This window comes from Petralouisia sp. (genome assembly GCF_056822245.1).
Window position 1 is genome coordinate 57,672 of sequence record NZ_JBQIOP010000009.1, and the last position, 49,011, is coordinate 106,682.

At 44.7% G+C, this 49,011-nt stretch carries 47 protein-coding genes and 1 pseudogene (1 of these 48 cut by a window edge); 9 read left to right on the forward strand and 39 right to left on the reverse strand.

Annotated elements, in window-relative coordinates:
- From ACTO17_RS05340 to ACTO17_RS05390, 11 genes are all read right to left on the reverse strand, one after another.
- Positions 1–1,397 carry the 5' portion of an alpha-glucosidase gene (locus tag ACTO17_RS05340; RefSeq protein ID WP_482557165.1) on the reverse strand. It extends 277 nt beyond the left edge of the window, so only the first 1,397 of its 1,674 coding nucleotides appear in the window; its start codon is at positions 1,395–1,397; its stop codon lies beyond the left edge, outside the window.
- Positions 1,398–1,461: 64 nt separating this feature from the next.
- Positions 1,462–2,295 carry a carbohydrate ABC transporter permease gene (locus ACTO17_RS05345; protein ID WP_172536340.1) on the reverse strand — a complete coding sequence of 278 codons (834 nt, stop codon included), beginning with the start codon at positions 2,293–2,295 and terminating at the stop codon, positions 1,462–1,464.
- The gene (locus ACTO17_RS05350; RefSeq protein ID WP_172536341.1) at positions 2,295–3,161 is read right to left on the reverse strand and encodes a carbohydrate ABC transporter permease; all 867 of its coding nucleotides are present in this window, start codon (positions 3,159–3,161) and stop codon (positions 2,295–2,297) included. Before ACTO17_RS05350 ends, ACTO17_RS05345 begins: the two co-directional genes overlap by 1 nt.
- 95 nt (positions 3,162–3,256) lie before the next feature.
- Positions 3,257–4,681 carry an ABC transporter substrate-binding protein gene (locus ACTO17_RS05355; RefSeq protein WP_482557166.1) on the reverse strand — a complete coding sequence of 475 codons (1,425 nt, stop codon included), beginning with the start codon at positions 4,679–4,681 and terminating at the stop codon, positions 3,257–3,259.
- Positions 4,682–4,924: 243 nt separating this feature from the next.
- Positions 4,925–5,941 (reverse strand): LacI family DNA-binding transcriptional regulator, encoded by a 1,017-nt coding sequence (locus tag ACTO17_RS05360; RefSeq protein WP_482557167.1) that lies wholly within the window; start codon positions 5,939–5,941, stop codon positions 4,925–4,927.
- Positions 5,942–6,073: 132 nt separating this feature from the next.
- On the reverse strand, positions 6,074–6,583 hold the full coding sequence (bilS, locus tag ACTO17_RS05365) for a flavodoxin family protein BilS (protein WP_482557168.1): 510 nt from the start codon (positions 6,581–6,583) through the stop codon (positions 6,074–6,076).
- A gap of 12 nt (positions 6,584–6,595) precedes the next feature.
- On the reverse strand, positions 6,596–7,312 hold the full coding sequence (locus ACTO17_RS05370) for a J domain-containing protein (RefSeq protein WP_482557169.1): 717 nt from the start codon (positions 7,310–7,312) through the stop codon (positions 6,596–6,598).
- On the reverse strand, positions 7,305–8,144 hold the full coding sequence (locus ACTO17_RS05375) for a DUF5685 family protein (RefSeq protein ID WP_172537143.1): 840 nt from the start codon (positions 8,142–8,144) through the stop codon (positions 7,305–7,307). Before ACTO17_RS05375 ends, ACTO17_RS05370 begins: the two co-directional genes overlap by 8 nt.
- 167 nt (positions 8,145–8,311) lie before the next feature.
- On the reverse strand, positions 8,312–10,237 hold the full coding sequence (locus ACTO17_RS05380) for an NAD(+) synthase (RefSeq protein WP_482557170.1): 1,926 nt from the start codon (positions 10,235–10,237) through the stop codon (positions 8,312–8,314).
- Between the two features lie 14 nt (positions 10,238–10,251).
- Positions 10,252–11,130 carry an Hsp33 family molecular chaperone HslO gene (hslO, locus tag ACTO17_RS05385; protein WP_482557171.1) on the reverse strand — a complete coding sequence of 293 codons (879 nt, stop codon included), beginning with the start codon at positions 11,128–11,130 and terminating at the stop codon, positions 10,252–10,254.
- Positions 11,127–11,921 (reverse strand): class I SAM-dependent DNA methyltransferase, encoded by a 795-nt coding sequence (locus ACTO17_RS05390; protein WP_482557172.1) that lies wholly within the window; start codon positions 11,919–11,921, stop codon positions 11,127–11,129. Before ACTO17_RS05390 ends, hslO begins: the two co-directional genes overlap by 4 nt.
- Positions 11,922–12,014: 93 nt before the next feature.
- Between ACTO17_RS05390 and ACTO17_RS05395 the strand changes: the two genes are divergently transcribed.
- Both ACTO17_RS05395 and ACTO17_RS05400 read left to right on the forward strand, forming a co-directional pair.
- Entirely contained in the window at positions 12,015–13,076 is a 1,062-nt protein-coding gene (locus ACTO17_RS05395; RefSeq protein ID WP_482557173.1) for a DUF6709 family protein, read from the forward strand.
- Between the two features lie 249 nt (positions 13,077–13,325).
- Positions 13,326–13,625, forward strand: a complete 300-nt coding sequence (locus ACTO17_RS05400; RefSeq protein ID WP_482557174.1) for a hypothetical protein — start codon at positions 13,326–13,328, stop codon at positions 13,623–13,625.
- 276 nt (positions 13,626–13,901) lie between these two features.
- Here the strand turns inward: ACTO17_RS05400 and ACTO17_RS05405 are convergent, their stop codons facing one another.
- The 4 genes from ACTO17_RS05405 to recJ all read right to left on the reverse strand — a co-directional run bounded on the left by ACTO17_RS05405 (position 13,902) and on the right by recJ (position 18,770).
- Complete coding sequence (locus ACTO17_RS05405) at positions 13,902–14,915, reverse strand: DUF1002 domain-containing protein (protein ID WP_482557175.1); 1,014 nt, start codon at positions 14,913–14,915, stop codon at positions 13,902–13,904.
- A gap of 45 nt (positions 14,916–14,960) precedes the next feature.
- Positions 14,961–15,890, reverse strand: coding sequence for an alpha/beta fold hydrolase (locus ACTO17_RS05410; protein ID WP_482557176.1), 930 nt, complete (start codon positions 15,888–15,890; stop codon positions 14,961–14,963).
- Positions 15,891–15,959: 69 nt separating this feature from the next.
- Positions 15,960–16,964, reverse strand: coding sequence for a methyl-accepting chemotaxis protein (locus ACTO17_RS05415; RefSeq protein WP_172537150.1), 1,005 nt, complete (start codon positions 16,962–16,964; stop codon positions 15,960–15,962).
- Positions 16,965–17,006: 42 nt separating this feature from the next.
- Complete coding sequence (recJ, locus tag ACTO17_RS05420; protein WP_482557177.1) at positions 17,007–18,770, reverse strand: single-stranded-DNA-specific exonuclease RecJ; 1,764 nt, start codon at positions 18,768–18,770, stop codon at positions 17,007–17,009.
- A gap of 141 nt (positions 18,771–18,911) precedes the next feature.
- Between recJ and ACTO17_RS05425 the strand changes: the two genes are divergently transcribed.
- Positions 18,912–19,889: a DHH family phosphoesterase gene (locus ACTO17_RS05425; protein ID WP_172537151.1), complete on the forward strand. Its 978-nt coding sequence runs from the start codon at positions 18,912–18,914 to the stop codon at positions 19,887–19,889.
- Between the two features lie 55 nt (positions 19,890–19,944).
- On the opposite strand, the gene asnS is transcribed toward ACTO17_RS05425, so the two are convergent.
- Positions 19,945–21,342: an asparagine--tRNA ligase gene (gene asnS, locus ACTO17_RS05430; RefSeq protein WP_482557178.1), complete on the reverse strand. Its 1,398-nt coding sequence runs from the start codon at positions 21,340–21,342 to the stop codon at positions 19,945–19,947.
- Positions 21,343–21,365: 23 nt separating this feature from the next.
- Positions 21,366–22,544 (reverse strand): trigger factor, encoded by a 1,179-nt coding sequence (tig, locus tag ACTO17_RS05435; protein WP_172537153.1) that lies wholly within the window; start codon positions 22,542–22,544, stop codon positions 21,366–21,368.
- Between the two features lie 237 nt (positions 22,545–22,781).
- Here tig and ACTO17_RS05440 point away from each other — a divergent pair, with 237 nt between their 5' ends.
- Positions 22,782–24,254 carry a nicotinate phosphoribosyltransferase gene (locus tag ACTO17_RS05440; protein ID WP_482557179.1) on the forward strand — a complete coding sequence of 491 codons (1,473 nt, stop codon included), beginning with the start codon at positions 22,782–22,784 and terminating at the stop codon, positions 24,252–24,254.
- Positions 24,254–24,586, forward strand: coding sequence for an Imm26 family immunity protein (locus ACTO17_RS05445; protein WP_482557198.1), 333 nt, complete (start codon positions 24,254–24,256; stop codon positions 24,584–24,586). Before ACTO17_RS05440 ends, ACTO17_RS05445 begins: the two co-directional genes overlap by 1 nt.
- 159 nt (positions 24,587–24,745) lie before the next feature.
- Here the strand turns inward: ACTO17_RS05445 and ACTO17_RS05450 are convergent, their stop codons facing one another.
- Positions 24,746–26,185, reverse strand: a complete 1,440-nt coding sequence (locus ACTO17_RS05450; protein ID WP_172537156.1) for a DUF4179 domain-containing protein — start codon at positions 26,183–26,185, stop codon at positions 24,746–24,748.
- Entirely contained in the window at positions 26,182–26,568 is a 387-nt protein-coding gene (locus ACTO17_RS05455; RefSeq protein ID WP_482557180.1) for a hypothetical protein, read from the reverse strand. Before ACTO17_RS05455 ends, ACTO17_RS05450 begins: the two co-directional genes overlap by 4 nt.
- Before the next feature lie 228 nt (positions 26,569–26,796).
- Here ACTO17_RS05455 and ACTO17_RS05460 point away from each other — a divergent pair, with 228 nt between their 5' ends.
- Positions 26,797–27,342, forward strand: a complete 546-nt coding sequence (locus ACTO17_RS05460) for a Uma2 family endonuclease (protein WP_482557181.1) — start codon at positions 26,797–26,799, stop codon at positions 27,340–27,342.
- Between the two features lie 169 nt (positions 27,343–27,511).
- Here ACTO17_RS05460 and ACTO17_RS05465 read toward each other — a convergent pair whose 3' ends face one another.
- The 15 genes from ACTO17_RS05465 to mutY all read right to left on the reverse strand — a co-directional run bounded on the left by ACTO17_RS05465 (position 27,512) and on the right by mutY (position 41,635).
- The gene (locus tag ACTO17_RS05465) at positions 27,512–28,663 is read right to left on the reverse strand and encodes a hypothetical protein (protein WP_482557182.1); all 1,152 of its coding nucleotides are present in this window, start codon (positions 28,661–28,663) and stop codon (positions 27,512–27,514) included.
- Between the two features lie 65 nt (positions 28,664–28,728).
- Positions 28,729–29,604 carry an ABC transporter ATP-binding protein gene (locus tag ACTO17_RS05470; RefSeq protein WP_482557183.1) on the reverse strand — a complete coding sequence of 292 codons (876 nt, stop codon included), beginning with the start codon at positions 29,602–29,604 and terminating at the stop codon, positions 28,729–28,731.
- Positions 29,592–30,338, reverse strand: coding sequence for a hypothetical protein (locus ACTO17_RS05475; protein ID WP_172535681.1), 747 nt, complete (start codon positions 30,336–30,338; stop codon positions 29,592–29,594). The genes ACTO17_RS05470 and ACTO17_RS05475 overlap by 13 nt, the downstream gene beginning before the upstream one ends.
- A 37-nt stretch (positions 30,339–30,375) precedes the next feature.
- Positions 30,376–30,918, reverse strand: a complete 543-nt coding sequence (locus ACTO17_RS05480; protein WP_482557184.1) for an RNA polymerase sigma factor — start codon at positions 30,916–30,918, stop codon at positions 30,376–30,378.
- 139 nt (positions 30,919–31,057) lie between these two features.
- A complete protein-coding gene (locus ACTO17_RS05485; RefSeq protein ID WP_172535683.1) occupies positions 31,058–32,095 on the reverse strand; it encodes a lysylphosphatidylglycerol synthase transmembrane domain-containing protein in 1,038 nt (345 codons plus the stop codon).
- A gap of 2 nt (positions 32,096–32,097) precedes the next feature.
- Positions 32,098–32,706, reverse strand: coding sequence for a hypothetical protein (locus ACTO17_RS05490; RefSeq protein ID WP_172535684.1), 609 nt, complete (start codon positions 32,704–32,706; stop codon positions 32,098–32,100).
- Between the two features lie 17 nt (positions 32,707–32,723).
- Positions 32,724–33,749 carry a glycosyltransferase family 2 protein gene (locus ACTO17_RS05495; protein ID WP_172535685.1) on the reverse strand — a complete coding sequence of 342 codons (1,026 nt, stop codon included), beginning with the start codon at positions 33,747–33,749 and terminating at the stop codon, positions 32,724–32,726.
- Positions 33,750–34,195: 446 nt separating this feature from the next.
- A complete protein-coding gene (locus tag ACTO17_RS05500) occupies positions 34,196–34,843 on the reverse strand; it encodes a TlpA family protein disulfide reductase (protein WP_482557185.1) in 648 nt (215 codons plus the stop codon).
- Complete coding sequence (locus tag ACTO17_RS05505) at positions 34,844–35,695, reverse strand: thiamine phosphate synthase (protein WP_482557186.1); 852 nt, start codon at positions 35,693–35,695, stop codon at positions 34,844–34,846.
- A complete protein-coding gene (gene thiH, locus ACTO17_RS05510) occupies positions 35,682–36,926 on the reverse strand; it encodes a 2-iminoacetate synthase ThiH (protein WP_482557187.1) in 1,245 nt (414 codons plus the stop codon). The genes ACTO17_RS05505 and thiH overlap by 14 nt, the downstream gene beginning before the upstream one ends.
- An 18-nt stretch (positions 36,927–36,944) precedes the next feature.
- A complete protein-coding gene (locus ACTO17_RS05515) occupies positions 36,945–37,745 on the reverse strand; it encodes a thiazole synthase (RefSeq protein ID WP_482557188.1) in 801 nt (266 codons plus the stop codon).
- A 139-nt stretch (positions 37,746–37,884) separates the two neighbouring features.
- On the reverse strand, positions 37,885–38,589 hold the full coding sequence (gene thiF, locus ACTO17_RS05520) for a sulfur carrier protein ThiS adenylyltransferase ThiF (RefSeq protein ID WP_482557189.1): 705 nt from the start codon (positions 38,587–38,589) through the stop codon (positions 37,885–37,887).
- Positions 38,589–38,783: a sulfur carrier protein ThiS gene (thiS, locus tag ACTO17_RS05525; RefSeq protein WP_172535689.1), complete on the reverse strand. Its 195-nt coding sequence runs from the start codon at positions 38,781–38,783 to the stop codon at positions 38,589–38,591. Before thiS ends, thiF begins: the two co-directional genes overlap by 1 nt.
- Before the next feature lie 430 nt (positions 38,784–39,213).
- Entirely contained in the window at positions 39,214–40,230 is a 1,017-nt protein-coding gene (locus tag ACTO17_RS05530; RefSeq protein WP_172535690.1) for a glycosyltransferase family 2 protein, read from the reverse strand.
- Positions 40,231–40,546: 316 nt separating this feature from the next.
- Positions 40,547–41,635: an A/G-specific adenine glycosylase gene (gene mutY / locus ACTO17_RS05535; RefSeq protein WP_172535691.1), complete on the reverse strand. Its 1,089-nt coding sequence runs from the start codon at positions 41,633–41,635 to the stop codon at positions 40,547–40,549.
- Between the two features lie 211 nt (positions 41,636–41,846).
- On the opposite strand from mutY, the gene ACTO17_RS05540 reads away from it, so the two are divergent.
- The 3 genes and pseudogenes from ACTO17_RS05540 to ACTO17_RS05550 all read left to right on the forward strand — a co-directional run bounded on the left by ACTO17_RS05540 (position 41,847) and on the right by ACTO17_RS05550 (position 44,167).
- Positions 41,847–42,743, forward strand: coding sequence for a helix-turn-helix transcriptional regulator (locus tag ACTO17_RS05540; RefSeq protein WP_482557190.1), 897 nt, complete (start codon positions 41,847–41,849; stop codon positions 42,741–42,743).
- Positions 42,744–42,865: 122 nt separating this feature from the next.
- Positions 42,866–43,408, forward strand: a complete 543-nt coding sequence (locus ACTO17_RS05545; RefSeq protein ID WP_482557199.1) for a ClbS/DfsB family four-helix bundle protein — start codon at positions 42,866–42,868, stop codon at positions 43,406–43,408.
- A gap of 519 nt (positions 43,409–43,927) precedes the next feature.
- Positions 43,928–44,167, forward strand: a pseudogene (locus ACTO17_RS05550) (DUF6061 family protein).
- Positions 44,168–44,363: 196 nt separating this feature from the next.
- Here ACTO17_RS05550 and ACTO17_RS05555 read toward each other — a convergent pair.
- From ACTO17_RS05555 to ACTO17_RS05575, 5 genes are all read right to left on the reverse strand, one after another.
- A complete protein-coding gene (locus tag ACTO17_RS05555) occupies positions 44,364–45,455 on the reverse strand; it encodes a PDDEXK nuclease domain-containing protein (protein ID WP_482557191.1) in 1,092 nt (363 codons plus the stop codon).
- Between the two features lie 360 nt (positions 45,456–45,815).
- A complete protein-coding gene (locus ACTO17_RS05560; protein ID WP_482557192.1) occupies positions 45,816–46,004 on the reverse strand; it encodes a hypothetical protein in 189 nt (62 codons plus the stop codon).
- Positions 46,005–46,021: 17 nt separating this feature from the next.
- The gene (locus ACTO17_RS05565; protein WP_482557193.1) at positions 46,022–48,118 is read right to left on the reverse strand and encodes a DEAD/DEAH box helicase family protein; all 2,097 of its coding nucleotides are present in this window, start codon (positions 48,116–48,118) and stop codon (positions 46,022–46,024) included.
- A 2-nt stretch (positions 48,119–48,120) separates the two neighbouring features.
- Positions 48,121–48,345: a hypothetical protein gene (locus ACTO17_RS05570; protein ID WP_482557194.1), complete on the reverse strand. Its 225-nt coding sequence runs from the start codon at positions 48,343–48,345 to the stop codon at positions 48,121–48,123.
- A gap of 92 nt (positions 48,346–48,437) precedes the next feature.
- The gene (locus ACTO17_RS05575; protein ID WP_482557195.1) at positions 48,438–48,920 is read right to left on the reverse strand and encodes a DNA methyltransferase; all 483 of its coding nucleotides are present in this window, start codon (positions 48,918–48,920) and stop codon (positions 48,438–48,440) included.
- Between the last annotated feature and the right edge of the window lie 91 nt (positions 48,921–49,011).

Consider the following 49,011-nt stretch of genomic DNA (forward strand, 5'->3'; position numbering starts at 1 on the left):
CGGTAATAATTCAATATGGACGACTCTTCGCTCCGCTGCTTATGTACATTGATTTCAGGATAACTGCCAATCACCGGTATCCACGGACTGCCTTCTGTAAATCCCGCCTGCCTTTCTTCATTCCACTGCATGGGGGTTCTGGCATTGTCCCTGCTTTTCAGCTTTAAATATTCCATCATGGCCCCGTGGCTGACGCCGGCCTCTTCCACAAGCTCCTGATACGCCTGAAGGGACTCCACATCCCTGTAATCCTCAAGTTTCTGGAATCCGGCATTTGTCATTCCGATCTCCTCGCCCTGATAAATAAAAGGCGTGCCCCGCATCATATGCAGACAGGTGGCAAGCATTTTTGCCGAAGCTTCCCGATATGTTCCATCATCCCCGAATCTGCTGACGGCCCGGGGCTGATCGTGATTACTCCAGCAAAGAGAATTCCATCCTGTCCCCTTCAGTTCCTCCTGCCACTTTCCGAAAATTTCTTTCAATTCCTTCAGATTGACAGGTTTGTCATTCCATTTCCCGTATTGTCCCCTCCCCATATCCAGGTGTTCTAACTGGAATACCATATTCAGTTCTTTCCGAGCTGCGCCGGCATATTTTTTCGCCTCTTCCACGCCTGCTTCCATTGCCTCCCCAATTGTCATAATGTCGTACCTGCACAGGACCTTTTCATGCATCTCTCTCAGATATTCATGTACCTGAGGCCCGTTCATGCAATAGGACGAAAGATCTCCGTACAGCCCTTTCAGCGCCCCGTCAGAATAATCCTCCGTCTTGGAAATCATATTGATGACATCCATACGGAATCCATCAATTCCCTGTTCCAGCCACCACCGCATCATGGCAAAAATTTCTTCCCGCACCTTGGGGTTTTTCCAGTTTAAATCCGGCTGATGAGGGGAAAACTGATGAAAATAATATTTTTTCCGGTTTTCATCGTACTCCCAGGCGGAACCGCCGAACCAGGCGCCCCAGTTATTGGGCTCCTTTCCGTTTTTGGCCGGCTTCCAGATATAATAATCCCAATAAGGATTTTCTTTTTCCTCCCGGCTTTTGATAAACCAGGGATGTTCATCGGATGTATGGTTTACCACCAGATCCAGAATTATCTTAATCCCCCTTTTATGGCTTTCTTTCAGCAGCAGCCTGAAATCTTCCATCGTTCCGAATTCATCCATAATCCCCTGGTAATCGGAAATATCATACCCGTTATCATGGTTTGGCGACTGAAATATGGGAGACATCCAGATTACGTCAATTCCCAAATAAGAAAGGTAATCCAGCTTTTCCAAAATACCTCTCAAATCGCCGATTCCATCTCCGTTGCTGTCCTTGAAGCTTCTGGGATAAATCTGATACACCACAGCTTCTTTCCACCATTTCTTTTGCTCCTCCACCGTCTGCCTCCTTCCATTATCTTTTCAAGTTTTTGCATGTTCCCCCTGTATGTCAACGATTCGTTTAACCTTTCACAGCTCCTTCGGTAACGCCTTTTACAATGTGTTTCTGGCAAACTATGTAAAACAGGATAATAGGCAGCATACACATAATCAGCCCCGCCGTGGCCAGATCCCACTTCTTGGAAAACTGTCCGAAGAATAAAAATGTCTTAAGGGGCAGCGTCTGCCAGCCCGGTTTGTTAATCATAAGCTGGGGAAGCAGAAAATCATTCCAAATCCACATAACATTCAAAATTGCCACGGTAACCATAATCGTTTTCAGCATGGGCAGCACCACCAGGAAAAAAGTCTGCACCATGTTGCAGCCGTCTAATCTGGCCGCTTCCTCCAGCTCCACCGGAACATTCTTGATAAATCCATGAAACAGGATAATGGACAAGCTGGCGCCGAACCCTAAATACATCAGTACAAGTCCCGGCCGGTTCATCATATGAAGCTTGTCCATCAGACGAACCAGAGGCAGCATCACGCACTGGAAGGGAATCAATGTAGCGGATGCATACATCATAAAAATAACCTTGCTCTTTTTCGTCTTATACCTTACCAGTACCCAGGCAGCCATGGAGCAAAATACCAGAATCAGTCCGGTGGAACATACCGTAATCATAAAAGAATTGCCGAAAGACTTGACAAATTCCAACTTCTCAAAAGCATCCGGATAATTTGTCGTGATAAAAGTTTCCGCTGTGGGAAACGCCAGAACATCCAGATAAATATTCTTCAGCGATTTAAAGGAATTATTTAAAAGCACCAAAATCGGAGAAAAGAATGCCACTGCCAAAAAGAGGCCGATGACTGTCAGAACAAAGCTAATCATTCTCTGCCTTTTTCTCATTACATCTCAACCTCCTTCTTCTTACTGATATTTAATTGTGTCAGCCCAATCACAGATACAACTAACAAAAATATCACTGCTTTGGCCTGGGCTTCTCCATAGTTATTGTATTTAAATGCCGTATTGTAAATATTCAGCGCAAGCATTTCTGTACTGTTATACGGTCCTCCATTCGTCAGGGAAAGGTTCTGATCATACAGCTTAAAACATGTGGTTAAAGATAAGAACAAACCGATCGTAAATGCAGGAGCAACCAGCGGGAGAACCACATAAAACAATCTCTGCCGGTAATTGGCTCCGTCAATCTCTGCCGCTTCCAGAATATCATCCGGAATATTCTGAATCTGAGCAATGTAAATCAACATCATATATCCGGCAAGCTGCCAGACTACCAAAATCAATAAACCGAAAAAACTTGTTTTTGTATCCGAAAGCCAGTTTTTGAAAAATTCCAGTCCTGTAGCATTGTAAATTGCTCCGAAAGCCTGTACAAAAATAAACTGCCAGGTAAATCCCAGAAGGATACCTCCAATTAAGTTGGGCATAAAAAACGCCCCCCGCATCAAAGTGGTTCCTTTGGCTTTTGAAGTTACAAGAAGCGCCAGCAGAAATCCTACCAGATTCACGCAGATTACCACCAGAACAGAGAATACTGCCGTAAAAAGAAACGCATGGCGGAAATCTCCGTCCTCTGTAAAAATCTTAATATAATTGCTGATTCCTACAAACGCAACGTCATTCCCAATCCCGTTCCAACTTGTAAAAGAATATCCTATGCCCCATAAAGCAGGAATCAGCACCACCACCGCAAACATTACAAAGGAGGGCAGCACAAATCCCCAAAATCCCAGTTTCGACCTCTTCAATATTATCTCCTCCAGTTCTTCCTAAAAAGGGGCTGCCGCAGGAAGGAAATATCCCGTACCTCAAATCCTTCATGCAGCGCCCCATAAATCATTGGCTAACGAGATTCTTTCCAGCTCTGTTTTGCACTTTCAACAGCTTCCTCCCAGGTCTTATCGCCGCCGATATAAGACTGAATTTCCGCTCCAAGTACATTTTCTGCCCAGCTTGTCGGACATCCGTTAAATACCCATGGCGCAATGGTTCCTGCATTCGCAGCTTCGCTGATTGCCTGTCCCAAAGGATCTGAGGGTTTTGCATCGCCGAAATTGGTAAGAGGCGGGATAAATCCAAAATCATTTACCACAATCTGCATTCCCTCTTCTGACTGATACAGCCAGTTTAAGAAATCTCTTGCCGCTGCCTGATCTTTTTCATCGCTCTGGCTGTTTACAGCCCAGTACATTGGAACACCTACCGGAGTATTTCCCTCAGATACGCCCTTTAACGGCATGGGAATAATTCCAAGTTTCTCAGCCACTGCAGAATCTACTTCAGCAATAATCGGGTATACCCAGTTCCCCTGCTGAATCGCTGCCACACGCTCAATGGCCAGTCCGCCGCCGGCCTGCATGGAATAATCCACTGCATTCAGGGCTGCCGGATTATCCGCATTTACTGTGTATTTAATCTGCAGGTCAATTAAGTCTTTCAATTCTGCCGCATACTTAAACTCCACTTCCTTGGCATTAAACGCCTCGGTGCAGTTTGCAAATTCCTGGCCTAACGCAATATTTCCAGTATGCATGCCCAATACCCATTTTTCTTTTGCCGGATATTCAATCACAGCCTCCAATGCCGGGAACTGCTCCTTTAAATCTCCGTTGTCAATTTTGGCTTTCAAATCTCCGAACGCCTTGTCAATGTCCTCATACGTTTTCAATGCTGCTGCGTCAATTCCTGCTGCCTCAAAGATTTCTTTGTTATAAACAAAGCCGTATCCTTCAATTGCAAGAGGCATACCGTAAACCTTTCCATCCTTCGTTACATCATCCAGCAGGCCTTCCACTGTATTGCCAACCCATCCTTCGGCTGATAAATCCGCCAGGTTCGCTTCCCAGTCAATCACATCTTGGGGACCGCCGATATTGAAAATTTCCGGCTGATCACTGGCCTGCATTCTTGTTCTCAATGCTGCGCCGTAGTCATCGCCGCCGCCCACAGTTTCCAGGTTAATCGTAACGCCCGGGTTTAATTCCATGTACTTTTCGGTTGCCGCTTTCAAAGCGTCGTTAATCTCAACTTTATACTGGAAAATATCAACGGTTCCGGTGATATCTCCTGCGCCTTCATCGCTGCCTTTTACCTCTTCTGTGCCTTCTTCCGCATCATCGGCTGCTTCGTCTGCTTCATTGTCTGCGTTCTGATTTTCTGTAGTACCCTCGCTTTTTCCTTCATTTTTTGAACTGTTGTTTCCGCACCCTGCCAATACTCCGGCTGCCATAGTTCCTGCTAACAACAATGCTAATAATCTTCTTTTCATAAATTTACCAGTTCTCCTTTCCATATGATAAAAATAATTATACCTTTTGCGCAAAAGGAATTTTGTAATATTAGATTACCACACAATATGACACTTTGCAATAACTTTTACGCAAAAGGAATTATTTTCTAGATAAAAAGATTGAATTTTGTAAATATTCTACAATTAATCAAAATTCAATTTAGACAAAATAGACAAAAGAACTGCCTGAAAAATTAGTACTTTTGTCCAGGCAGTTCTTTCTTAAGTAATATTTTTTACAGAATCTCGTATCACCAATTCGGCATCCAACCGGATGTTCCCCACAAATGCTGCTTTTTTTTCTATCATTTTGATGACACTTTCCACAGCAATCCGACCCTTTTCTCCGGCATTCTGCTGTACAGTGGTAAGCTTCGGACGGATATTTCTGGCGAAAATATTATCGTCAAACCCCACCACTGACATTTCATCGGGAACCCGGATTCCCTTATCGTAAAAATAATTGATTGCAAGACAGGCATAATAATCCGAGGCAAAAAAAAGAGCCGTAAATTCATCTTTCCTTGCATACAAAGCATCATAAGTCTGCTGAATCCCGGTGTCCCCATAAGAAATCATAAAAAAAGAATCCTCCACTGCCGGAAGATTATGCTTTTCCATTGCCTGACAGTATCCCGACCATCTCTCGAAATCCACACCCACCCGGTTATCCGCCAGAAATGCAATTCTTTTATGCCCTTGCTCAATCAGGTACTCGGTGATTTTACCGGCATATTCCCGATCCTTCAACCCCACGTTATTGTATGCATTCTCGTCGTCCAAAAAATAACAGTCGATAAATACCACCGGCATCTTGGCCGTTTCCTTGATCTCCTGACATTCTTTTGCACCCATTCCAAAAGCAATCAGGCCGTCTACATTCCATGTATGGGCCACATTCAGTACCTCTTGTGCATTATCAGAAGCATATAACATCAGGAAAAACCCGGCTTTTCTGATTTCCGCTTCTATGGTACCGATTAACTCACTGTTAAATGGGTCCTGAACTGCATTTTTTCCTTCCATCACCGGATATCGGATAATTAAACCTATAATTCTGGAGAAATTCCCGGCCAGTGTACGGGCGCTCATATTCGGGATATAATGCAGTTCGTCTAATTTTTCCCGGACACGTGCAATTGTTCTGGGAGACACTTCCTTGGTATTTCCATGAATCACATTGGAAACGGTGGTGGGACTGACCCCCAGACTAAACGCCACTTCTTTAATTGTTACCATTTAAATTTACTCCCTTATATTTAACTTTTTCCTATCAAATACGGGAATTATATCATTATATTTCCAAAAAGGCAACTCTTTTTCACTTCTAATTCTCTGGAATTTTTCTTTGGAACCTGTGAATATCTAATTCTAAACCCGCATTAAAATCCGCTCCACAAACTCCCTCGCCTGAACCAAATCCTCTTCATTGGGATGGAACAGCCCCTCGTCAAAATTCCGCAGCATTTTCTTTCTACATTCCTCCTGTCTCGGATCTTCTCTGGGAATCTCATAATTCGCCCGCACCTTCATAGGCATTTTGCCCTGGCACAGAAAGGCTCCCAGGTATTCGCAGTCATCCGGAATCCAGACCTTTACCTTCTGTTCGATGGATTTGTAATAATCCGCTCCGTTCCCCAGGCCGCAGGTGCCAAACAGCGCCACTTTTTTCCCCTGAAGCTCTGACAGCATATTGATGACAGAAATATCGCAGGTTCCCCGATCCACCCAGAAACCGATAAAAAATATTTCCGCATCCTTCCCCCTATATTCCGCCATGCTCTGCATATCTTTGGACATACCCGGAAGCGCGCTGAAAATTTCAGTGGCAATTTTCTTCGTATTGCCGGTGATACTGGAATACACCACCATATAATCCATGTTTTGCCCTCCTTAACAATAGGGTACTCCGCAGCAAAGACCTCCGCCGCAGCAAAAATTGCATGCAAGATTTGCCAGACAGAGCTTCATGCAGAAATCGCCGCCAAAAACCACAGGGCTGCCGTAGCTCTCCCGTCTGGCGTCATACCAGCTTCCGCCGTTCTGAAGCCGGGCATAAAGCTGCTGATATTCCATATTCCCGGGCTCCATGGACACGGCCTTCTGTGCAGCGTCCAGCGCCGCCACGTTATTGCCTGCGCCGGAGTTGGCAATGGCAGAAAGATAGTGCCAGCGGGCGTCCCTGCTGCCCATGCTGTTCAGTACATTCAGCGCCTCCCTGTAATGGCCGCTTCGGATATAATTAGAAGCTGCCTGCTGATAAGCGCTTTCTTCATCCTGGCCGGAAGCTCTGCTTTGCTGACGTCCCTGAAAGCCTCCGAAGCCTCCGAAAAAATCACCGAAATCCCAGTAACCTCCTGAAAAACCTCCCTGGCTCTGCCCGCTGTATCCGCCAGTGCCGTAACCGTCGGCAGTTCCATTCTCCTTCTCCCTCATAATCTGCTGATATGCCTGCTGTATTTCCTTGAACTTTTCTTCCGCCTGTTCCTTGTTTGGATTATTCACATTGGCATCGGGATGGTATTTCCTGCTGAGAGAACGATATGCTTTCTTAATCTCCTCCTCTGTGGCATTCCGATTCAGCCCGAGTACCCCATATGGATCATACATCTGTTGCTTTCCTCTCCCTGTTCTTCTTCACATGTTCATACCGGCACCACACGCCGGAGTATAAAATATTTCTCAAAATCTCTGTATTCTCTACAATGGGTAGACGCTCAAAAGCTTTCGAGCTTTCTGCCATCATCATGCGCAGAATCATTTCTGCTTTCTGTTCAAATCCGAAAGTTCCATAATCCTCCTGAAAAAGATTGTAATTACCGGTTTTCCCGTCTTTTTCCACATCTTCATAAGCATCCATCAGATAGATAAACTTTCCCAGGAAAAATCCCAGGCGGCGCAGCTCCGGCTCCCACTCGTCCTTCTGCCAGACAAACATCTCTTCCATAATCCTGCCGAAGCAGCCTGACGCCTCATCCGGATTCCTGCTGTTTTCCTTCTCATACCGGCGAAGCTGCTTTAAATTCTCCTGGAACAGAGACGCTTTCTCAGGATAGGACTGCTGAATCTTACGGCATTTCTTTTCCAAAAGCAGGGACAATGCCCTTCTGGTAACCTTACGCTCGTCCTCCCAGTCATCCAGACATTTATAATAAGACAGCAGCAAATTCATATCTGCCCCGTACTCTGTAAACCGGTTCATCCTTGCAGGATGCTTTTTCGCAGGATGGGCCATGCACCTTAAGCAGCTCACCTCCGTCTCCGGTTCATAGAGACTGGTAAGCAGCAGAATCATAAACGTCATATCGTAGCTTAAAGTAATCTGGCCTCTTTTTCCAAACCGATCTTTAAGGGTTTTGCAGAGGCCGCAGTAATAGGACTGATAGAGATCAAATTCCCTGAATTTCATTTCCGGTTTATTTACAATAATATATCCAAACATAATATCCTCTCTGTATGAATATATTCTACCCCTTCCGGCGGCAATTGCAATGAACAAAACCGAAAGATTCTATAAAATATTTATAAACTGCCTGTTTTTCCGAATAAGCGTCTGCTTTGGGCACAGACCGGCAGTCCCGCTTTTCATAACATTTACCTTGCATTCCGTCAAGACATCTCCTGCTCCAGACACTCAATTTCCCTAAGCCAAAGGGCGCTGCTGGCGTCACTGGGCATTCTCAGATCCCCTCTGGGAGAAACGGCCACTGTTCCAACCTTCGGCCCGTCCGGCAGGCAGGAACGCTTAAACTGCTGGGAGAAAAATCTTCTCACAAACACTTTCAGCCATTTTAAAATAGTTTCTCCGCTGTAGGCTCCCTCAAAGGCATACTCTGCCAGACGGTATATTTTGCCGGGGCCGAATCCGGAACGGAGCATATGGTATAAAAAGAAATCGTGGAGTTCATAAGGGCCTACAATATCCTCTGTCCTCTGGGAAATCTGTCCGTCCTTCGGAGGCAGCAGTTCCGGGCTGACGGGCGTATCCAGCACATCCAGAAGAATTTTTTCCAGTTCAGGCTCCCCGCAGGTATCTGCATAATACTGCACCAAATGGCGCACTAATGTTTTCGGCACCGATGCGTTCACCCCGTACATGGACATGTGATCCCCGTTGTAGGTAGCCCATCCCAGGGCCAGTTCCGACATATCTCCGGTTCCGATAACCATGCCGTTCTCCTTGTTGGCAATATCCATCAAAATCTGGGTCCGCTCTCTGGCCTGTCCGTTTTCGTAAGTCACGTCATGCTGATGCTCCTCATGGGCAATATCCCGGAAATGCACCCGCACCGCTTCTTTGATATCCACTTCCCTAAAATCTGTTCCCAAACACCGGATCAGGTTTACTGCATTGTCATACGTCCGGTCTGTGGTTCCGAATCCAGGCATGGTCACTGCATGAATTCCCTTTCGTTCCAGTCCCAGCAGATCAAAGGCCCGCACCGTCACAAGCAGCGCAAGGGTAGAATCCAGTCCGCCGGAAATTCCGATTACGGCATGGACAGCGCCGGTGTGCTCCAACCGTTTTTTCAGTCCCATGGACTGGATTAAGAGAATTTCCTCACAGCGTTTTTCACGTTCTTTTGCCTGGCCCGGCACAAAAGGCACAGGATCTGTAAAACGGGTCAGCTCTGTTTTTTCTTTTTTCAGATGGAATGTAATCTCCCGGTAACCCTCTGTATGCCCAACAAAGGTGGACATTCTTCTCCGCTGCCCCTCCAGTCTTTGAATATCAATTTCCCCGTACACCGACTGGTTGAGAAACCGTTTTGCCTCCGCCAGCAGATTTCCATTTTCTGCAATCATGTTATGGCCGGAATACACCACATCCTGCGTAGATTCTCCTTCTCCTGCACTGGCGTAGACATAGCCGCAGATCAGTCTGGCTGACTGGCCTTCGATCAGCTTCCTCCGATAGAGATCTTTACCCGTCATCTCGTCACTGGCTGACAGATTCACAATCAGACTGGCTCCTGCAAGCGCATGGGAAATACTGGGCGGCGCAGGCGTCCACAGATCCTCGCAGATTTCCGCTGCGATTTTTAATTCCGGCATACTGTCTGCACAGAAAAGCAGGTGGCTGCCCATGGGAACTTTAAGCTCCTCTGTCAGTTCCACCTCCACTGCTTCTTCCATTCCGGGGGTAAAATAACGTCCTTCATAGAATTCATTATAATTGGGAATACAGGTTTTGGGCACCAGACCCAGTACCGTTCCGTTTCCCAAAGCCGCCGCCACATTGTACAGCCGCCCGTTCCATGCAAAAGGCAGACCCACAAACACGATCATATTTTTCCCGTTGGTTTCTGCGGCAATATCCAGTAGCGCTGTTTTGGCCTGCGCCAACAGCGGCTCCATCAGAAACAAATCCCCGCAGGTATAGCCGGTAATACACAGCTCTGGAAAAACCACCGCTGCTGCCCGCTTCTGCTCCGCTTCTTCTATTTTTTCTATGATGGCCTGTTTGTTGCCTGCAGGGTCGGCCACCCTGACCTTCGGCGTTACCGCCGCCACTTTGATAAATCCGTCTTTCACTGGCTGCTCCTTTCTTACTGATGCGCCTTCAATAAGTGCTTCAAATCCTCCGGCGTGAAAATATAATGTCTGTCACAAAACTGGCAGTTTACCTCAATGGGCTCGTTGTCCTGAATCATTTCCTGAATGTCCTTGACGCCGATGCTGACAATTGCTTTCGTCACCCGCTCCCTGGAACAGTTGCAGTGATATTCTGCCGGCATCCGGTCTGTGATTTCCAGGCCCAGCTCCCCTAAGATCTGCTCCAGCAGAGCTTCCGGCGAAAGCCCTTGCTCCAGTAAATCCGTAACGGAAGTAATTCCTGCCACCTTCTCCTCCAAAGCTGCAACCACCGTCTCTTCTGTAAAGGGCATAAGCTGAATGATAAATCCTCCGGCCTGCTTTACCGTATTATCTTTATTCATCAACACTCCCAGTCCTACGGCCGAAGGCACCTGCTCGGAAGTGGCAAAATAATAAGTCAGATCTTCTGCAATCTCCGACGTCTGCAGCGCCACCTGGCCCACATAGGGATCTTTAAGGCCCATATCTTTGATGACGCTTAATATTCCCTGGCCCAATGCGCCGCCCACATCCAGTTTTCCCTGTGCATTCGGCGGCAGCATCACATCCGGCACATGAGGATAACCCTTGACGTTTCCTCTGCTGTCTGCTGTTACAGTCATTCCTTTTGCCTCGCCGCTGCATTTGATTTGAAGCGTTAATAAGTCCTGCTCCCCTTTCATCATGGCTCCCATCATGGCTCCTCCTGTCAAAAGCCTGCCCAAAGCCGCTGTGATTATGGGACTGGTATTGTGATAAATTCTCGCCTGCTCCACCAATTCTCTGGAGGTTACGGCAAACGCCCGTATTTGATGCTCCGCTGCCGTTGCTCTTACAATGTAATCTGTCATTTTCCTTTCTCCCTTGCAATCACGGTAACCCGCTGACTGTCGTCTCTTACTGGTTCTCTGGTATATCCGTCATAAACCGCCAGAACTTCCATTCCGGCCTGCTCCAACAGCATTTTCACCTGTTTCAGTTCATATCCCCGCTGAAAATGAGTTTCTTCGTATTTCCGGTACAGCGGGGAGCTTTCTTCTTCCCTTAGAAAAAGGGTTAAATCATACTGGTTGAGCTTCTCTTTTTCATCATAAAAATTCTCCCAGATAAAGCTTCCCTCTTCCCGGTTTTCACATATTACATTTTCTCCTAATACTTCCCGGTATTTGTACAAAGTATTCAGGTCAAAAATAAAGACGCCGCCCGGGTCCAGATAATTGTTCACCAACCGGAATACCTGCAGCAATTCCTCTTCTTCCAGAATATAATTGACGCAGTCGCAAATACTGACTACGGCCTTCACGGTTCCGTACAATTCAAATTCCCGCATATCCTGCAGCAGATACAGAATGTCCTCCCTGCTTTCAGATTCCGCTTGGACGGCCGGATATTCTTTGGCCTCATATTCCGCTTCTCTGGCCATCTGAAGCATTTCTTCCGAATTGTCAATGCCTATCATATCATAGCCGGCCCGGGACAGAAGCCTTGTCATTTTCCCGGTTCCGCAGCCTAATTCCAGAACAATCCCGTCTTTGGCCCCGTATTCTTTCAACAGGCTGAGCAGATACCGGCTCCATTCCCCGTAAGGCACGTTGTCCATAAACAGATCATAGACCCGGGCAAATCCTGTATATGCCTCCATACAAGAATCCTCCATTTTCCCTTGATTATTTTTTCCAAAAAACGTATACTAATATATTATAGTAAAAACAGATAAGTTTTGCAAGGAGCCTTTATGACTGAAAATTACGACCACTACATATCCAGGCACATCCGGCGGGTCTATTGCCGCCGTTTGGTTTCCCCGATTCTCTACTTGATTTTCCTGATGTTTCTGTGGGCGTCCTTTCCCCTGTATGATATCCTGTTTCCTCAGGAATTAGACAGTTCCGAAGATTTAAGCGCATACACAGACCATCATTCCTCTTACATAGAAGCAACATTCACAGACCTGTATTTTACCGGATACACCAATGAATCTCTGGGACGGACTGCCGGCTATTACTATTATGCCCAGCCTTCTAAAAGTCAGCCATTGGTGATTGTCCTTCTGTCCCCTTCCACCTGCGAAGAGGGGCTTCCCGTGATTGAATCTGTCCGCATCCGCGGCCAGGTTCTAAAAGAAAATCCGGCCTATCATTCCCTGCTTGAGCGGTTAGCGGAAGATTTGGACTGGACAAAACAGGGAATCGGCAAATCGGTAAGTCCTTATTTTGTCAGTGAGCCGGCCTTTTTACTGCTGCCCAGTGTAATCCTGATGACGGTATATTTCGCCACAGGCATGTATGCCCTGCTGCACATTGTGTTTGCTCTGATTTACATTCAGTTTCCGGTATGTTCCCCTGCCTGCCGGCAGCTGGGACGGTTCGGAAAGGCCAGGGAGCTGCTGTCCCAGGCGGAAACTGAACTTGCCACACTGCCGCAGCTTGCCACTGAGGACATGTTTATCACAGAGCATTATTTTATTGTCCTTGCCGGTTACGGCGCGGCCATTATTCCCATACAGGAAATCCTGTGGATTTACAAGCACTCCACCCTGCACAAAATTCTGTGGTATCACTTCAGTATTTCCTATACGCTGCACATTACCGCAAGAAAACACCTGCATTTCCACTGTCCGAAAAATATGAAGTCGGACATTGACGGCATTATGGATTATCTGGCAGAGGCGAATCATGAGATTTTGGTTGGGTTCATCGAAGAAAACCGCCTGAAAGTCCACGGAACGCGAAGCCTTCCGGTTCAATTAGAAAAAATCTTGACAAAATTAAAGAATACATATAAGAAACAAATATAACGCTTAATAGGATATAAAATATTAAAGAATTGATTATGAGTCAAGCCATGATTGTACAGAAAGTCAGTAAAAACTTTATATATAATTTAGTTTTCAAAAAAAGTTGCATAATGTATAATGAAAGCAGTGAAAGACGGTGATTTTATGACTGTCTGTCTTGCAGATAATTTTGAGGGTGTGGAACTGATACTTCGGATCGTTTTGGGACGGAAGGATATAACAGTTAAATCAGTCCGTACACAGGAGCCAATGAAGAACTTACAAGGGCGTTCCGCTATTTTAGATGTCCACGCAGTTGACAACATGAAAAAAGAATTTGATGTGGAAATTCAAAGGAAGGACGCAGGGGCAGGTGCAAAGAGGGCAAGGCACAACAGTAGTCTGTTGGACGCACATATATTAAAGCCGGGTGATGATACGGAAGATATTCCCGACAGCTATGTTATTTTTATCACAGAAAATGATGTTATGCAAGGCAATCAGCCGATATATCCAGTAGAAAGATATGTCACTATCGGGAACAGCCATAAGAATGATAAAAAAAGGTAAAATGCCACTGGAAGAAATTACTGAATATATTCCGATCTTGTCATTTGAGGAATTAAAGGAAATTGAAGCCGAAGTTATGCAATTAGCATAAGTAACAGCACAACTGAATATAAAATAACAGCATAAAGGCGCATGGGAACAGTAAATTGTAAACCATGCGTCCTTTTTGCACCCAAAAGTAGGATTAACGGCAACATTCAGACCACTGCCACAGGGCAGATCATTCCTTGTTTACAACAGACGATCGATAAGACAGACAGCGCGCCCTCTGCAACTTTAAGAAAACAATCCCTGAAAGAACTCCAGAATCGACCGGAAAAAATCTGCCACCTTATCAAAAATACTCTTGGTATCCAGATTGGAAATTTTCTCATACAGTTCTTCCGCCTGATCCTTGATGGAATCAATATCCAGATCCAATTCCCCGATTTTCTGCAAAAGACTGGTTAATTCTCCAATTTCTTCTTCTGCCAGGGTTATATCAAACTGGCTGCAGGCCTCCGCAATGGCTGCCTTGATGTCTTTTTCTGAATTCAGTCCCTTCTCGATCACTTCCTGTTTCAGATAAGCCACCAGTTCTTCCGCCTTCTGGGAATCTCCCACCGCTTCTGCAATATCTCCGGTCAATACCAGTTCATTCAGGGCGGTATCCATGCTCCGCTCAGAAACCTTGGCGCCGGTCATATCGGAATAAGCTTTCATGGCCCCCACCAGTGCGGCGGTGCCTGAAATGGGAAACGGCCCGGCCACAATAATATCGGCATCGGTAATTCCGGCAGTAATCAACGCGTTTTTGTACATGCCTATGGTGCAGTAGGAAATATTTTTGGTGGTAATATTAATCCCGTTTCCCTGATCTCTTTTTACAATCAGCACAGAGGACAACGCCCGGGTTCCGATTTTGCCCGCGTCCACATATTCTCCCAAATATTCATGTTCTTCTTCATTGGTAATATAGATCACATCGTAATCCGGCAGTTCTGCAGGATTGATGTTCAAAAGCTCCAGTACCGTCTCCTGCTGCGCCGGCGTCAGATTGGCCCCCAGCGCCAGATACGGCTTATCTGCTTTGGTGATGGGCTCTGTCACTTCTCCCGGTTCTTCCAGTACCTCTTCCGGTTCTTTGGATGCATTCTCCTTCTCTCCTGTTTCCCTGGAATCTTCCTCCTGGCTGATTCCAGGCGCAACCTCCTTTTCATCTGTCTCTGCCGCCCATGCCTGTACCGGAGCAAACACTGCCAACATGCCTGCCAGCAGCAGGGTGATGATTCGTGTTCTGTATTTCTTCATGGTTACCTCCATTCCGTTGGTTTCTTTTTCAAAATGGAGCAGTTCCTACATCCTGGATCTTATCCATTTATAAATATCTTTATATACTGTTTCTCTGTCCAGTTCATTTAATATTTCATGCCGGTCGGTAGGATATAATTTGCAGGTAATATCCTGTATGCCCGCCCGTTTATATTTCACGCAGACAGCCTTCACGCCTGCGCCGTAATTGCCCACCGGGTCCTCTTCCCCTGCCACCAGAAGAAGGGGCAGCTCCTTTGGAATGGCATTTACATTTGCCGGCCGATTGATCGCATGTATCGTGTCAAATAAAGTATAATACCCGTTCAGGGTAAACTTAAACGTGCATCTGGGCTCTTTTTGATAGGCTTTTACAATTTCTTTATCCTTCGTCAGCCAGGCTGCCGGTGTTCCCTCATCCCGGAACCTCTTATTATTCCCGCCCAATGCCATTTTTTCCACCAGGGGGCACCGGTGATTCCATCCGCAAAAAAGCGCCAGTACGCGGCAGATGAATTTCCCCATAACAGCAGCCCCGGCAGGCTGATTTCCGGTTCCCATAATCACCGCTCCTTTCAGCCCGCTGCCGTATCTGGACAGATATTTTCTGAGCAGAAAGGAGCCCATGCTGTGGCCCAGTATGAAATAAGGCGTATCCGGGTGTTCCTTCTGAATGATTTTACGCAGGTGATTCAAATCCTCCACCACAATATCGCTGCCGTCTTTGGCAGCAAAATATCCCCAGAGTTCTTCTGATTTGACAGATTTTCCATGTCCCAGGTGATCATTTCCCACTACCATAAAGCCCTGCTTCACCATATATTCCGCAAAACCCTCGTACCGCTCCACATATTCTATCATACCATGACTAATCTGGAGAATCCCTTTTAATTCCCCGTCCTCCGGTTCCCATTTCACCGCATAAATTTTCGTCTGTTTATCGGCTGATAAAAATCCAAACGTTCTTCTTTTCATAGGCGCCTCCTGCTGCATCTGTCTGTTCTTACATGATACGGCCTGCCTTTTTGCCGGCAGAACCAATGGCTATTTGCTGATCTCCGCTCCCACTGCCCGGAGCCATTCTTCCACTTCTTTTGCTTTCCTGCGCAGATTATTCAAAGTCTCCTGCTGTCCTGAAAAAGTTTTTCCGGCCTGTTCTACCACCTGAGCAGCCATATCATATTTCTTGGTAATCAGTTCATTGTCGCCCACAGACTGATCCAGACTCTCCGCCAATGCAAGAATCTGGGGTACAAGGTTCCTGGTTTCCGTCTCCTCCAACCGGGAAGCGTAAGCTCCGAACCCTTCTGCCGCCTTTTCCAGCCGGGCATTGTGTTCCTTCCAAATCTGTGTTAAATACAGCACCTGGGTCTCAGCCTCCTTCAGCCGTTCTTCCATTTTCTGCATTTTCTCTGCCATAAAAGAAGCGGACTGGTGGTATTTTCCTGACAAATCCCTGACTTTTTCTGCCGCTTCCACAAACTGTACGCCGTCCTCTCCCAGTCTCCCTGCTTCAATGGCCGCATTCAGAGAAAGGATTCCCATCTGCTTCTCCATCTCTTCCATTTCACCGATACGCGTTCCCATTTCTCCCATTTCCTGGCGCATTCCTGCGGCCGCCAGCTCCAGCACCTCTTCCGGAGAGGTAAGCTTTCCTCCCTGCTCGATCATTTCCAGAAGTTCTTTTTCCCTCCGGTAAATTCCTTCAATGGATCTCTGGTAAGTGCCGTCAGCCAGTCCTGCTTTATTGGCTAAAACCACTATCTGTTTCTGCAATTCGCGGTTTCTGATGTTCTGACGTTTGGCTTCTCCTGCAGCGTCCTTTACTGTTTCTGTCAATTTCTCCATCTGGCTGTCCAGTTCATTCTGGCTTCCTTCCATGGAGGCAATTCCTGTTTCCGTTTCATTTTGCACCAACCGCATTTTATTTGTCACCTCTGATAATTTCTTCAAATATTTATCTGCCTCTGCCTGTTTGGCAAGCAGTTCGTGTTCCAGTTCTTCCTGTTTTTTCCCTATTCCGAACATCTGGGTTCCCCTTTCTTTCAAAAGTGTTTCATCCTTATTCATTCTATCACATTTTATCCGGTTCTAACAGTAGTTCTTTACAATTATCTGTAAACTTTCCCTGCCGTTGTAGACGTTGATTTCCGGATAGTAGATAAAGGATACTGTAATTCCGCTGTTTTTGCCGGACATTGCCTGCTTCAGCGCAGTATTTCCGAATTTCTGAGCCAGAAATTCCAGAAACGCTTCCGTATCCCCAAAATAAACCGCGTCCATCCTGGCGCCTCCCTGGCTCTGGACCTGCATCCGGCAGACATTTTTATTCTTTCCTAAAATCTGTATGGTCAGAATATGTATATTTTTGTCTGCGAACACCGGTTTCTCATTGGATTTCCCAAAGGGCTCCAAAAGATTCAGTTCCTCGATCAGAGGTTTTGAAATATAGTCTAAGGGCATAGGCACGTCAATCACAATTTTCCCCTGCAGATCCTGTTCAGTCAAAGCCGTGTTCTCATTCAGCTGCCGCCGAAACAGCTCCACATGCTCCGGAGGCAGGGACAGACCCGCCGCCATGGGATGCCCGCCGAATCTTGTAAACAGTTCTTTGCATTTTGACATCTCTTCATACATGGAATAGCTTTCAATGGAACGCCCTGAGCCTTTCACCCCGTCTTCTGCGGCGGTCAGCAAAAACACCGGCCGGTGATACCGCTCTCTGATGCGTCCGGCTATAATCCCCGCCAGGCTTTCGTGGCAGTCCGGCAGATAGATCACCAGAACTTTATCTTCCATTAGCGAGGTCTCTTCCACCAGTTTCACTGCCTGCTTCACGCCCTGCTCCGTCATCTCCTTCCGGCTGGCATTCAAATCATACAAATCTTTTGCATATTCTGCCGCTGCAGCTTCATTCTCTGCCAGCAGCATCTTAAGGGCCCTGTAAGCCGTGTCAAGCCTTCCGCTGGCATTGAGGCAGGGACCCAGAACAAACCCGATATGGTACGCTTTGATTTTGCCCGGCTCTATCTGATTCCGGGCCGCCAACGCGCGCATTCCGTAATTTTCCGTCCGGTTTAAGGCTTTTAATCCTTCTTTCACCAGAATTCTGTTTTCTCCTGTCAGGGGCATCACGTCTCCTACGGTGGCAAAGGCCGCATTTTCCAAATATGCCAGAGCCTTTTTTTGCGGAAACCCTAAGCGTTCAAACAATGCCTGGGCCAGCTTGAAGGATACTGCTCCGCCGCACAGCTCTTTAAAAGGATAGGGGCAATCCGGCTGTTTGGGATTCACCACCGCGTCTGCCGACGGCAGATGAAAGATTTTCTCTCCATACTCCCCTTGCTCATAGGGAATCTCGTGGTGATCTGTAATAATCACAGTCAGTCCCAGTTCTTTAGCCAGAGCCAGTTCCGCTTCCGCTGCAATTCCGTTGTCACAGGTGAGAATGGTGTCCACTCCCTCAGACGCCGCCTGACGCACCAGACGCTCATTGACCCCGTATCCGTCTTTCATCCGGTCGGGTATGGCATAGTCTGCCCTGGCCCCGCATTCCCTCAATGCAGAATACAAGATATAAACCGACTGAACTCCGTCAATATCATAATCCCCGATAATGCGGATTTTCTGTTTCTTCTGAATCTTTTCCTGCAAAATTGACACGGCCTTTTCCATATCTTTCATTTTCTTCGGATCATGAAGCTGCTCCAGGGTTCCGTGAAGATATTCTTCGATGGCTTCTTCTCCGATCACCTCCCGGTTGCGGATAATTCTGGCTGTTACCTGATCAATTCCAAACTGCTCTGATATTTTCTTAAAATCTGCTTTTTTCGCAGACACTACCCATTTTTCCATATAGTTCTCCATTTCGCTGTCGTATGAAACATTTTCTGTCATGGCAGATTATATCACAAATTCTGTTGTTTTTCATTTCCATTGATTTTATTTTCAAAAAAAGATATAATAACACAAAAAAGAAAAGGAGTTTCGTTTTCCATGAACCCAATAGATTTAGTAGATATTTTAAGAAATCACACTGTCTATATTCAGACTCACAACTTCCCGGACCCGGATGCAATTGCCAGCGCCTTCGGCATCCAACAGTTTCTGAACTGCCACGGCGTTGAGGCGGCGCTCTGTTATGACGGAAAAATTGACCGTCTCAGTTCTAAGAAAATGCTGGATACTTTTGGAATTGTCATGCACTCCAAAGATGAGCTTCCTGATATGACAGAAGAAGATCTGATTGTCCTGGTGGATTCCCAGAAAAATAACAGCAATGTCACGGATCTCATCGGTGATGAAGTGGCCTGTATTGACCATCATCCCATATTTTTCCCTTACGAGTACTCATATCAGGACATTCAGCCGGTGGGCGCCTGTTCTTCCATTATCGCCTCCTATTATCAGCAGACTGATACGCCCATCTCACCGGCCTGCGCTGCCGCTCTGGCTTACGGCATCAAAATGGATACCGCGGATTTCTGCCGGGGAACCACCGCACTGGATACGGAAATGTTTTCCTTCCTGTTCGGCCGTGCCGACTGGGAGCTTGTAACTAATATGTATTCCAATACTATGGAATTTGACGATCTGCGGGCATACGGCGCAGCCATTCAGAATATACAGATTTTCGGTGGGACAGGCTTTGCTTATATTCCCTTCCACTGCGCCAATGCATTGATTGCCATTATTTCAGACTTCATTTTATCTCTGGATGTGGTACATATTGCCATTATTTACGCAAAACAGACCAATGGACTGCGTTTTTCCATCCGATGTGAACAGAACCGGATGCATGCCGGCAATCTGGTTGCCAATGTGCTAAAACCCTGGGGAAGCGGAGGCGGACATCCTTCCATGGCGGGAGGCATTATTCCTTCGGAGCATATTTCCCTGTTGGGAGAGGATATGCATACGACGCTTCAGGATGCGTTTTTAAAAGAAATTGCCACTATGGAAGAAGCTTTGTAAAACAACGGGGCTGTCCCATTAAGAAATACTTCTTAATGGGACAGCCCCGTGTCAATTATAATTCACAATTCTTCACAGTTCTCGGGAACGGCACCACATCCCGGATATTGGTCATACCCGTCAGATACATCACGCACCGTTCAAATCCAAGGCCAAACCCTGCATGTCTTGCAGTTCCGTATTTCCGCAAGTCCAGATAGAAATCATAATCCTCCTGGTTCAGCCCAAGCTCCTCCATCCGTTTGCAGAGCAAATCGTAATCGTCCTCTCTCTGGCTTCCGCCGATAATCTCTCCGATTCCCGGCACCAGGCAGTCCACGGCTGCCACAGTCTTGCCGTCGGGATTCAGCTTCATGTAAAACGCCTTGATTTCCTTGGGATAATCTGTCACAAACACCGGACGTCTGAACACTTCTTCGGTCAGATAACGCTCATGCTCCGTCTGCAAATCTGCCCCCCAGGAAACTTTATATTCAAAGTTATCATTATTCTTTTGGAGAATTTCAATGGCTTCCGTATAAGTCACATGGGCAAAATCAGAGTTCACCACATGATTCAGCCGCTCCAACAGGCCCTTGTCCACAAAGCTGTTGAAAAACTGCATCTCCTCCGGCGCATGCTCCAACACATATTTGATAATGTATTTCAGCATACTCTCCGCCAGAATCATATCATCTTCCAGATCTGCAAAGGCAATCTCCGGCTCAATCATCCAGAATTCCGCCGCGTGTCTGGTGGTGTTGGAATTCTCCGCCCGGAACGTAGGGCCGAAGGTATAAATATTCTTAAACGCCATGGCATAAGTTTCCCCGTTTAACTGGCCGCTTACCGTAAGATTGGTGGGCTTGCCGAAAAAGTCCTGGGCAAAATCAATGGCTCCTTCTTCATCCTTCGGCACATGGTTCAAATCCAGGGTGGTTACCTGAAACATCTCTCCTGCGCCCTCACAGTCGCTTCCTGTGATCAGCGGCGTATGCACATACACAAAATCCCGTTCCTGGAAAAATTTGTGAATGGCATAGGCAATCAGGGAACGCACCCGAAATACTGCTTCAAAGGTATTGGTGCGGGGGCGCAGATGGGAAATAGTTCTTAAATATTCAAAGCTGTGGCGTTTTTTCTGCAGCGGGTAATCCGGTGTGGACTGGCCTTCCACTATCACCTCTTCTGCCTGAATTTCAAAAGGCTGCTTTGCCTTAGGAGTAGCCACCAGTTTTCCTTTTGCCATAATTGCCGCGCCTACATTGAGCTTTTCCACTTCTGCAAAATTGGAAAGCCCGTCATGGTATACCACCTGCAGAGGCTCAAAGAAAGTTCCGTCATTGACTACAATAAATCCAAAATTTTTGGAATTGCGGATGCTTCTCACCCATCCTCCGACGGTAATCTCCTGGTCTAAGAATTCTTCTTTTCTGCGGTAAAGGTCTTTAATATTTGTCAGTTTCCATTCCATAGCTCTTCTCCTTTATATTTCTTCTATTCTTCCTCAGTTTTCTTCCCGGTCTCTTCTGCTTCCCCGGAAGTCTCACCGTAGGTAATCTTTGCATTTTCTATCAGCATGTCCACGGTTTTCTCTCTCACGAAAACATTTTTGACATATGCTTCCCCGTGCTGCTCCAGTAATGCTTCCTCATTTTCATAACCGTAATCTTCCACAACACTTTTCTTATATTCCGCAAATTCCTCGTCGCTGAATTCAACATTTTCTTTTCCGGCGATAGCTTCAATGATCAGTTCCCCTTCCAGAGTCTCTGTTACAAGCTGCTTGGCCTGGGCCTGGAAATCTTCCTCGGTAACATTGGAAGTTTTCAGATAATCCTCCAGCTTCATGCCGTAAGCCTCCAGATTTGCCTCAAACCGGGACACATATTCTTCCATCCTCTGATCTAAAAGCCCTTTCGGAAATTCTTTTACTTTACACACTTCTCTCAGCTTCTGGATCACCGCCGCCTGGGTTTCCTGTTTCTTTGTGGCTGCTCTGCTTTCCTCCAGCTGCTCTCTGACGCCGTTCTCAAAATCCTCCACGGTCTTGTACCCCTGGGAGGACATATTTTTCTCCACAAATGCATCGTCCAGCATATCATAGGTCATATCTGACTTATTGACAATCTTATTCACTGTCACATTGAAAACAACTGCCTGGCCTGCCAGTTCTGTATTCTGATAGTTTTCCGGAAACGTCAGATCAAGGGCGACCTTCTCCCCGACTTTCGCTCCAATCAGGCCTTCCTCGAATCCGTCAATAAAACTGTTTGAACCTATTTCAAGCACCGCGCCCTGGGCTGTGCCGCCGTTAAAGGCCACGCCGTCCTTTAAGCCCTCGTAGTCAATATTGACAAAATCGCCGTCCTCTACCGTATCCTTCTCGCTGTCCTCATATACCGGATAAGACAGCAGGGTATTTTTTACTTCGTTTTTTACATCCTCGTCGGTGACCTCATAGGAGCCAAGGCTCACTTCCATCCCCTTATATTCTCCCAGCTCCACATAATCTGCCGCATTATATTCAACGGTTTCCTGATCTTTGGAACCGCTTGCTTCCTCTTTGCCTGTACTCTCTTTCTTATCGCTGTTATCTTTCTGGCCTGTCCCGCAGCCGCAAAGCAGAGCTGCCGTACATACTGCACACAGCAGTAACATCCTTCTTTTCTTCATTTTACATTTACCTTTCTTTCTGAGTATGAAACAACAAGAACTTTTCACAATAATAAAGCATAGCACACTTTTTCCAAAATGAAAAGGTTTCCAGGTTACAAAACACAAATAAAACACAAATACTGGAAATATTACTCCGGACACAATGGGTTCATATTCTTTGCCACCGCGCCGTAAATGTGCTATACTTAGAAAAACATTCACACATTACAGCTAAAGCTGAAAAAGGAGTCCGCTATGAACCATTTAACTTTACTGACAGACCTGTACGAACTGACCATGATGCAGGGCTATTTTAAAACCGGAAACAATGAAACTGTGGTATTTGACGCATTTTACCGGACAAACCCCGGCAACGGCGGATATGCCGTCTGCGCAGGCCTGGAGCAGATAATAGAATATATCAAAGACCTGCATTTTTCAGATACAGATATTTCCTATCTGAGAAGCGTAGGCATTTTTGAAGAAGATTTTCTGGAATATTTAAAAGAATTCCGCTTTTCCGGCGACATTTACGCCATTCCGGAGGGTACAGTGATTTTCCCGCGGGAACCGCTGCTTAAAGTAATCGCCCCTATTATGGAAGCGCAGCTGATTGAAACGGCTGTTTTGAATATCTTAAATCATCAAAGCCTGATCGCCACTAAAGCCGCCCGGGTCTGCTATGCCGCTGACAAAGACAGTGTGATGGAATTCGGCCTTCGCCGGGCGCAGGGACCGGATGCGGGAGTTTACGGGGCCAGGGCCGCCATGATCGGCGGATGCTGCGGCACCTCCAATGTGCTCTGCGGACAGAAGTTCGACGTACCGGTCAAGGGCACACATGCCCACAGTTGGATTATGAGCTTTTCCGATGAATATACCGCCTTCCGAAAATATGCAGAGCTTTACCCTTCTGCCTGCATTCTGCTGGTGGATACTTATGATACCTTAAAATCCGGCGTTCCCAATGCGATCCGGGTATTTACAGAGATGAGAGAAGCCGGCATTCCCCTTACCTTTTACGGTATCCGCATGGACAGCGGCGATTTGGCCTACCTGTCTAAAATTGCCCGGAATATGCTGGATGCGGCAGGATTTCAGGATGCGGTGATTTCCGCTTCCAACGATTTGGACGAGTATCTGATTGAAAACCTGAAAGCCCAGGGCGCCAAAATCACTTCCTGGGGCGTGGGAACCAATCTGATCACCTCCAGAGACTGCCCTGCCTTCGGAGGGGTATACAAGCTGGCTGCCATTCAGGATCAAAACGGAAAATTCCTTCCCAAAATCAAGCTTTCCGAAAATACGGAAAAAGTCACCAACCCGGGCAACAAAACCATTTACCGGATTTACGAGAAGGATTCCGGCAAAATCAAAGCAGATCTCATCTGTCTTGCAGATGAAACCTTTGATCCGGACAAAAAACTCCGGCTTTTTGATTCCCTGGAAACCTGGAAGCGCACCACCCTGCCGGGAGGCACTTACACCATGCGGGAGCTGCTGGTGAAGATTTTTGAAAAAGGAACCTGTGTGTATGAATCTCCAAAAGTAATGGAAATTCAGAAATACTGTGAAAAAGAAAAAAATACCCTGTGGAATGAAACAAAACGGTTTGCAAATCCCCATGAAGTCTATGTGGATTTATCCGATAATCTGTTTGATATGAAGCGGAAGATTCTGAATGAATATTCTCTGGAAAGCGGCGGCGCCCAAGAGGTTTCGCTGTGATGAAAGCAAAAAAAGATATGGCTTCCGGCGACATTTTCACAATTCCTCTTTTTCTCCCATCCTATCAGGAATGGACAAAAATGGAGCAGCTCATAGATTATAAACGATATCACTTCCGCGAGGATGACATTTATGCGTTCGGACGGCTCATCGAACTGCAAACCGGAAATATGAATCTGATTGAAATTTTTTCTTATGTGGGAAAAATACCAGAAACCCCCGAAGCAATCATTTATTCCGGACGGTTTTTTGAACCTGTAATGATGGCAGGAGCTTTTTCGAAAGGACGCTGGCAGATATTCCTTAAGCCTGGAGGCAGGTCTTCTGAATGAAAACAGCTTTACTGCCCTTGCTTTTCACAAATTTACAATGGACAAAAAAGCTTTTGAAGAATTCTTAGAACGCATCGAAAGCGGTGATTAAGCTTCACGAAATCCTGGACATTTCCCTCAGCCTCTGGGGAAATGTCCAGACAGGAAAATCTTTCATACTTATTTGTTCAAAAATTCCTCAACTTCTTCCTCCGGCGCATGGCGCAAATCCAGAAATCCTTCCTCTCCATCTTTTACCAGCCAGATTTCTTTTTTTCCTTCAGCCTCCATATTATCAATCACCAGAATCCGAAATCCCTGTTCCACTTCATATTCGTCTACATAAGCTTCCTTTTCGTCATCCCATCTGTTTTCATACAGCTGGTATCCGGAAAAATCCAGATCGGAAATCTCTTCCCCTTTCGCCGCCAATTCTTTTACTTCCTGGGCGGTAAATTCACTTTTCCAGACAAAATTGTCCCATTCCTCCCCATCAAAAGGCTCATCACTATAATCCTCCGGCTCTCCCCGGTTCACCGCCAGCCGGAATTTTTCTCCCAGATATACCTGGTTTAACGGCTGTCCGTCGATCTCTGCCATAATCTCTTCTCCGTCCACAACGTCAATGGGTTCCTGTTCCTCTTCCGAAACTGCCCAGTAATGGTACAGCCGCAGCTCCATCCAATCGCATTCTATAGAAGGAAGGCCGGCACTACTTAGTTCACCTGCAAAAGTAATTCCGCTGCCGCTTCTGCTCTCCGGGTAGTAAAACACCTGATTTCCCAGACTGTCTATACCTTCCAGATAATATTCCGCTTCTCTTTGTTCACCCAGAATTTCCGCCTCAATCCGGCTGTCCACCGGAGTGATTACCAGTTCTTTGATTTTCAGTTCCATGCCCTCTCCCAGCGGGAATGTTTTATCATATGACATTTCCAGGGTATTCCAGGCAAGCTCCTCGTTTGTGACCGTAAACCCAAAATCAAAGGCAATTTCATTTTTCTCATCCAACAGATCCTCTGCATTCTTATAAGCCAAAAAATGAAGCTGTATATCTGTAATTTTTTCCGGAAGGTCTTTTAATTCCATCATAAATATATGGTCAGGCTCTAATTTATCCTCCAGCTTACCTGAATTCTCCCACTCACCGTCAAATGCCGGCGTCTCATCGGTGTAGGTTAAAAGCTTCTGTTCTTCTCCATTGACTGTTACAAATTCTTCCGGCACAAACATCCCCTCCGGCTCCTTTGTATGGATTGTCACAGAGGCGTATATCTTATGATCCGCCAGGATCACTTCGTGTAAGGTAACGGTAAAACCTTCTTTTTCCTGCTCCTTATGGATGATTTCCGCATAGGGGGACAAATCCTTCTCCACCTGCCAAATCTGCCCGATTTTTGTTACAATTCCTTTCACCGCTGCCTGTACCCTGGGGCTGCCTGCCATAAGAATCACAAGAACAACGGCTGCCGCCGCGCCTGCTATCCTGCGGCGGTATAAATAAAACGCCTGCCGCCTGGTTCTCTGCCATTCTTTTCCCGCTTCCTCCACCAGCCTGTCATCAATGTTCCCAAAGGCTTCTGCAAAATCAAACTCTTTTTTCAATCCATTCTCCTTCACTGTCCCATTACCTCCTGCTCTAAAATATGAAACAATTTTTTGCGGTTTCTGCACAAATTTGTCTTAATGCATCCGGCCGATACCTTATGTCTTTTGGCAATCTCACAGATCGAATCCAGATACCAATACCTCCGGATAAAGATATCCCGATCTGCTTTTGGCAGCTTCCAGAGAAATTTCTCAATTTCCTCCAACAGTTTCTTCTCTGCCATCTGCTCTTCAATGGTATAAGACAAAGACAGCTCATCCATTTCACTGCACACATCCGCCCTGTGGGCGTCCGGACGTTTTGCCGCATGTTTTTTGCGGAAGCAGTCGATGGCAAACCCTCTGGTAATCCTTCCCACAAAGACTGCCAGACAGGAAGGTCTTTTGGGCGGCATATAGTTCCAGGCTGACAGCCAGGTATCATTCAGGCATTCTTCCGAAACATCCTCCTTTCTTTGCTCACTCTATAAGTCGGATAAAATAAGCCAAGGTTACAGAATTTCCTTTTTTCTTACTGTTTTCCATAGCTTTACAGAACCCTGCCTTTTTTGTATAATGAATCTATCAGCAAAGTTTTCAGATTTCAAATAACCAATCTCTCAGAAAGGAGAAACATAATATCAATGCCTCTTTTACAACCGACCCTGTATACCCTTGATTATATCTATCAGCTTCCGGAAGGCAAACGGGCAGAATTGATTGACGGACAGGTTTACGATATGGCTCCGCCCACCCGCATCCATCAGGAAATTGTTTCCGGACTCCACTATAAGATCCGTGATTTCATTGATTCCAAACATGGTTCCTGCCGGGTCTATCCTGCTCCCTTTGCAGTTTTCCTGAACGCAGACGACAGAAACTATGTGGAACCTGATATTTCCGTTGTCTGCAAAACCGACAGGCTGGATGAAAAAGGCTGCAACGGAGCTCCGGACTGGATCATCGAAATTGTTTCCCCAGGAACGAAACACATGGATTACGGCGTTAAGCTGTACAAATACCGCACCGCCGGAGTGCGGGAATACTGGATTGTTAACCCCATGACCAGGATTGTCAATGTCTACGATTTTGAACATGAAGTGAAAACAGACCAGCATACGTTCCAGGACGAGATTCCCTCCTGCATTTTTGACGGCCTTACACTCCGCCTGGAGGAGCTTCTTCCCTGACTATTACTCCGGCGGTTAAATATCGCCGGAGATTACGCAGAACAAATCTTCATATGCAAGGCGGAAGATTGAGCTGTAGCGAGGGCTACAGCGATTGATGAGGGTCTGCCCCGCTTTATCGGGCACAACGCAGCAGATGGAGGTTTGGACAAGTAAGATATTGCGATATTTAACCGCCGGAGTAATATCTCCTGCCCATGCCCGAATGCCGGTAATTCTGATGCCCCCGCCAGACAGTAATTCCCAGTGTCATTGTTGCTATCACAGGAATATACCTGAGCCATTGAGGGGGCACGGTATAAATTCCCGGATGCGGCAGATACACCGGCATGGAATAGCAGGAAACCCGCATCAGATCCATGAAAACCCATCCCCAGTAATAATTGGCCGTACCCATTCCCAACAGCATCGGAAACAGAACCCGATCCACCCCAAAAGGCAGAACAAACAAAATCACTCCCGCTGTCACAGCAGATACGGGACGCCTGCACTTTGAAGATAAAAACAGCGTGATGCCTACATTTAACAGAACAGACGCCAAACCTGCCAGAAACAATAATCCCAGAAAATTCCCGATGCTGCCGTAATCGGCCCGGGGCAAAGCAATACCTGCGCTTGCCTCCAATCCATCCCATCCGTATAATACCCCTGTCATCACAAACAGCAGAACCATCATTAAAACACAGACCATACATCCAAGTCCCATAGCTGCCTCTATTTTCCGGCGGATATCCCTGGATTTTCCCTGATTTGTGGTCAGCAGAATTTCCGTGGTATTCCGGCTGTATTCTTCAGAAAAAACAGGCGCCGCCATCAGGATCAGCCAGATATTTAATGAAGTCACCGCAAGATGCCAGATATCCTGCAGTTTTTCCCATCCTCTGGTATAACCAAACTGAAACTCTCCGCTTACAAAATATTTTCCATAATTCTCCCAGGTGTCCCCGGAAGAAAAACCCGAGGGCCGCTGTTCCGTCTGCAGAAAATCTGTCAGCTTATCCGTAACAAACTGGCTGCAGAAATTCCCCTCCCTGACCACAGCATATTCCATATTTTCTCTGCCGATATAACCGGAAAATCCGAACCGTTCTGCAATAGCCTCTGCTTTTTCCATGGTAAAAGGGCCTTCATACTCTTTTGCCAGCCGGCGGTCCTGCCTGACGGCCTCCAATCCCTGGTATACTGTTCCGTCTATTTCCGTCCTGGTTCCGCTTGCCTCCTGATACAGAATAAACAGAAAAAAACCGATCATCGCAAGCAATGCAAGATTCATCACCGGCCTTGCCGTTATCTTGTAAAATTCCATTTTAAACAATCTCATACTCTGCCTCCTGTCAAATCTCCGTTTCCCTGAAAAACTTTTTATATTCAAATACCGGTTGAATATCAGCCAGGATTTTCTCCCATTCCATATAGATACACGTCTTCCAGATTCGGGGAAATCTGCGCTGCATCCTCTGCGGGCTGAGTGTCTGAAACAATCCGAAGAACCACCCTGCCGTCCTCTGTATTTTTCTGGTTGCTGATGGTAAATTCCTGGTTGAGCCTCTCTGCCTGCTCCGGCGTTTTTATGCATTCCCACACTTTTCCATCCACTGTCTGTAAGATTTCCTGCAGATTTCCCGATTCTGTGATCTTCCCTGCTTTCATCAGCAGAATTTCATCTGCAATATATTCAATATCCGCCACAATGTGGGAAGAAAGCAGCACCATCCGGTCCCGTCCCAGAGAGCTTATCATGTTCCGGAACCGAATGCGCTCCCTGGGGTCCAGCCCGGAAGTAGGTTCATCCAGAATCAAAATTTCCGGATCATTCAGCAGCGACTGGGCTATGCCTAACCGCCGCACCATGCCTCCGGAAAGGGTTTTGATTTTTTCCTTTCCCGATCCTTGAAGCCCTGTAATTTTCAGCAGCTTTTCTACTCTCTCCCGCGCCAGTTCCGGCGGCACCGCCTTTAATTCTGCCAGATATTCCAGATAACGGCAGACTGTAAAATTCGGATAATATCCCAATTCCTGAGGCAGATACCCCAGTTTCATCCGGTATTCCCCGCCCATTTTTCCAATTTCCTGTCCATTGCAGAGAATTTCCCCGGAAGTGGGTCTCAGTACTCCCACCATCATGCGCAGCAGCGTGGTTTTTCCTGCTCCGTTGGCTCCAAGCAATCCATAAATTCCCTTTCGAAACGTAAATTCCAGCCGGTCCACTGCAATTTTCTGCTTATAATGCCTGCTCACCCTGTCTAATTTCAATTCCAACATACCATCTCTCCTTCCTCCATCCTGCGGTAAATCAAATTTATTTCCCGTATCAGGCACAAAACAGCTGCCGCCAGTGCAAATACCCACACTCCAAAATACGTCCTGGCATACCACTGAGGACTGCTTAAGGGAACCAGAGATATCATTCCGCACATTGCGGCCGCCCCTGCCTGCAGATATTCCCCTCTTCTTCCCCGAAGCATGGTAAATACCAGAAGCTGCACGGCGTTTGACAGCACAAAGGGCACCAGAAGATACACCAAAACCCGAAACAGGCCGCAGGAGGTATTTTTTGCAACCACAGCCACCATCACCGTAAGAAGCAGAATGTCCAGGCAGCCGAACAATATCATTTTCACACACCACACCTGTTTAAAATTCAGATAGCAGGACTGCTCCAATTCCATCATTCCAATGGCTCTGCTTCTGCCAAGCTCTGCCACCAGAAAAAGCCCCATACTGGAAGCCGCCACGGAAGCTGTCCCAAGATACGTCAGCATCCCTTCTCCCTTCCACTGGAAATAGCCCAGTAAAACCACGGTCAGACATACGCACAGCAGCTGCCCGCCCAGGCAGAATCCGGAAATATATTTCAGCTGTCCCCGGAATATTTCCCAGAAGGACGGACAACGCCAATACTGCTTCTGCTCTGCCGCCTCTTCAAGCTTTTGAAGAATCCTCCCTTTCTCCTGCTGATCAATTGAAATTTCCTCTAAAACAATTTTTTCTTTCACTGTTTCCTCCTTTTTCCCGTTTTTATGTTCTTCGCTTTTACTGCAAATCCTCTTTCTTCAGGCTTTTTTTCAATTTTTCTGTGCCCTGGCGGATTCTGGATTTTACCGTTCCAATCCCCGTCTCTGTCATCCGGGCAATTTCCCGATATTTAAACCCATATCCGTAATACAGAATCATTGCTTCCCGCTGCATCCCCGGAAGATGCTCCGTCAGCTGCTGCATGGTAACCAGAATTTCCTCCTGACATGTTCTGGCTTTCACAACATGCTCTTTTCCTTCCGGGAGTTCCTGCTGCCAGAGCTCTTCGTTCTCCTGCCTGCGTTTTGCGCTCCTGAAATAATCCATACACACATTTCTTGCAATCGTAAGCAGATATCCCTTCAAATTCCGGTAACAGTAATGCTCCACCGATCGGATAAAATGCAGAAACGTCTCCTGGGTCAAATCCCCGGCATCCTGGCGGCTCCCGGTTTGATAGCAGCAGAAACGGTAAATATCGTCATAATATTTCTCTGCAATGGTATTCAGATATTCTTTTTTTCCCCGCTGGATTTCCCGGATCAGTTCTCTGTCGTTCACGGTCTTGCGCTCCTTTGCTGTGTGTTCTGTTAATATAACGCATCAACTGTATCAAAGGTTTTATCATTCTGAATTTTTTTATACAAAAAAAGAAGCGCAGCAGCCTTTTTTCAGCTTTGCACTCCTTCTATCACATTCTCTAATACATCTCCGCCGCCATTCTTCCGGCTTTTCCGGAACGGAGATGGCACCACAGAGAAACCATTGCGCTTAAAATCAGTACCAGATAGAAATTCAGCCCCCGGGTCACACACATGGAAGCGGTAAGAAAAGCTCCCGGGAAAATCATGGAATATGCCGTTTTATACATCATCTCCGTAATGCCCTGAGCGCCCGGGAGAGGCAGCATATCCACTGCGATATAAATGGCCGCCTGCAGGCTCATTACCGTAAAGGCGCCGGTTCCCTCCAGTCCAAGTCCCCGGTAAATCAGCCAGGTAAGGAAAAAGACGCTGCACCGCTGCACCACCGTAAAGGCGATAACGGCCATAATCTTACTTTTGTTTTTCAAAAAAAACAGCACTGCTTCATGATACTGATCGGCCATATCAATCAATTTGTCCGTCCGCTCTCTGGAGGATTTCAGCAAGCGGAATTTCTTTAAAATCTTTTCTCCGCCGATTACGATTCCCTTGAAGCACCTGGGGCTTACCATAATAAACAGCAAAATCACCACCAGAGCCGTGTTCAAAAACAGGCCCAGATAGTACAGATACAGATAATTTTTAAGATACACCGACAGGGGTTCGTGATAAAAAATCAGAATTCCCACCCCCATAACCACCAACACAAATTTGTAAATTACGGCTACCGTCATAAGCACTACGGTGCTGTCTGATACTTTATGGCCCTCTTTTTGCATATAATAAAGCTGCATGGGCTGCCCTCCGGTGGCAGAAGGCGTAATTCCGGAAAAGAAAAATCCCACAAAAGAATATTTAATACAGGTGGCCGCCTTCGTTCTGTAATTCAGCGACCGCAGAAGATAGCAAATCATCATCCCTTCTGCCGATACAAAAAAGATTGCTGTGGCAGCGGCGGCGCACAAATAGGCCGGATGCAGTTTTTTCACTGCCGCAATCACTGCCGCCATATCATTTCCTTTCAAAATAGCGCTTACGGTCAGCGCCACCAACAATAAAAGAAATCCTGCACTGATTAAATTCTTCCGATTCATAACTATACTGCTCCATTCATTACATAAGACAATTTCCGCATTGCCTGACGGAAAATTCCCAGATTCTTGACAGGGTAACGCAGACAGCTCTCATTAAATTCACGCAGCGTTCCCTCAAATTCCAGACTGGTATGCTCCAGTTCATAGAAATCCCTCGGAGTTACCAGTGAAAAGTGTTTGCCAAACAAATCAAACCCATTCTCTTCCAGAATGCTGGCCACAAAAGAAGAACAGGTATAATGATTCTTCTGGTAAAAGGGTATATTACATAATAACATGGGAAGCCCCAGGATACAATAATGAAAACGAAATCTTCTGGAAAAACATTCCTGCAGCTGTCTGGAAATCTTTTCCTTCTGTTCCTTTGTGCACTCCATGCTTACAATCTTGTATTTTGCTGTGGGAAACACTTCTTCAATTTTCCTGGCGTCCTCTTTCTCAAAGCCTGCCAGAATCGGAACCGCCGGGTTCCTTCTGCCCACGCTGTATGCCTCATTCAGTTCTGCATCCATGGAAAGCACCACATGTATGTAATCAATTCCTATCACTCTGCGTATGATTGATGCGAACAATCCTGGTGTATCTACTAATGCCAAATATATTTTATCCATCTTATCAGCCTCTTTTTCTAATTAAATTTGTAAAATTTCTGCGCCGTCTTGTAACCTGCCAATGTAAGCCCTGCACCAAATTTGCCCGGAAGGAAGGTAAATCCGCTTAAGGTCCGAAACCGCAGCGTCTGGTAAAGCTTCCTGTCATGGTTCTTCACATAATTCCAGAGCATTTCCCTTTTTTCCCACGCTTCCGGCGTCCCAATCAGCAGAAGGTGTATGGATGAAATTGCCATCATAATAGAAATATTCCGGGTCAGGTAATCTGCCAGCTTGGGATGTTTTTCCCTGACTTTTTCCAAATCACTGCAGCCGGAAACCAGCTTGGTAACCCGGATCTGCTGATCAATCCGCTGCATCAGAACCTTTTCATTCACTGACTGATCCTCCCGGCCCAGAAAATAATGGTACATATCCAGGTTCAGATAACACAGGGTTTTCACATAAGGAAGCGGCTGATTGGCAAAAATATTATCCACATAAAAGGTATGCCTGGGCAGCTTCACTCCTGACTGTCTCAGTACTTCTGTCCTGAAAAACAGGGAATGCATCACCAAATACTGGGAGGGACGGAAATGCCGGATATCATTCCAACCGCAGATCTGATTCTCCCTTAACACATTTTTATAGCCCATCCGTTTGGTTTTATTTTCATAAAAGTGGTCATAGATGTAGTTGCATATAATTAAATCTACCTCTGCGCCGCTCTTTTCCCACTGTCTGATTCTTTGCAGCAGCTTTTTAAGCTCCTCTTCGTCCAGCCAGTCATCGGAATCCACAACCTTGAAATATTTTCCCGCTGCCAGCGCAAGCCCTGCATTGACCCCGGCCCCATGGCCGCCGTTTTCCTGGTGCACCACCCGGACAATCTCCGGATAATTCCTGGCATAATTATCTGCAATTTCTCCTGTGCCGTCGGTAGAACCGTCATCCACAATAATAATCTCCACGCAATCATCTCCGCTGAGCAGAGTGTCAATGCACCGCTCCATATAATCTTCTGAATTGTAGCAGGGTACTGTAAATGTAATATCTTTTTTCATTTTTTCTCTCCTGTTGCTTTTTGCTTCTATCTTATTTAACGAAAATATTCTTGATATTTCTTCATAAAATTTCTTAATATTTTTTAAATTTTTCTAAAATCGACAATTATCCCTAAAGGATTTTTCAAACACGCGCTGGAATAGAGCAAGCATCTGCGGCCATTCTATGGCTATGCATCAATTTTCTTCATTATACGTAATCTTTCTTAATTCTGCATTGTCTTTATCTTACATTTATCTTACATTTATGTCAGAATGGCAATCTGCCATACTGCAGAGAAGGGTACATCTAAAAGCAAAAAAACGCTGCGCGCCGGAGTAATACAATGGGGCTGCCGCATTAAGACGTAAACATACAAGATTTTGTAAATAGAATTTATACCATATCCTGTAGTTTTATTTCTTAATGCAACAGCCCCATGATTTCTATAATTTTCTTGATGTTCCTACTGAGACAATTGCCCCTGTTCCTTTTCCACAATCTCTTTCCAATCCTCCAGAGAGCGGCTTCCGGAATAAGTTTCCCCTACGATATTCCCTTCTTTATCCACAAAAAAAGTTTCCGGAACTGCATTAATTCCTGCAAGCCTGCCGCCCAGATATCCTGCGTCCGGTATCAGGAAGGGATAGGTTGCCCCTGTTTTTTCTGCCAGAAGCTTGGCTTTCTCCACTGTTTCTGCATCTGCGCCGCCAAAGCCATCTGCTGCGTCCAGCACAATGCCCACAACATTCACCCCCTGCTCTTTCACTTCCCCGGACAGTTTTTCCAGATCCGGAATTTCATTGACACAGGGTGTACACCAGGTAGTAAACACATTGATCATGGTCAGATCATACTCAGCAAACATTTCCTGGGTAAAAGAATTTCCTTCGATATCCTTCATGGAAAACTCGCCGATCCGCTCTGTCTCTTCCACCTTCTGTTCCCCGGATTCCAAAGGCTCCTGAAGGGAGTCTGTGTCTGCAGACTGGACTTTCTCATTCTGCTCCTTCTCTCCGCTGTTTTTCCCGCCGGTTCCGCAGCCGGTGCATAAAGCCAGGCAGCATATGCCTGACAGAATTAATATGCCGGTTCTTTTCTTATGATTTCTCATTTACCAATTTTCTCCTTTTTCATACATTTCTCTGTAAATCTCCAAATCATCATACCACTGCCGATCATTTTCTGCAATATCCATCTCTAATTTCATATATTCCGACATCATACAGGCCCCGGCGGCATTTGTCTTTTGGAGCTCATGGAGATTCCCAGGATGAATCCCGCCGATGGCATACACCGGTATGGTTACGCTTTGGCAGATTTCTTCCAGAAATGCAGTTCCTCTGGGCGGTATGCCCTTTTTACAGTCAGTGGCAAAAATATGGCCTGCCGTCAGGTAAGAAGCCCCCAATTCTTCCGCCGTTTTTGCTTCCTCCAAAGAGTGAATGGAAACTCCGATATGCTTCACTTCTGACAAAAGATTGTTATTTTTGGAAAAAGCAGGCTCCCGCCGATATGTTTTCAAAAGAGACAGCGGCAGATGCAAACTTGGGCATCCTGTCTTATGGGCTGTGGGCAGGTGGGTATGGGGAATGAGCAAAGCCGAAGGGCCTTTTATCGTTTCCAATAAATTCCAAATTCGGCCAAACAGTTCCAGATATGCTTCTTCCGGCAGATTTTTCTCCCGTACAATTAACATATCCGGTCTTTTCGGAAACTTTTCCTGCACTGACGCATCTGCACATTTTCCATTCGCTTTCCCCACCGGCACATTTTTTCCTCTTCCATTCGCTTTCCTCACCGGCACATCTGTCCCTCTTTCATTTGCTTCCCGTCTGGGCAGGTATTCCTTCCCGGGTGCGGCAAGCTTAGCCAGAAATTCTGCATATTCTTCCAAAGTTCCGTTCCCGCCAAACTTCCGGTACAGTCCGTAATCGGAAACTGCAATCAGCTTAAACGTACACATAATCGTTCATCACCGGCTGCAGTCCCCGAGATTTCAGGGCAGCAAGCACTTCTGATACGTTCCTGTGATCTGCAATTTCAAACTGGCTGTCTCCCTGTCCTGTCACTTCTTTGGAATGATTTCCAATTCCGGTGCTGACTCCCGCTGATATTTTAGTGGCTGCCATTCCAACTACATGATCCCGAAATTCCTCCCGTTCCCTGGTGGAAATTGTCATGCCTGCAAAGGGCATAAACAGCCGGCAGGCGCACATAACCTGCAGAAGCTGACGCTCTGTAACCTCCTGCCAGGCTGTCCATGCCGTAGTTTCATCTGACTTTCGTTCTCTATGTATGGTAGTTTCATCCGGCTTTGATTCTGTATCTGCATATGCTCCGGCTTTCGGATTAATCGGCCTGAGTCTGGGACAGGAAAAGGAAATTTCCGCATAGGGGTATTTCCTTTGAATATAATAGGCATGAAGTCCTGCGGCAAAGGCGTCTTTGCGGAAATCTGACAGCCCAAGCAATGCGGCAAAGGCAACGCCCCGCATTCCTCCCTGCAGCGCCCGCTCCTGTGCATGAAAACGATAGGGAAATATCCTCTTCGGCCCTGCCGGGTGCAGGATTTCGTACTGTTTGGGATCATAAGTTTCCTGAAACACCGTTACATAATCTGCCCCGCATTCCCGCAGATACCTGTAATCCTCTGAATTCATGGGATATACCTCAAGCCCCACCATTTTAAAATAGTTCCGGGCAATTCTGCAGGCTTCTCCAATGTATTTCATATCAGCCTGACCAGGACTTTCCCCAGTGAGAATCAGAATTTCTTCCAGTCCGGTTTCTGCAATTGCCGCCATTTCTTTTTCAATTTCCTCCTGACTTAACTTCATTCTGTGAATCTGGTTTTTGCAGTTGAATCCGCAGTATACACAGTGATTTTCACAGTAATTGGAAATATAAACGGGGGTAAACAGATACACAGAACTGCCGAACTGTCTCTGTGTCTCCTCCTTTGCCCTGGCTGCCAGTTCTTCCAAAAAAGGCTCTGCCGCCGGAGACAGCAATGCGGCAAAATCCTCTGCCGTTCTGCGTTCTGCCTCCAATGCCTTTCTCACATCCTGACAGGTATAGGATTCCGGCTGATAGCTTTCCCGGGCCGCCAGAACCCTGTCAAAAATATCGGATTGTAACTGTTCCATTCCTTCCAGATATTCCATGTGGTTTGTGTTCCTCTGGTTTGTTTCCATACTCTGCCTCCTCAAAGATCATTCCCGCAAAAATCCTGTCAGCGGAGAGGACGCTTCGCCCCCTGTCTTTCGCACTCTTCCTAAGCCGGAAAGATACGCTTCCCGGCCTGCCTCGACTGCCTTTCTAAATGCCTGGGCCATCAAAGGGATCTCTCCCGCCGTGGCAATTGCCGTATTGGCCATGATTGCAGCCGCTCCCATTTCCATTGCCTCACATGCCTGGGAGGGCCTGCCGATTCCCGCGTCCACAATAACCGGCAGCTCAATTTCATCAATCAATATCTGAATAAAATCCTTTGCGGCCAGTCCCCGGTTTGAACCGATGGGCGCGGCCAGCGGCATCACCGCTGCCGCTCCCGCCTGGGCCAGATCTCTTGCCGTATTCAGATCCGGAAACATATACGGAAGCACTGTAAAACCTTCTTTCGCCAGCAACTCCGTGGCCTTTACCGTCTCCTGATTATCCGGCAGCAGATATTTGGCGTCCCGCATAATTTCCACTTTTACAAAATTCCCGCAGCCAAGCTCTCTGGACAGCCTTGCAATTCTCACTGCTTCTTCAGCGGTTCTGGCGCCGGAGGTATTGGGCAGAAGCGTCACGCCCTCCGGAATATAATCCAGGATCTTTCCCGCCCCGTCAGAGTTGGCCCGGCGAACCGCCAATGTGATTATTTCCGCCCCGGCCTGTTCCACCGCCGCCCGGATCATCTCCACATTATATTTCCCCGAGCCTAAAATAAATCTTGAGGAAAATTCCCGCCCGCCCAGAATTAACTGATCGCTCTTTAGATTTTTTTGGATTCTTTTTTCTTCTTCCATTGTTCTCCTGCCTTTCTTATGTACAAATACTTCCTTAGCCGCAGTCCGCAGTTAATTCGCCGGAACGCTGCCCAATTTGTGTGTCAAAGGGCAATCCGGCAGTGACCTTCGTATCCAAATATAAAAGTTCGCTGTAGTTCTAAACTTCTTTTTTCCCCAGCATCAGCCGGATTGCCATATTGGCCTGATGAGCCGCGCATACCATAACCCGTGAGGGCATCAGGCAGGTAGCTTCATCCAGATCCGTTACCCCATCCCCGCAGAGATACAGCCGCTTCATTTTCCTTCTGGTGGCAATGGAATTTGCAGAGGAAACTCCTGCCATACCGCTTCCGGAAATCACTGTTGTTTTGGGGCATTGGTCCAATACCGTATTCACCAGAATTGCTTTCTGCTCAGGATTGTCAAAAGCCTCGCAGAGAATGGGATATTCCCGGAAGAAACTCCCTGCATTTTCTGCCGTCACTTTCTCTGCCGCCGCTGTCACTTCCAGATATGGGTTGATTTTTTTCAGGATCTCCAACAACGCTTCTGTTTTGAGACGGCCCAAATGGGAAATATCGTATGCCTGCCGGTTCAGATTTGTAAGTTCCACCCGGTCAAAATCCACCAGAAATAATTTTCCCACCCCTGCCCTTGTCAGCATCACTGCAATCTGGGAGCCAAGGCCCCCAAGACCTGCAATTGCCGCAGAACTGCCGGAAATTTTCTCATACATTTCGGGAGTATACCGCTCCAGAAGCGCTTCTTTTAACTGACGGCGGCTTATGGGCTTTTCTCTGCCTTCCATGACTCCGTTGTTCCCCGGCAATTTCTCTTTCCTCAATTCACAATCTTTTTTCATCAGCCCCCTCCCACAAAGCTCACCACTTCCAGTTGATCCTCATTGCTGATCCAGGTTGTCTCATAGGAACCCCTGGGCACAATTTCACCATTTCTTTCCACTGCAATTCTCTCTGTCTGAAATCCCTCCTGCCGCAGCAGCTCTGACAGAGAGAGCTGAACAGAAATTTCTTTTTTTACACCGTTGACTGTCATTGTCATTCCTCCTGAAATTTTGTGCGGAGCAGTTTTCCAGAGAGTTTCTGGCCCAGAGCGAACTTTTTATATCTAGTACATCGAATAATTAATAACTGCCAACTGCGTCTAAGGTGTTCCGAAGAACCGTCACTCCTAAAGGAACGTCATGGACTTTAACGCTTTATAGCGGCAAGTTCTTTCCTATAAGATAAAAAAAGACCGCCACGAAAGAACTACACCCGCGGTGGTGTACCCCTTCGTGCGGTCTTATCCCAGAGCATGCTTCAAATGCGCTCTAAAACTTCTCCAACACTCTGCCTGAGATTATAATTCATATTTCTAAGGCTGTCAAGAATCAATTAACTTTCTTTATCTGTTTCTTTATCTGTTCGTCGCTGCATTCGCCTGCAATTATGTTTTTGTTTCAGCGCCAGTCAGATTCTTTTGTCTAATTAAATCCAACCACCTTCTGGGAGATTTTATAGGCGGCAACTGATATTTTTCTTCCGCCCTTTCCCGGCAGGTTCATGGCCTGGCCCATAATTCCGTTTCTCAGATGCCAGAACAGACGAATGTCATAATTTTTCAGATATTTCCAGAGCTCCCTCTTCTTCTCTAAATTCTCCCTGGTGCCGGAACGGATCAGCATAATCGTCGACACCACCGTAATAATTTCCAGATAATTAAACATATATTTCCGAAGCCTGCGGTTGGGAAGTTTCCACAAATCCACCGTTTCCACCATAATTTTGTTTACCTTAATCTGCTGATCAATCCGCTGAATCATCACTTTCTCATTCACAGACTGATCCTCCCTGCCGATAAAATAGCGGTAAAAATCCACATTCAGATAATACATGTTTTTCACATAGGGCAGCGGAACATAAACAAAAAGGTTATCTACATAAAAAGTATGCTTCGGCAGCTCCAGTCCGCATTCCCGAAGAAGCTGGGTACGGTAAATCACAGAATGCATCAGGATATACTGGCCTTTGCGGAAATGCTTTGCGTCATTCCAGCCGAAAATCCTGCCTTCCGGAAGGGTTCCTGTATATTTCATTACTTTTTTATGTTTTGCCCCTTCTTTTTCATAGACAAAGTTGCTGATTAACATATCCAGAACTGTTTTTCCTCCGGATAATTCCCGCAAAGCAGACAGGATTTGCCTGTATGCTTCCCCGTCCACCCAGTCGTCGCTGTCCACCACTTTGAAATAAAGTCCGGAAGCATTGCGGATTCCCGCATTGACCGCTTCTCCGTGTCCGCCGTTTTCCTGATGAATGGCTTTCACGATGGTGGGATAATTCTCAGCATATTTGTCTGCGATTTCTGCCGTCCGATCCTTCGAACCGTCGTCTACCACAATTATTTCCACATCCTCCCCGCCAACCAGCAGTGATTCTATACAATGCTCCAAATAATCCTCTGAATTGTAACTTGGAATTGCAACTGATAATAATTTCATGCCTCTTCTCCTTTGTTTTTACATTCACTATGATAAGACCATACTTTTTTATTATACACATTTTGCCCCAGGAATCAAAATAAAATTTGTTCATATATTTTTTACATATTTCTCATATTATTAACACACCGAAGTCACATTTAGCCTCTATACTAACAACCATAGAAGAAAACATTACTTCTTTCATAAATGAATATCTTTTTCATAGCCTTGCCTTCGGGCAAGGTCCTCCCGATAAAACAGTGTATCCTCACTTTTTTATATAAATCTTTTTCATATGAAAGCCGGTGCAAAACAGCGCACCGGCTCCTCTTTTTTAATCATCTGAAAACTTCTCATTGCCCAGGCGGATCTTCATATATTTTGTATATGCGCCAAAAGCCGCCGGAATAGGATAACGCTCCTCCGACTCTGCCCGTTCCACAAACATCATGTTTCCCTTCTGCCGGGAAAGCTCGTCCACACGGATCACATATCCGGTCATATGCCATTCCACGTGGGAAAAAATATGCTTTGCCGGCTCCAGCTTCTGAATACGGATGGGCGATAAATTCTGTTCCTTCAGCCAACGCAGCGCCTCATCCTCCGTCAGATGGCCGCCGGTATTGGGAAATTCATACAAACCTGCCAAAAGTCCCCGGGCCGGTCGTTTGCGAAGGACGATTTTTTCTTCATCCTGTATGATAAACACTGTTTTTTCTTCGATTTTTCTGGGTTTGGCTTTGCTTTTTACCGGAATCCTTGTCCAGAGATCCTGTTTTTTAGATTCGCAGAAACCTCCCCAGGGGCATACTTCACACCGGGGCGCGCCGCCTGGCAGACAGACTGTGGCGCCCAACTCCATCAAGGCCTGGTTGAAAGAACCGGCCTGCTCTTCTGGAATCACCTTCTGCAAAACATTCTCCGCTTTTGTCCTGAAGGACTGCTTCATAATGTCAGAATCATCTGCGGATACTCTTGTGATAATCCGAAGAACATTCCCGTCCACCGCTGGAACCGGAATTCCATAGGCAATGGAGGCAATGGCTCCTGCGGTATAATGGCCGATTCCCTTTAATTTCAACAGCTTTTCATAATCTGCCGGCAGCTGGCCTCCATGTTCCTGCACCACTGTTTGGGCCGCTGCCTGCATATTCCGGACCCTGTTATAGTAGCCTAAGCCCTCCCATAATTTCAGCAGCCTTTCTTCTTCACATTCTGCCAAAGCGGCAATTTCAGGCAGCGCTTTGATAAATCGTTCAAAGTACGGTTTCACTGCTTCTACTCTGGTCTGCTGAAGCATAATTTCAGATACCCAGACATGGTAAGGGGTTGGAGACTCCCGCCAGGGCAGGGTTCTTGCATTGTTCTGAAACCACTCAAGCAAAGGGGCTACCGTTTGTTTAAAAGGGAATTTTTCTATCATGAAATGTACCTCGATTCGGGATTTTTCGCTACAGACGTAGGTTTTACATTGTTAATCTTATCTTAATCACAGAGAATTTTCAAGATACAAACTAATATTTGAACCGTTGGGCGGTACGTAGCTTGAAATGAGCAGAAAAATGATTATAATAAATGTTGCCATATAGTGTCAGGATTTTGATGGTATTCTATTATACGAGGAGGAACCGGCAATGCAGGAAAGCAGATTATTTAAAATTGTGTATCATTTACTCGATAAAGGACGGGCCACTGCTCCAGAATTAGCAGAAAAATTTGAAGTGTCCGTAAGGACGATTTACAGGGATATTGACGCCCTAAGCGGCGCGGGTATTCCTGTTTATGCAGAAGCAGGGCGAAACGGCGGCATTTATCTGATGAATGATTTTGTTTTAGATAAAGCGGTGCTGTCAGAAGAAGAAAAGCAGGAAATTCTAACAGCCCTGCAAAGTATCAATTCTGCAAACAATCTTGGCAGCAATCAAACATTGCAGAAGCTTTCTGCCATCTTTCATATGAATTCGGAAAACTGGCTTGAAGTGGATTTTTCCAGATGGGGCGATAACGGAACCGACAATGAGAAATTTAAATTACTGCAATCAGCCATAATTCATCAAAAATGCGTAAAAATAACTTATGCAAATTCCTATGGAACAATTAGCGAAAGAATTGTCCAGCCCTTTAAAATATCCTATAAGTCTATGTCGTGGTATTTAAAAGCATATTGTACAAAAAAACAGGATTATCGTATTTTTAAGCTGACCCGCATGATAGATTTAGAAATTCTCACGGAAAGTTTCTGCAAAAATTCTTTCCCGGAGCCGGACGAAACACTGGCGCAATCCTACCATACAATTGTACTGCGTTTCCCGAAAAATATGACTTACCGTGTTTATGATGAATTTGACAAAACGAGGATCAGCAGAAAAGAAAATGGAGATTTAATCGTATCTATAGAAATGCCAGAGGACGCATGGCTAATAGGGTATTTATTGTCATTCGGAACCCAGGTAGATATTATAGAGCCTGCGTATCTTAAAGACATCGTGGCAGAGCAGGCAAAGAAAATCTATGAAAAATATACCTTGTGAAACGGACGGAGAGTCATAATGGAATGCCCGAAAGATATAAATCTTGACACAAGGTGTCGGGATATGTGTGGTATCATTTGCCTGTAAATCCTATTATAATTAAAAACGAAAGGGAACGAACTATGAGCAGACCAACAACAAAAACAGATTTACTGACAGCCGCAGCCGCTAATTATGAAAAGTTACACACTCTTGTTTCCGGATTAACAGAACAAGAATTAGAGACTTCCTTTGATTTTTCACATGATGAAAAAAAGAAAGAGGCTCATTGGAACAGAGATAAAAATCTTCGTGATATTTTCATCCATCTCTATGAATGGCATCAGCTTTTGTTACACTGGGTACAATCCAATCAGAATGGCGAACATAAGCCGTTTCTCCCGGAGCCTTATAATTGGAAAACCTATGGAGATATGAATGTGGAATTTTGGAAAAAACACCAGTCTACCTCCTTAGAGGATGCAAAGAATATGTTTCAGCACTCTCATGGCAAAGTAATAAAACTGGCGAAAACTTTTTCAAATGAGGAATTGTTTTCGAAAGGCGTTTATCAATGGGTAGGAGGAAGCACCCTGGGCTCTTATTTCGTCAGCGTTACCGCAAGTCATTATGACTGGGCAATGAAAAAACTGAAAGCACACAGGAAAAATTGCGCCAACATATAGGGAGGACAGACCATGCACTTCGTGAAAGCAAAAGAGATATTAGCTGCTGAAAATGGAATGAATTTATACCGCGGCTGCTCTCACGGGTGCATTTTTCGCCGTTTATTAACGATACGGAAGATAATATTCTTCTTTTTCAAAAGATGAATTGAAATAACTTCAAGATTGTTCTCTCTGGCTGCTGCAGGTAACATTTTCACAGTATTTTCAAACACATTACAATTATACAAATCGGAATTCTGATAAGACACTTTTTATAGCATTTAATAACTGTTATATCTTATCTTCAAAAAGTCCGCAAACCCTTGTAAATGCTAAATTTATAACAAGTGAGCTTGCCCTTATACTTTCCCTTGTGTTATATCCTTTGCCCTCATGTTACGAACCTTCATAAGGGCAAAAATAAGGGAAAGAAAAACCTGTAACAAATTATAACATGAATTGAACAGGACAGGAAGAACTGATTGGAATGCTTTCACAAATTTCTCCAAAACACAAGAAGAAAGGACGAAAAAAGATATGAGGTTTATTCATGCAACATATAATATGATCCATAACAGTATTGATGTAACCACTTTTGACGGATATGTTTTACGGATAGACTGCGGAAAAGCAGAAGAAGGATTATAAACAACACCATACTCTGAATATACCTTAAATGCTTTGGCAATAGACAATCCCCTTGAATATGCAACGCTGTATCTTGAGGGCGGTATGCAGATGTGGATAGATGCGGAAGACTCATTAGAGTTGTGGTAATATATCTTTCTTTGTATAGAGGACTGGTCAAAATATAAACCCGTTCGCTCTTTATTTGTAAAACTGCTCACACTTACATCATATATGAACGAAGTTTTACAATAATAAATCATTAGGAATTGTTTAGAAATAACTTATTAATTCTGACAGTTTAGTACCAAACGATATGGATACAAAATAGTCTACAACTTGCAGACTATTTTGTATCCATCATTTTCGCAACTTCAGATTCCAACGTTTCTATTGTAGGAAGACTGCGTTGATATTCTTTGCTGAGAGCGTTGCTTAATTCATATCCCGCAATACCAATCGGTTGCGAAACTTCTTCCAAAGAATATTCTGCCACAACATTATCCTTATCTTTACAAATAAGCAAGCCTATTGCCGGATTATCACCATCTCCTGTTAATTGTTTATTTACTGCGGTAACATAAAAATTCAATTTTCCAACATACTCCGGTTCAAATCTCTTTGTTTTAAGTTCCACAACAACATAGCAATGCAGCTTAATATGGTAAAACAATAAATCAATATAAAATTCACGCTCTCCAACCCGTAACTGAACCTGACGTCCCACATAGGAGAACCCCGTTCCCAACTCCAACAGGAACTGTGTAATTTGATTTACCAGAGCATCTTCCAATTCTTTTTCATCATAATCATCTCGCATCGTTAAAAAATCGAAACTATATGGATCTTTTAATGTCTGTACAGCCAAATCAGAAGCATTGGCAGGAAGTTTATCCTTAAAATTCGTAATGGCTTTTCCCTTACGCTCATATAATCCGCTTTCAATCTGATGTTCCAATACATCCCGGCTCCAATTATTTTCTAAAGTATACTGTGCATAAAAAACAGCTTCACGCACATCTTTACATTTAAAAATAATACGCTGATTATGTCCCCACGGAATTGTTGTTATCAGCCGGAAAATATCATCAGACCTCAATTCGTCTACAACTTGTTGACCATTTACAGCTTTTGCATAAAAGCGGTACCATAGCCGCATCGTTTTCAAATTCGTTTCTGAAAATCCTGCCATATCAGGAAATGTCTTTTTTAAATCAATACTCATCTGCCGCAAAAGACCTTCTCCCCATTTTGAATGTTTCTGCCGATTTACGATATCCGCGCCAATATGCCAATAAAGTTCTAATAGTTCTCTATTCACTTTAATAGATGCTTTAATCTGACTGTTTCTAATCCTGTCTTTAATCAAAGCAATCCATTCCCTGTATTCATCAGTCACGATAAATTTTACCTCTTGCTTTTTGATGCCGGCTTTCATCTTTTCCTCCATAGTATGTATCAATTCATTATAAAATCATTCATTGTCAGATACAAATTATCTCTTATCCTTCCAAAAGGTCAAATACATTTGCGTAACACATTCCATCATGCCCAACAAAATATGCATTAAGAAAAATACACTGATTGAAATGAGCCATTTTATAGCTGATGCTGGAACAATCAGGGCTAAAAATACATATGCGATCAATATCATCATATAAATAATTTCTACCATAACATAGGTTCCATTGTTTCTGTATTAATTTCATTACGGACATGATTGTATTTTGCTGATTTAAAAGTAATATTATAATTTCCATTTCCCATGTCTTCAAACGAATCCAGCCATACAACTTTTTCAGCAAAAGTCAACTCTTGTCTTCTGTCTTTTTAGACTCTTTTTCAAAGTATATTCCAGCATTTTTGAAAAAATATTCGTAATTTGCGCAATGTCATATGTAGATGTGTCCGATGCTTCTTTTTGTCTTGTAAGAGCAAGATAATAAAAATAGATTAAGACCTTTTTATCATTTTCTTGAGTACCCATATTTTTCTCCTCAATGCTTACAATATTTCTTTTAACAGTTTCCAATTATCGTCTTTTATATCATTTGAGTATTCTTCTGTACAGATACATAGTTCAGAACTTTGCTTATCCTGACGCACTATACCTCCCTTTGTTTCTATAATCCATGTATTTCCTTCTGTATCATGGACTATATAATCGGGATAAAAAGATTTTTGTTTTCCAGCATTATCTTCATACACAATAGAAAAATACTCGTTGCCTTTATCTCCATTTTTGTAGAACCATTCTACATGATTATTGGATTCACAGTATTTTGCAAATATTTTTTCAGGTTCTGATCGAACTTCCGCTGAAGCCCTATACCCTTTATATACCTTTTTGATCAGTTCCATTTGATCTTTAGCACTGCCGTCATACGCAAACATATAATTTAATGGAAAACTCCACGGTTTTTCAGTTACCATATTCGATTCTATCTTTATCTGTGCCGTTTCTGATGCCATTGCAATACGGATATCATCAATTAATCGGCGCTTATTATTAATGACAAATGCATACAACTCTCTGATTTCTAATATCAAAAGAGTATACTCCGAACGCAAATCTTTCAAAAATAATTTGCGCATGATTGCATTCATATTATTGTAATCAAGACCTACCTTCATTCCAATTTCAGCAACACAATGATGATATTCTTTTCCATGTTTGTGTGTCGTTAATTTTTCCCTGATTTTTATTTCATTCAAATTATCAAATTCTTCTTTGGACAAAGTAGCCAGTTCTCCTGACTTGGTATAATCTATAATATCTGTGTTGAAATCATATTTGTGTGCTTCTAACTTTTTTCTGTTTTCTATAGCTTTCCCATCCAGATTGTATTGGCTGGAAAAATACTTCTTTATGACCTTTAACGCCAATTTTGCATCTCTTGGGAAAGGAACATTTGTCTTTTGCTGGCAAATAAGGGTAAAGTGACTATATTCACGTTTCAAAGTCAAGTCCCTTTCTTCCAAAGCCCCTTTCCCTAAACTCCTTTTTACATTTTCTGTAAATTTTTCATCCAAAGTATAAAGATAGCAGCAGTCCAGCAAATCGTCTTCATAATGTTTTGCTTCCGGCATCCTGCGGATTCTTCCAATAGTCTGAATCTCAAATGTTTCACTCATATTATCACGCAGCTTGACAAGTATATGTGCTCTTGGACAATCCCATCCCGTCGCAATAGCTTGCTTAATAATTACGACTATTGATTCCGCATTATTTTCCGAAATGGACTCTAAGTTTTGTTTCTTATCTGCAAGCCATACCGCTAATTGATTATTTTCATATGTAATTCCTTGTGCAGAAAGATAGGTTTCGATGCTCTCCAAAAGAACATCCGACTTATTAGGTAACTGAACAACTATCAATGGATTTACATCAACTTTCCTTCTCAAAAATTCTGAATGCAATTTGCGGCGTTTTGTAAGGGCCTTATCCATGAGATAAGAAACCTGATCTTCAACGCTTATATTCTGTTCAAAATTCTCATTAATAAGCAGCAATTTTTTTATTAGCCCTTCTGCAATGACATCTTCTTCCGGGATTTCAATTAAATATGCATCCTTATAATTCTTTGGTGTTGCAGAGCATCGCACAATCTTCTCAGTTTTAAAATAATCAATAATTTCTTCCGCCTTAATGGTATCATTTTGGTGAGATTCATCCACAATAATTTTAAATGTCAGTCCTTCTTCTAAGGCATGGAAGATGCAATCCAAAAAATTAACCCGTTCACTGTCTTTTAACGCATTATTACCTTTTTTGGTGAGTTTCTCCCAATTGATAAAGCAGCAGTCATTTTCTTCAAATCCGCCTGCCATAACGTCGCATAACAATTTTGTTCGGCTTCCATGAATGTATCTATCCATTTTTTCCTTGCTCTGTTCCTCAAGATTTCCTTTTCCCGGAGTAAGCCAAATAAATACCTGCTTGTTATAACTTTTCAGATACTCATCCATAAAGTGTGTTAAAATAATCGTTTTTCCGCTTCCGGTACAGCTTTTCAAAATGATTTCTTTTTTGTCAAACTCCATTGCCTCCATCAAGTCTGCAATTGCTTTTAATTGGAAATCTGCCAACTCTATGTTCATATTCAGCCCTCCAACTCCCTATAGTAATAATCAGGAATGTTATTTATCTTAATATTTAATTTTCGCACCTTTTCTGCCTGTTCACCAGAAAGAAGTATATCATGTCCTAAATAAATTATTTTGCAATCTGAATCCTTGTTGAGCCGATTAATATAATCGTCTGCTTCTTTTTCGGTTAGGATAATTGCAACTTCTGAATTATTTATGAAATCAATTCCATTTTCCAATTCTACCAGTTCACGGATATGCAGAAGCAATTCATCAGCATACTCATAATATAAACGGTCACTAATTGGAATATAATCGATTTTGTAATACTTCAGGCTTTCACATATTTTTCCTTTTCAATTACTCTTTTCAGACGTTCATATGTAACGTCCTTGCAAATATTGTTTTCATTATTGGTGCAAAGGATAATTTGACGATTGCTTTTCTTATTTTCTGCATTATATCGAAATAATGCCTGCCCCGTCGTTCCGCTTCCAGCAAAGAAATCAAGTATAACAGCATTTTCTTTATTTATTGTTCCAATAGAAATAATATATTTCAAAAGTTCTACAGGCTTAGGATAAGGGAATGCTTTTTTGTCAAATAATTTTCCCAAGTCTTTTGTCCCCTCTTTTGTCATTCCCACAAAATCAGGCAATTGAGTTGTTGTAGCAGAGATACCAGCAATATTTCCTGTTTTTTTCAAAGCTTTAGCTTCATCTTCATCTTTAAAATACCTTAATTGAGGTTTTGATATTTTAAGGAATTCATAATCACCTGGAAAAACTATTCTGTTTTGTTTTAAATAAAACACCACTTTACAACTATTATAAATAGTGCTCCTTTTGCTGAACAAGGTATTTTAAGGCTTTCATAAGGGCAGATGATTTTATTATACTTTCGCT

What these genes read in the sequence shown, in the direction of transcription:
- ACTO17_RS05345 (WP_172536340.1), bottom strand. Translation starts at nt 2,295, where the DNA reads ATGAGAAAAAGGCAGAGAATGATTAGCTTTGTTCTGACAGTCATCGGC.
- ACTO17_RS05355 (WP_482557166.1), bottom strand. Translation starts at nt 4,681, where the DNA reads ATGAAAAGAAGATTATTAGCATTGTTGTTAGCAGGAACTATGGCAGCC.
- ACTO17_RS05360 (WP_482557167.1), bottom strand. Translation starts at nt 5,941, where the DNA reads ATGGTAACAATTAAAGAAGTGGCGTTTAGTCTGGGGGTCAGTCCCACC.
- bilS (WP_482557168.1), bottom strand. Translation starts at nt 6,583, where the DNA reads ATGGATTATATGGTGGTGTATTCCAGTATCACCGGCAATACGAAGAAA.
- ACTO17_RS05370 (WP_482557169.1), bottom strand. Translation starts at nt 7,312, where the DNA reads ATGTATGATCCATATGGGGTACTCGGGCTGAATCGGAATGCCACAGAG.
- ACTO17_RS05375 (WP_172537143.1), bottom strand. Translation starts at nt 8,144, where the DNA reads ATGTTTGGATATATTATTGTAAATAAACCGGAAATGAAATTCAGGGAA.
- hslO (WP_482557171.1), bottom strand. Translation starts at nt 11,130, where the DNA reads ATGACAGATTACATTGTAAGAGCAACGGCAGCGGAGCATCAAATACGG.
- ACTO17_RS05390 (WP_482557172.1), bottom strand. Translation starts at nt 11,921, where the DNA reads ATGGAGGCATATACAGGATTTGCCCGGGTCTATGATCTGTTTATGGAC.
- ACTO17_RS05395 (WP_482557173.1), top strand. Translation starts at nt 12,015, where the DNA reads ATGACTGAAAATTACGACCACTACATATCCAGGCACATCCGGCGGGTC.
- ACTO17_RS05400 (WP_482557174.1), top strand. Translation starts at nt 13,326, where the DNA reads ATGAAGAACTTACAAGGGCGTTCCGCTATTTTAGATGTCCACGCAGTT.
- ACTO17_RS05405 (WP_482557175.1), bottom strand. Translation starts at nt 14,915, where the DNA reads ATGAAGAAATACAGAACACGAATCATCACCCTGCTGCTGGCAGGCATG.
- ACTO17_RS05410 (WP_482557176.1), bottom strand. Translation starts at nt 15,890, where the DNA reads ATGAAAAGAAGAACGTTTGGATTTTTATCAGCCGATAAACAGACGAAA.
- recJ (WP_482557177.1), bottom strand. Translation starts at nt 18,770, where the DNA reads ATGGAAAAATGGGTAGTGTCTGCGAAAAAAGCAGATTTTAAGAAAATA.
- ACTO17_RS05425 (WP_172537151.1), top strand. Translation starts at nt 18,912, where the DNA reads ATGAACCCAATAGATTTAGTAGATATTTTAAGAAATCACACTGTCTAT.
- asnS (WP_482557178.1), bottom strand. Translation starts at nt 21,342, where the DNA reads ATGGAATGGAAACTGACAAATATTAAAGACCTTTACCGCAGAAAAGAA.
- tig (WP_172537153.1), bottom strand. Translation starts at nt 22,544, where the DNA reads ATGAAGAAAAGAAGGATGTTACTGCTGTGTGCAGTATGTACGGCAGCT.
- ACTO17_RS05440 (WP_482557179.1), top strand. Translation starts at nt 22,782, where the DNA reads ATGAACCATTTAACTTTACTGACAGACCTGTACGAACTGACCATGATG.
- ACTO17_RS05445 (WP_482557198.1), top strand. Translation starts at nt 24,254, where the DNA reads ATGAAAGCAAAAAAAGATATGGCTTCCGGCGACATTTTCACAATTCCT.
- ACTO17_RS05455 (WP_482557180.1), bottom strand. Translation starts at nt 26,568, where the DNA reads ATGCCGCCCAAAAGACCTTCCTGTCTGGCAGTCTTTGTGGGAAGGATT.
- ACTO17_RS05460 (WP_482557181.1), top strand. Translation starts at nt 26,797, where the DNA reads ATGCCTCTTTTACAACCGACCCTGTATACCCTTGATTATATCTATCAG.
- ACTO17_RS05465 (WP_482557182.1), bottom strand. Translation starts at nt 28,663, where the DNA reads ATGAGATTGTTTAAAATGGAATTTTACAAGATAACGGCAAGGCCGGTG.
- ACTO17_RS05470 (WP_482557183.1), bottom strand. Translation starts at nt 29,604, where the DNA reads ATGTTGGAATTGAAATTAGACAGGGTGAGCAGGCATTATAAGCAGAAA.
- ACTO17_RS05485 (WP_172535683.1), bottom strand. Translation starts at nt 32,095, where the DNA reads ATGAATCGGAAGAATTTAATCAGTGCAGGATTTCTTTTATTGTTGGTG.
- ACTO17_RS05490 (WP_172535684.1), bottom strand. Translation starts at nt 32,706, where the DNA reads ATGGATAAAATATATTTGGCATTAGTAGATACACCAGGATTGTTCGCA.
- ACTO17_RS05495 (WP_172535685.1), bottom strand. Translation starts at nt 33,749, where the DNA reads ATGAAAAAAGATATTACATTTACAGTACCCTGCTACAATTCAGAAGAT.
- ACTO17_RS05500 (WP_482557185.1), bottom strand. Translation starts at nt 34,843, where the DNA reads ATGAGAAATCATAAGAAAAGAACCGGCATATTAATTCTGTCAGGCATA.
- ACTO17_RS05505 (WP_482557186.1), bottom strand. Translation starts at nt 35,695, where the DNA reads ATGTGTACGTTTAAGCTGATTGCAGTTTCCGATTACGGACTGTACCGG.
- thiH (WP_482557187.1), bottom strand. Translation starts at nt 36,926, where the DNA reads ATGGAAACAAACCAGAGGAACACAAACCACATGGAATATCTGGAAGGA.
- ACTO17_RS05515 (WP_482557188.1), bottom strand. Translation starts at nt 37,745, where the DNA reads ATGGAAGAAGAAAAAAGAATCCAAAAAAATCTAAAGAGCGATCAGTTA.
- thiF (WP_482557189.1), bottom strand. Translation starts at nt 38,589, where the DNA reads ATGAAAAAAGATTGTGAATTGAGGAAAGAGAAATTGCCGGGGAACAAC.
- thiS (WP_172535689.1), bottom strand. Translation starts at nt 38,783, where the DNA reads ATGACAGTCAACGGTGTAAAAAAAGAAATTTCTGTTCAGCTCTCTCTG.
- ACTO17_RS05530 (WP_172535690.1), bottom strand. Translation starts at nt 40,230, where the DNA reads ATGAAATTATTATCAGTTGCAATTCCAAGTTACAATTCAGAGGATTAT.
- mutY (WP_172535691.1), bottom strand. Translation starts at nt 41,635, where the DNA reads ATGATAGAAAAATTCCCTTTTAAACAAACGGTAGCCCCTTTGCTTGAG.
- ACTO17_RS05540 (WP_482557190.1), top strand. Translation starts at nt 41,847, where the DNA reads ATGCAGGAAAGCAGATTATTTAAAATTGTGTATCATTTACTCGATAAA.
- ACTO17_RS05545 (WP_482557199.1), top strand. Translation starts at nt 42,866, where the DNA reads ATGAGCAGACCAACAACAAAAACAGATTTACTGACAGCCGCAGCCGCT.
- ACTO17_RS05555 (WP_482557191.1), bottom strand. Translation starts at nt 45,455, where the DNA reads ATGAAAGCCGGCATCAAAAAGCAAGAGGTAAAATTTATCGTGACTGAT.
- ACTO17_RS05560 (WP_482557192.1), bottom strand. Translation starts at nt 46,004, where the DNA reads ATGGGTACTCAAGAAAATGATAAAAAGGTCTTAATCTATTTTTATTAT.
- ACTO17_RS05565 (WP_482557193.1), bottom strand. Translation starts at nt 48,118, where the DNA reads ATGAACATAGAGTTGGCAGATTTCCAATTAAAAGCAATTGCAGACTTG.